This window comes from Nocardia sp. NPDC003345 (genome assembly GCF_053589395.1).
This window is the reverse complement of sequence record NZ_JBSFRU010000016.1, coordinates 1-40,436: the sequence shown is the minus strand read 5'-3', so window position 1 is coordinate 40,436 and position 40,436 is coordinate 1. Positions and strand designations below refer to the sequence as shown.

The window sequence follows — 40,436 nt, the reverse complement described above, 5'->3', positions numbered from 1 at the left end:
GCTCCACGAAGACGATGCGCAGCGCCGGGAACCGATCGAAGACCCCGTCGAAGATCAGGCTCATCACCTGGTTGGCCGCCAGCAGCGAGTAGGTCACCATGAAATCGTGGTTGTAGCTGGGGAATCCGACCGGCGGCATGGGCATCGTCTCGTAGGCGCCACGGCTGAGATGACAGCTCACCGGGAGGTCGTGTTTCACCGCGGCGGCCCAGATCGGGTCGTAGCGGGCGTCACCCCACGAGGGCCGGGGTTCGGCCTTGATCAGGATCTGCGCCATATAGGGATGCCCGGCCCAGTGTTCGATCTCGGCGACTGCGGCCCGCGGATCGTCGATGGCCACACAGATCGAGCCGCGCCAGCGCTGATGCCAGTTGTTGTGCGAATCCAGCCATTGCGCGTCGAGCCAGCCGTTGACCCCGGTCGCCATCGCGGCGGTGGCCTCCGGCAGGCGGGTCGCCTTGACGGTGGGCTCCAGGATCACGATATCGGAGCCGGCCTCCATGATGAGCTGCCGGAACGCCATATCCGGGTCGCTGCCGGGGAATTCGCCGTTCTCCGGGAACGTATCGACCCGCATCGCCTTCGAATGCGCGTAGTCGGGCGCGTCGTAGATGATGGTGTCGCCCACTCGGTGACTGAGAAAGAACGAGGTACGCCACGGTTCCGGGATATGTTCCACCAGGTCGCCCCGCCGGGGGACCGGGTGCACATCGGAATCGACGACGCGTACCGGAACCAGTTCCGTGGAAGGAACTCGCGCTTGTACCTGTGCTGTTGTCATAACGCCTCCTTCGTAGGGGCTGCATACGGTCGGCGGAGGCCGTAGCGAAGGCGGAGGTATCGCCGCTTCGTGGACAGATCCGAGGGGGCCGGATTCATCCGCCGACCGCGGTTACGGCGTCTATATCGATGCTGTACAGCCGCGCGGCGTTTCGCCAGCAGAGTTTTTCCCGCTGCTCGGCGGTGAGCGCCGCGGGCAGGGTGTCGATATCGCCGCCGTGCCAGTGCGGATAGCTGGAACCGAACATCACCATGTCGTCCTTGCCGGTGAAGTCCAGCCATTCGCCGGCGAACGGGGCGTCGCCGGGACCGTCGATCGTGGCGTGCACGAAATACACGTGTCCGGGCAGGTAGTCGCTGGGCATCCGGGGCGCCCAGGGGGTCTGTTCGAGGTGCGGCCGGCCGAAGGTGTCCATCCGCCAGGTGAACGGGGTGAGCAGATCGGCGCCGCCGTCGGCCCAGACGAATCTCAGATCCGGGTACCGCTCGAACACGCCCTCGGCGATCATGTTCATCAGGTGATAGATGTAGTTCAGCCCCATGAACCCGTAGTACTGCTCGTAGGTGCGGGGATGTCCCGACGGGGTGGGCGGCAGGCCGATGCTCTCGCCGGTCTCGATATGCACCGCCACCGGCAGGTTCGCCGCCGCGGCGGCCTCCCACAGCGGCCAGAACTGCGGTTTCCCGTACAGTTCCCGCGATTGCAGGGGAATACCGAGCTGCACGATCCGTGGATGGTCGCCCAGCCGCTCGATTTCGCGCAGCGCGCCGGCGATGTCCTCGGGATTCACCCGCAGGGTGCCCCGGAAGCGATCGTGATGGGTACCGCTGTCCAGCCAGCGCGACACCATCATGTCGTTGTGGGCGGACAGGACCGCCGTGGTGAGATGACGGTCGGGCAGGATGCCGCGGGTCATGGGATGCAGAATCGCCACATCGACACCGCGGGCGCCGAACAGCTGCTCACCCACGAACTCCGGGTCCGAGCCCGGATACCCGCGCTGCGGTCCCCGCGCGCCCTTCGCGTACTCCCCGCCCGGCGCCCCGTACCAGTCCATTTCGGCGTCGGGGATACCGCGGCTCTTGAACGGCTCGTTCAGGAATGTCCGCATATCGTCGTTGGAGCGGAAGAAGATGTGCACGCTGGTATCGATCACCGGGGTGCGGGTGCCGTCGGGCAGATCCTTCATGGCGATACCTCGTCGGGGAAACAGGAGTACGGCCGATCCTCGCGGGTATCGGCCGTACTCCGGCGGTCAGTACTCGAAATCGATCACGACGGGATCGGGATGTTCGGTTACCGGCGCGGCCGGTCCCTGCTCGTCACAGATCCGCTGCAGATGTTCGAGGGTTTCCTCGAGGCCGGGGCCCAGCCGCTTACCCGGGGTGAAGGTGGCCGGCAGATGACGCATGCCCTGGATGACACCGATGGTGTCGTAGTGCACCGTGCCGACCGGGTCGCACTTGTAGTCCGGCATCCGGTCCAGCACCGCCAGGAGCATGGACTTGAACACCGTCCGCGCCACATTGGATCCGATGCACCGATGTACCCCCAGCCCGAAGCTGAAGTGCCGGTTGCCCTTACGGTCCAGCACGATATCGTCGGCGTCGGGGAAGATGGTCTGGTCCCGGTTGGCCATCGCCCAGGACAACCACAGCCGGTCGCCCTCTTTGAACTCGGTGCCCTGATAGGTGCAGTCGTCGGCGATGGTGCGGCCGTCGCCCGGGGCGGGGGTGAAGTAGCGCAGGAATTCCTCGGTGGCCGAGTCCAGCAGATCCTCGCGGTCCCGGCTGAGTTCCTCGCGCTGATCCGGGTTCTCCGCCAGCCACTCCAGCGAATGCGCGGTGAGCGCGGTGGTGGTGTCGAAGCCGCCGCCGATGAGCAGGCCCATCATCCCGAGCAGTTCCATATCGGGGGCCGGTTCACCGTCGATGCGCAGTTCGACGAGTGCCTTGATGAGGCCGGGCTTCGGGTCGGTCTTGGCCTCGTGCAGGCTGGTGAGGATATCGATACCCATGGTCCGGTGCATTTCGGCGACCCGGGGGGCGTCGGGGGAGTTCTCGGGGGTGTAGACCGAGGCGTGGACCGGATCGCTGTACACCGACCACTTCTTCAGCGGGATGCCCAGCATCGCCAGCGTCAGTACGGCGGGGACGATATTGGCCAGATCGTCCACGAAGTCGATGCGGCCCGTCTCGATCTTCTCGTCGAGGCTGGCCCGGACGATCTCGTCGATGAACGGCTGCCAGCGTTTCACCGCGGCGGGCGACAGGTACGGATTGAGGATCGAACGGTAGGTGCGATGTTCGGGCTCGTCCATTTCCAGCATGCCGCCGCGGACCAGCGCGGCCCGCTGCGCCTTCGGGATCGAGATGCCCTGGTAGCCGCGGCGTTCGTTGTGCACATCGTGGTCGACCGACGCCTCGGGGCAGCGGGCGAGTTCGAAGACCGCGTTACCGCCGGCGGCGACCCAGTGCCCGTCGTAGGTCTCCGACCACGCCACCGGGCATTTCGCATGCATCTCGTGGGTGATCTCGCTGAACTTCTCCCGGTACTCGGGAGTGTGCCGATCGAAGTGGTACCGGTTCTGTTTGCGCTGGTCGTTATCCGTAGAAGTCACGGTATGTAGTCCCTCTGCTGGTCACTGGGTCGGCGAACCTTCGCCGGGGGTCCCGGAGCTCTGCGCCACTCCGGGAGTCGTCGGATGGCCGACTCGGCACCGGGCGGCGGCGCGCGTATCGATCGCCTGCGAGCTGCGCGCCGCCTGCGCCGGCGTGGCCGGGCGGGTCAGAGCTTGTGGTCGTACCACTTCAGGTAGCCGCCGGCATCGACGCGCAGCTGCATACCGGTGACGAAGCGGGCTTCGTCGGAGACCAGATACAGGATGGCGTTGGAGATATCGACGGGTTCGATCCACGGGGTCTTCATGGCCTGCTGCACGTAGAAGGCCGGTTCCGCGTCGGCGCGGCCCGGGTTCTCCAGATCGGGCCGGAAGGACCGGTACATGGGTTCGCTCTGCAGCATGTCGGTGTTGCAGTTGGTCGGGTGCACGACATTGGCCCGGATACCGCGGGTGGACAGGTGCCGGGCGATATCGAAGACGTAGTACGACAGTGCCCGCTTGGAGTGGACGTAGGCCATACCGCCGAGGTCCGAACCCGGGTTGTCGACCTTGCTGGTATCGACCATCGCCGCGGTCGACCCGGTGGCCACGATGGACGCGCCCTCGCCGAGATGTGGCAGCGCGGCCTGGATGGCGTTGATGGTGCCGACCAGGTTCGTATTGATCACATCGGTCCACGCCTGGATATCCGGCTTGCCCTTCATACCGGCGACGCCGGCCTGGGCGATGACGATATCGAGTTTGCCGAGTTCCGCGACGCCCGCGTCCAGTGCCGCCTTCAGTGCGACCGCGTCCCGGACGTCGGTCTGGGTCGCGACGATGCGGCGGCCGGTCTTCTCGACCAGGCGCACGGTTTCCTCGAGGTCTTCGGGCGTGGCCAGCGGGTACCCGATGGTCGACATGCTCTGGCAGATATCGACGGCGATGATATCGGCGCCTTCCTCTGCCAGTCGGACGGCGTGGCTACGGCCCTGACCGCGCGCGGCGCCCGTGATGAATGCGACTTTGCCCTCAACACGTCCCACAGCATTCCCTTTCGATCTGTGTTCGGGAGTGACCTGCCCGGTGCGCCGGAACCGGTTGGGGCCCGGCGCGATACGGGACAGGGTGCGCGGCGACCGCCGCGCGCCGATCCGGCCGTGGACCCGATGCTGTATTGCCGGCGGAGACCCAGCACCGCCGGGTACCGGCTGCGGACATACGGCTGTTCTCGTATGCGAAAAGAACTGCGTTTTCGCATACGAGAACGGTACTCTACCGCTGGGGTCGGCGGCAAGGTTTCGGAAGAAGCCTGGTCGATCCGGCAATCTTCGGGCAGCCGCCCATTCGTGCGCCGATCCGGACCGCCGGATATCGGCAAGCTGCGTACCGTACGAGTATCCAGTGTTTTCATCATTGGAGAATCCAATTTTCACCAGTCGGCGGGATTCGCGCACCGGCTCGCGTTCCGGACGGCTCGCTGCGGCCGGCCCGATCACCGCCGATGCGGAAGGGGTGACCGGAATGACCATTCGGAACAGCCGAGGTGGCGGCGCATGACCCGTTCGATACCGGAAGAACTGCGGGCCCGGTACCTCGCCGAGGGGTGGTGGACCGGCGACACCATGGGTGATCTGCTGAGCCGGGGACTGGCCGCGGCCCCGGACGCGGCCTTCCGGGTGCACTCCGAGGTGCGCCCGTGGCGCGGAACCTTCGCCGATGTGGACCGGGTGGCCCGGCGGCTGGCGGCGGGCCTGCGGGCGCGCGGTGTGGGTCCCGGCGATGTGCTCGCTTTCCAGCTGCCCAATTGGATGGAGGCGGCGGCGACCTTCTGGGCCGCGTCGTTCCTGGGGGCGGCGGTGGTGCCCATCGTGCATTTCTATGGACCCGCCGAGCTCGGCCACATCCTGCGGGTGGCGCGGCCGAAGGTGTTCATCACGATGACGGAATTCGGCCGCCGGGCCTACGATCCCGAACTCTGCGCCGATATTCCGATCGTGGGCGTGGTGGGCCGCGATTTCGACGAGCTGCTCGCCGACGAACCCATGACCGGCGTGCTGTCCGCCGATCCGGCCGGTCCTGCGCTCATCGCCTTCACCTCCGGGACCACCAGTGCCCCCAAGGGGGTGGTGCACAGTCATCAGACGCTGGGCTGTGAATCCCGGCAGCTGGCCGAACGCAACGCCGACGACCGCGGTGACCAGCTCACCGCGACCCCGGTGGGGCATTTCATCGGTATGGTCGGCGCCTGCCTGTTGCCCGTGCTGCACGGGCGGCCGGTGAACCTGCTGGATGTCTGGGATCCGGGCCGGGCGCTGGCGCTGATGAAATCCGACGGGCTGGTCGTGGGCGGCGGGCCACCGTATTTCGTGACCAGCATGGTCGAACATCCGGACTACACCCCCGGCCATCTCGCGCATATGCGGCATGTGGGTCTGGGCGGGTCCGCGGTGCCGGTGGCGGTGACCCGGATGCTGACCGATCTCGGGGTGATCGCCTTCCGGGCCTACGGCAGCACCGAGCACCCGTCGATCACGGCCTCGGCGCTGGACGCGCCGGAGCGGGAACGGCTCACCACCGACGGCCGGCCGATGCCGGGGGTGGAGATCCGGTTCGCCGCGGACGGCGAGATCCTCAGCCGGGGCCCGGATCTGTGCCTGGGCTACACCGATCCCGAACTCACCGCGCGCGCTTTCGATGCCGACGGCTGGTACCACACCGGCGATATCGGGGAACTGGACGCCGACGGCTGCCTGACCATCACCGATCGCAAGGCCGATGTCATCATCCGCGGCGGGGAGAACGTGGGGGCCCGTGAGGTCGAGGATGTCCTCGACGCGATGCCGCAGGTGGCCGAATCGGTGGTGATCGCGCTGCCGGACAACCGTTTCGGTGAGGTGGTGGGCGCGGTGCTGCGGCTGCGGCCCGGCGCCTGCCTGCCGTCCGAGGCCGAGGTGCGGGAGTTCTTCGAGCGCGCGGGGGTCGCGCGGCAGAAGGTGCCGGCCTGGTTGTTCGAGGCCACGGACTTCCCGCGCACGCCCAGCGGCAAGATCCAGAAACATTTGATCCGAGAGGGTATTGCGGCATCCATCCTGCGAGAATAGTATTCTCAAAAAGGGAGATTACCGTTTTACCAGCGCTGGTCCGGCCCGTGCCCCGCACGGCAGCCCGCCGGACCGGCGCAGTTCACCCCGCCTGCTCGCCGAAAGGACAGCGCAGTGCCATCGCATCAACCGGCCGCCGAACCCGGCCCGACGCACGCCTGGGACTCCGAAACCGATGTCGTGGTTCTCGGGTCCGGCGCCGCCGGGCTCACCGCGGCCCTCACCGCCGCGGTCGAGGGCGCGGCGGTGGAACTGTTCGAGAAGGCGCCGACCGTCGGCGGGACCAGCGCGGTCTCCGGGGGCCTGGCCTGGATTCCCGCGCACACCCGCGCCGAACGCGAACTCACCGTCGAGGACGCGCTGGCGTATCTGTCGGCGCAATCACTGAATTCGATGGACGACGAGCTGGTGGAGGTGTTCGTGCGCACCGGCGCGCGGATGCTCAACTACGTCGAACAGCACAGCGCCGTGAAATTCGAGGTCGCCGAGGGGTTCCCGGACTACAAACCGGAGCTGCCCGGCGGCCGGCCCGCCGGCGGGCGGTCCATCGGCCCGGCCGCCTACGATCTGGCGCGGCTCGGTGCCTGGCGTGACCGGATCACCACCTTCCCGCTCGACTGGAGCAATGTCGGGTTCGACGCCGAGACCCGCGCCCGGCTCCGGTCGGTTCTGGGTGATGCCGGCGCCGATGTCTGCGTCGCCGGCCAGGCATTGGTGGCGGGTCTGCTGGAAGGTGTGCTGGCCGCGGGGATCACCCCGCGGACCGGGGCGCGGGCGGTAGAGCTGCTGGCCGCCGGTGGTGCGGTCACCGGGGTGCGGATCACGCTGGAGGATCGGGAGATCTCGGTCCGGGCACGTCGCGGGGTCGTGCTCGCCACCGGTGGATTCGAATGGGATCCCGGACTGGTCACGGCGTTCCTGCGCGGCCCGATGACAGGACCGGTGTCCCCGCCGAACAACACCGGCGACGGGCTGCGGATGGCGATGGCCCTCGGCGCCGAACTCGGCAATATGGGCGAGGCCTGGTGGGTGCCGGTGGTACAGCTGCCCGGCGACACCATCGACGGTGAACAGCGCAGCCGCAGCGTCCGGCTCGAGCGCACCCGCCCCCGCAGCATCATCGTGAACCGGGCCGGGAAGCGTTTCGTCAACGAGGCGGCGGAGTACAACTCCATGGCCGGGGCCTTCCACTACCTGGATCCGCGCGGCGGCTACGTGAACAACCCCGGCTGGATGGTGTTCGACGCCGAACATCTGCGCCGCTACGGATTCCTCGGTGTGGAACCGGGCGGTGCGGCCCCGGACTGGTTCTGCGAATCGGCCGACCTGGACGAACTGGGGGCGCGCACCGGAATCGACCCGGCCGGGCTGCGGGCCACCGTGACCGCCTGGAACCGGGCGGTCGCCGCCGGATCCGATCCCGATTTCGGCCGCGGCGACAGTGAATACGACGGCTACTGGGGCGATCCGGACGCCGATACCGTCGCCGGCCGCACGCTGGGCCCCCTCGACACCGGGCCCTACTACGCGGTCCCGGTGACGGTGGGTGCCATGGGTACCAAGGGCGGCCCGCGGACCGACCGGGAGGCCCGGGTCCGGCATATCGGCGGTGCGGTGATCCCCGGTCTGTACGCGGTGGGCAATGCGATGGCCGGGGTGACCGGCCGGGCCTACGGCGGCGCGGGCGGAACCATCGGCCCCGGCATGGTGTGGGGCTTCCGGGCCGGATATCACGCGGCCACCGGCGATTCGGCGAAGTGCTGAGTCATCGGAGGCGGGCCACAGCGAGCGGGCGGACGGACAGTGCGGCTCCCGGGCCCAGATCGCCGAAAGCGGCGGGCCCGGAAGCACGGACGGAGCGGAAGAGGTAGCAGTGTCGGAATTCGAGAGCGTGTGGCGCGATCTGCAGGGGGTCGCGTTCGAGCAGGGATACCTGGACGTGGAGGGGGTGCGGACGCGTTACCTGCACGCCGGTGACCACAACAGACCGGCCCTGGTGCTGCTGCACGGGTCGGGCGGTCACGCCGAGGCCTATGTCCGCAATCTCGCCGCGCACGCGGAGCATTTCTCCACCTGGTCGATCGATATGCTCGGCCACGGGTACACCGATAAACCCGGCCATCCGCTGGAGATCGAACACTATGTGCGGCATCTGATCTCCTTCCTGGACACCATCGGTGCCCCGCGCGCCCATATCAGCGGCGAATCGCTGGGCGGGTGGGTCGCGGCCCGCGCCGCCTGCGACCACCCCGGCCGGATCGACCGGCTGGTCCTCAACACCGCCGGCGGATCGCAGGCCGACCCCGAGGTCATGCAGCGGATCATCACCCTGTCCATGGCCGCGGCCGCCGACCCCACCTGGGAGACGGTGCAGGCCCGCATCAAATGGCTGATGGCCGATAAGAGCAAGGACTACGACGATATCGTCGCCAGCCGGCAGCAGGTCTACCGGCAGCCCGGATTCGTCGACGCCATGCGCGACATCATGGCGCTGCAGGATCCGGAGATCCGATCCCGCAACCTGCTCGGCCCGGCCGAGTACGGCGCTATCACCGCGCCCACCCTGGTGGTGTGGACCAGTGACGATCCGACCGCCGATGTCACCGAGGGCAAACGGATCGCGTCCATGATCCCCGGCGCGCGCTTCGAGGTCCTGCCCGATTGCGGGCACTGGCCGCAGTACGAGGCGCCCGAGGCGTTCAACGCCCTCCATCTCGAATTCCTGCTGGGTGGTTGATATGAGCACCGGAAACGGCAGCGGTCCGGAACTGTACGACGTCGTCATCGTCGGTGCGGGACCGGTCGGGCTGACCACCGCGAATATCCTGGGCCGCTACGGCGTGCGGACCCTGCTGGTGGAAGAGCGGCCGAACCTCATCGACTATCCGCGCGGTGTCGGGCTCGACGACGAATCGATGCGCACCCTGCAGTCCACCGGGCTGCTCGACCGGATCCTGCCGCACACCAACCCGAACCAGATCATGCGATTCGTGGACGGGCAGCGCCGGCTGCTGGTCGAGATCGCGCCCACCGATCAGCAGTTCGGCTGGCCCAAACGCAGCGGTTTCATTCAGCCGCTGGTGGACGCCGAACTGCTGCGCGGGCTGGATCGCTTCGACACCGTGGAGATCCGCTGGGGTACCGCGCTGCGCGCGGCGAACGATCTCGGCGACCAGGTCGTGGTGGAGCTCGAAGCACCGGACGGCCCGGAACAGGTGCGCGCCCGCTACGTCGTGGGATCCGACGGCGGCCGCAGCACCACCCGGCACGCGATGGGGGTGAGTTTCGAGGGTACGACCTCGCCGACGCGCTGGCTGGTCGTCGATATCGACGGCGACCCGCTTGGGCATCCGAATCTGGAGGTGGGCGCCGACCCGCTGCGTCCCAACGTCTCGATCTCGCTGGCGCACGGGATCCGCCGGTTCGAATTCATGTTGCATCCGGACGAATCCGATGACGACGCCGAGACGCCGGAATTCCTGAACCGGCTGATGGCCCCGTTCGTCCCGTACCCGGACCGGCTCGATGTGATCCGGCGCCGCGTCTACACCCACCATTCCCGGATCGCGGGCGAATTCCGCAAGGGCAGGCTCTTCCTGGCCGGCGACGCCGCCCATCTGATGCCGGTCTGGCAGGGACAGGGCTACAACAGCGGTATCCGGGACGCGGCGAATCTGGCCTGGAAACTGGCGGCGGTCACCGGCGGGATGGCCGACGACGGTCTGCTCGACTCCTACGACCAGGAACGCCGCAAACACGCACGCGCCATGATCGACCTCTCGACCATGGTCGGCCGGGTGATCTCACCGACCGACCAGCGGGTCGCGGCGGTGCGGGATGTGGTGGTGCGGGGTCTGGCGCTGGTGCCGCCGTTGAAACGGTACGTGCTCGGCATGCGCTTCAAGCCGATGCCGCGTTACGACCGCGGCGCGGTGGTGCACGGCTGGTCGCGATCGCCGAATTCGGCGGTCGGCACGCTGTTCATCCAGCCCCGCGTCGCGACGCGGGCGCGGCCGGAGGTGCTGCTGGACGAGGCGCTCGGTCCCTGGTTCGCGGTGGTGTGCTGGAACAACCGGCCGCGGAAAATACTGGGGGACGAGGAATTCGCGGCGTGGCAGGCGATCGGCGCCCGCTTCGTCGAGGCGCGCCCGGCCACCCAGTTGCACTGGGACGGTCACGACGATCCGGACGTACTGGTGATCGGCGACCACACCGGCGCGTTGAAGAAATGGTTCGACGGTCAGCTGGACTCGGTGCTGTTCCTGCGCCCGGACCGCTGTATCGCCGGCGCCTGTATCGCGCAGCACGCCCCCGAACTCGGCGCGGCGCTGCGCCGGACTCTGACACTCGCCCCGGGAGGTTCCGATGCCGCTGGCCGTGTGCTGCGTTTCGCACAGCCCGCTTCTTGAACTGCCCGGTCCCGGTGAGCAACTGCGGGACGAGGTGGGCGCGGCCCTGGACCGGGCCCGCGCGTTCGTCCGGGATTTCGACCCCGAACTGGTGGTCCTGTTCTCCCCGGACCACTACAACGGGTTCTTCTACAAACTCATGCCGCCGTTCTGCCTGGCCACCGCGGCCACCGCGATCGGCGACTACGGCACCTACGCCGGACCGCTGGAGGTTCCGGAGCCGGCGGCGCTGCGACTCGCCGAAGCGCTGCTGGACGCGGGTATCGATATCGCGACCTCGGCCGCGATGGAGGTCGACCACGGCACCGTGCAGCCGCTGCAACGGTTGTTCGGGGAGGCCACCGCGCGGCCGGTGATCCCGGTCTTCATCAATTCGGTGGCCACCCCGCTGGGACCGCTGCGCCGGGTGCGGGCACTGGGCACCGCGGTCGGGCGGCATCTGGCGACACTGGGCAAACGAGTGCTGGTGATCGGTTCGGGTGGGCTCTCCCACGATCCGCCGGTCCCGCAGCGGGCCACCGCGCCGGAACCGGTACTGGAACGCATCGTGCGCGGCGCGCCCATGACCGGCGAGCAGCGCGCGGCCCGGCAGACCGCGGTGATCGCCGCGGCCCGGGATTTCGCCGCGGGGGACAGCCCGCTGCGACCGCTCAATCCGGACTGGGATCGCGCCTTTCTCGAGTTGGTCGATACCGGGCGGCTCTCGGCGGTCGACGACTGGGACAACGACGAGATCGCGCGGACGGCGGGTAATTCGGCGCATGAGGTGCGTACCTGGATCGCCGCGTTCGCGGCGCTGGCCGCGCAGGGCACCTATCGCACCGGCGTGCGCTACTACCGGCCCGCGCCCGAGCTGATCGCCGGTTTCGCCGTGCGGACGGCCCGGCCCGCCGACGAGCCGACGACGACAGGAGGCGAGCAGTGAGTACAGACGAGGCAGCGGCTTTCGACGAGACCGTCGATCTGCTGGTGATCGGCTCCGGCGGCGGCGGGATGAGCGCCGCCCTGCGGGGTGAGGCCCTGGGCCTGCGGACCCTGGTGGTGGAGAAGGCCGATTACTACGGCGGCTCCACCGCGCTGTCCGGCGGCGGTATCTGGGTTCCCAACGCGCCCGCGCAGCGACGCGACGGTTTCTCGCTGGACCCCGACGAGGTGGTGGGCTATCTGCGGACCATCACCGGCGGGCTGGTCACCGACGCGCGCCTGCGGGCCTACGTCGAGAGATCACCGGACATGATGGCGTTCCTCGAGGAGCGCAGCCGCTGGCTGGAATTCGTGTGGAAACCCGGCTACGCCGACTACTACCCCGAACTCGAGGGCGGCTCCCCGCAGGGCAGCACCATCAATGTGCCGCCCATCGATCTGCGCTCCCTCGGCGACGAGGAAGAGAACCTGCTCAAACCGCTGGCGCTGGCCCCGAAGGGGATCTGGTTCGCGCCCAAGGATCTGCGGATGTTCTATCAGGTCCGGCAGAACTGGCGCGGTAAGGCCGTGATGCTGAAGCTGATCTGGCGGATGATGCGGGCCCATGTCTTCGGCGACCGGATCGCCGCCATCGGCCAATCGCTGATCGCCCGGCTGCGGCTGGCCATGCGCGAACGCGATATCCCGCTGTGGCTGGGCTCGCCGATGACCTCGCTGATCAGCGACGCCGACGGCCGGATCACCGGTGCGGTGGTCGAGCGCGACGGGAAACCGGTGCGAATCCGGGCCCGCCGCGGGGTGATCGTGGCGACCGGCGGTTTCGATCACGATATGACCTGGCGTAAAGAGGAACTGCCCGAGGTCGACCAGGACTGGAGCTTCGGCAACCCGGTCGCCATGGGCGACGGGATCCGCGCGGGGCAGCAGGCCGGCGCCGCGACCGAACTGATGGACGAGGCCTGGTGGTTCCCCGCCATCCAGTGGCCGGACGGCCGGATGCAGTTCATGCTCAACGAGCGCATGATGCCGGCCCAGTTCATCGTCAACGGGGCCGGGAAGCGGTTCATCAACGAGGCCGCGCCCTATATGGATTTCGGGCACGCCATGATCGAGGGCCAGCGCGGCGGGGTCGCCCATATCCCGTGCTGGCTGATCACCGATCACCGGTCCTGGCGCAGGTATGTGATCGGCGGCCACCTGCCGATCCCGAAGGTGCCCTTCGCGCCGGTACCCACCGGATACAAGATGGTGCAGGCGTGGCTGGAGTCGGGTGTGGTGAAGGCCGCCGGCAGTTTCGCGGAACTCGCCGCGAAGATCGACGTGCCGGCCGCCGAACTCGAGGCCACCGCGGCCCGGTTCAACGAGCTGGCCCGCTCCGGCCACGACGACGATTTCCAGCGCGGCGACAGCGTGTACGACAACTACTACGGCGACCCCACGCTGGCGAACCCGAATCTGTATCCGATCGGCAAACCGCCCTATTACGCCTTCCGCATCGTGCTCGGCGACCTGGGTACCTCGGGCGGGCTGCGCACCGACGAGCACGCCCGGGTACTGCGGCCCGACGGTGCGGTGATCGACGGCCTGTACGCGGTCGGCAATGCCTCGGCCGCCGTGATGGGCCGCAGCTACGCGGGCGCCGGGGCGACCATCGGACCCGCCATGACCTTCGGCTATATCGCGGCCGAGCACTGCGCGCAGCGGATCCCCGCGCCCACGGGCGACGCGGGGTCCACGGGGGACACCGGCGAAGGGGCGGCCCGCGCCGGGGCCGGAGGAGAAGAACAGACGATCGACACCACTGGAGGTAATCGATGAAAATATCCCTCTTCTACGAGTTCGCCCTGCCGCGGCCGTGGACCGACGACGACGAATTCCAGATGTTCCAGGACGGGCTGGACGAAGTAGAAGCGGCGGATAAGGCCGGGTTCTCCACGGTCTGGCTCACCGAGCACCACTTCCTCGAGGAATACTGCCACGCCACCGCGCCCGAGATGTTCCTCGCCGCGGCCAGCCAGCGCACGAAGAACATCCGGCTCGGCTTCGGCGTCATGCACCTGCCGCCGGGTATCAACCATCCGGCGCGCGCCGCGGAACGCGTAGCGACCCTGGATCATCTGTCCGGTGGCCGAGTCGAATTCGGTACCGGTGAATCATCGTCGGTGGCCGAACTCGGCGGGTTCAATATCGACCCCGCGGACAAGCGCGCCCAGTGGGAGGAAGCGCTCGAGGTCACCATTCGCGCGATGACCGAGAGCCCTTTCACCGGGTTCAAGGGCGAGCACATCTCCATGCCGCCCCGCAATGTCATCCCGAAGCCGCGGCAGACCCCGCATCCGCCGCTGTGGGTCGCCTGTACCCGGCCGTCGTCGGTGCAGATGGCGGCCCAGAAGGGTATCGGCGCACTGAGTTTCGCCTACACCGGCCCGGAGGCGCTCGGTGAGCGGGTGCGCGGCTACTACGAGGAATTCGAGAACGCCGCCGCGCCCTCGGTGCCGCAGATGAACCCGAATATCCTCGCCATCGGCGGTGATCTGTCGATGATGGTCGCCAAGACCGACGAGGAAGCGGTCAAACGGCTCGGCCTGGGCGGCGGGTTCTTCTCGTTCGGGATCATGCACTACTACATGACCGGTATGCACACCCCCGGCCGCACCGGGGTGTGGGATGCCTACCTGGACGCGGTGAAGGAAGACGAAACCCTCGCCTACGGTCCGGGCCGGGGCGCCATCGGCGGTCCGGACACCGTGCGCGAATTCCTGCGCGGTTACGAGGAGAGCGGGGTCGACGAGATCATCCTGCTGCTCAATCCCCGCAGCCATGAGGGAACGATGGAATCCATCGAGATCATGGGCAAGGAGATCCTGCCGGAATTCATCGAACGCGACGAGGCCGCCCGGGCCGCGAAGGCCAAACGGCTCGAACCGGTCCTGGAGAAGGCCGAGGCGCGGCGCCGTCCCTGGGCGACACCGGAATTCGACGAGAGCTATGCGATCGGCGGGCTGCCCACCGGCCGGGGCGGCAAGTTCACCGCCAGTGAGATCCCCGAGGCCATGGCCGAGATCAACGAGGGCCGGGTGAAGGCCGCGCAGGCATTGAAGGAACAGCAGCAGGGCTGAGCGGCGGCAGCGGGAGAGGAGAGCGCGGTGTCCGAGGTGGATTCGATCGACCGGCGGTGGCGTTTCGACGGTAAACGGGTGGTGGTGACCGGCTGCGCGTCCGGTATCGGCGCCTGCCTGGTCACGCAGTTGCGGGATCTGGGTGCCGAGATCGTCGGCCTCGATCGGCTGCGTCCGGGCACCGAACTCGACGAGTTCTACGAGATGGACCAGGCGGATCCGTCGTCCATCGACCGGGCCGTCCGCAAGGTCGGGACCGACGTCGATGCGCTCTTCAATATCGCCGGTGTCTCCTCCGGCATCGGCGACCCGCTGCGGGTGGCCACCATCAATTTCCTCGGGATGCGCCACTTCACCGAAGCGCTCGTCCCGCATATGGAACCGGGTTCGGCGGTGGTCAGCGTGTCCTCGCTGGCCGCCTCCGGATACCTGGAGAACCGCTGGGCCGTGCACGGGTTCCTCGAGACGACCTCGATGGAGGAGGGAATCGCGTGGTGTAGAGCGAATCCGGACGCCATCGCCGACGGGGGCTACCGCCTGTCCAAAGAGGCGATCATCCTCTACACCGTGCGTCGCTCGGTGGAGCTCGCGGGCCGCGGGATCCGGATGAACTGCACCGGGCCCGGCGTCACCGAAACCCCCATCCTGGACCAGCTGCGCTCGGCTTACGGCCAGGACTATCTCGACGGGATCCCCAAACCACTGGGCCGGTCCGCCGATCCCGTCGAACAGGCGTCGGCCCTGCTCTTCCTGGGCAGCCGGGCCGCCGGATACATCACCGGGCAGGTGCTGTGGGTCGACGGCGGAAATCTCGCCGCGCGCCTGGCCGGCGAGCTGGCCGGGCCACGCCCGGGTGAGCCGAAATAGGCAGCTGGAAGGAAAGTGCAACGTGGCAACTCTGACCGATTTCTACAAACTCGGTGACACCGTGCGTAACTGGGGACGGTGGGGTGCCGACGACGAACTCGGCACCCTGAATTTCATCACTCCGGCGAAGGTCGCGGCCGCGGCCGGGCTGGTCCGGCACGGGAAGGTGTTCCCGCTCGGAATCGATTTCAGTTCCAACGGTCCCCAGGGTGCGTTCAAATTCCGGGCGAACCCGACCCATGTGATGACCGTCGACGGTGGCGACGCCGAAACGCTGGTCGAATTCGGACCGAAATGGATGCAGAATTCGGTGGCCGGTGAACTGGCCGGATTCTTCGCCGACAACCCTTTCCGGTTCAACGACGATATGCTCATCATGCCGTTGCAGGCCGCCACCCAGTGGGACGCCTTCTCGCACGTCTACTACGACGACAAGCTCTACAACGGGTTCCCGGCGAATTCGGTGACCAGTATGGGCGCGTTCCACTGCGGTATCGAGAAGGTGGACAGTAAGGGCATCACCAGCCGCGGCGTCCTGCTGGATCTCGTGAAGCACCGGGGCGCGGATGTCTTCCTGGAGGTCGGCGAGCCGATTACCGGCGACGAACTCGACGAATGCGCGAAGCGGCAGGGCGTGACCATCGAGTCCGGCGATATCGTGCTGGTCCGCACCGGTTGGTGGAACCGTTTCCTGGAGGCGGGCGACGGTTCCGAGCCCTATGCCGGCCTGGACTGGACCTGCGCGAAATGGCTGCACGATCACGAAATCGCCGCGGTGGCCGCCGACAACCTGATGGTGGAGAACCCGGTGTCCGGTGTGGACGGCACCTTCCTGCCGATGCATATGCTGTGCCTCCGCGATATGGGCCTGATGCTCGGCGAATACTGGGATTTCACCGCCCTGGCCGCCGATTGCGCCGCCGACGGAGTCTACGAATTCCAGTTGATCGCACCGCCGCTGCGCGTGGTGGGTGCGGTGGGATCACCGATCAACCCGATCGCCATCAAATAGGAGACCGGTCATGACCGTGGGAAGCACAATGGTGGAGCACACAGAACCCGGCGCGGATACGCAACCGTTCGTCGTGGGCCTCGGCGGTACGCTGCGGGCGAATTCCTCGACCGAACGGGCATTACGCCACTGCCTGGACGAGGTCGAGAAACGGGGCGGGCGCACCGCCCTGTTCAGCGGCACGGATATCGATCTGCCGATGTACAACCCGCACGATCCGGCCCGCACCCCGCAGGCTCTCGCCCTGGTGGAGGCGCTGCGGGCCGCCGACGCGGTGATCGTCGGCTCGCCGGGCTACCACGGCGCGATCTCCGGGCTGGTGAAGAACGCCCTCGACTACGTCGAGGATATGCGCACCGATCCCACGGTCTACCTGGACAACAAGCCCTGGGGCTGCATCACCTGCGCCTACGGCTGGCAGGCGGCCGTGGGCACCCTCGGCCAGTTGCGGGGGATCGGGCACGCGCTGCGCGCCTGGCCCACTCCGATCGGTGTCGCGATCAATTCGGCGGACAAGATCTGGGACGACGCCGGCGCCCTGACCGACCCGGGCGTGATCGGGCAGCTCGAACTCCTGGCCGCGCAGGTACTGAGTACGGCTCGGATCGTGGGCCCGGCATGAGGGGGCACAGCCACCGCCGGTGCGAACGGGTTCGAAGCGATCGGCTGTCCCGGCCGAGCGGGCGGGCCGCGATATGAGCGGGTCGAGCCGGCCGGGGCCCACGGCCACCGGTTATGAGCACCGGACGATAGAGGTCGACGGGCTGCGGACACATTTCCTGGAAGCGGGCTCGGGCGAACCGGTCGTACTGCTGCACGGAGGGGAGTTCGGGGCGAGCGCCGAGATCGGCTGGGAACGCACGATCGGGGCGCTCGCGGACCGCTATCGAGTGATCGCCCCGGATATGCTCGGCTTCGGCGAATCGGCCAAGGTCGTGGATTTCACCGACGGCCGGGGGCTGCGGATTCGTCATATCGCCCGCCTGTGCGCGATCCTCGGAATCGACTCGGCGTTCTTCGTCGGCAACTCGATGGGCGCGGTGAACCTCTTCGCCGACACCACCTCCGATACGCCGCGACTGCCGGTGCGCGCCATGGTCACGATCTGCGGCGGTGGGCAGATCCAGGCCAACGAGCATATGCGGGCGCTCTACGATTTCGACGCCACCCTGCCCGCCATGCGCCGTATCGTCACCGCGCTGTTCGCGTCCCCGGCCTACCCGGCCGACGAGGACTATGTGCGCCGGCGGTTCGAATCGGCCACCGCCCCCGGCGCCTGGGAGTCGCTGGCGGCGGCCCGTTTCCGCCGTCCCGGCGCCGAGGCGCCCGCGGCGGCGGGTGACCGGCCCTACGAACAGGTCCGGGTTCCGACGCTCGTGGTCGAAGGTGGCGCGGACAAACTGTTGCCGCGCGGCTGGGCCGCCGAACTGGCCGCCCGGATTCCGGACGCGGATTCGGCGGTCGTCAGCGAGGCCGGGCACTGCCCGCAGCTGGAACAGCCCGAAACCGTCAACGCGCTGCTGCGGGACTTCCTGGACCGGCAGTCCCGCATCGTCTCCGGGGCGGAGTTCGCGCGCAGCGGCTGAGCGGAAACAGCGGCGACAGCAGTGTGATCAGGTATTTCGTTACGGAAGGAAACGCAGCGCATGGGCAACGAGTTGGCGGGCAAGGTCGCGGTGGTGACCGGTGGCGCGTCCGGCCTGGGCAGCGCCATGGTCGAGCGGTTCGTTGCCGAAGGCGCCCGGGTGGTGATCGGGGACGTCGACGCCGAGGGCGGTGCGCGGATCGCGGATCGCTGTGGCGAGGGTGCGGTATTCGAGGTGTCCGATGCGGGTGACCCCGACCAGGTCGACCGGCTGGTCGACCTCGCCGTGGCGCGGTTCGGCGGGCTGCACATCATGTGCAACAACGCCGGGATCTCCGGAAAGATGCACAAGAGCCTGCTGCACGACGATCTCGCCGATTTCCAGCAGGTGATGGCGGTCAACGTACTCGGCGTCATGGCCGGGACCCGCTCCGCGGCCCGGCATATGTCCGAACACGGCGGCGGGTCGATCATCAACCTGTCGTCGGTGGGTGGCGTGCAGGCCGGGGGCGGGGTGATGACCTACCGCGCCTCCAAGGCCGCGGTTATCCACTTCACCAAATCGGCGGCGATCGAACTGGCGCAGTACGAGATCCGGGTGAACTGTATCGCCCCCGGCAATATCCCCACCGACCTGCTCGCGAAGGCCTCGACAACGATGTCGCCGGAGAAGGCCGAACGGATGACCCGCGCCATGCGGGAGATGATGAACCAGGACCGCCCGCTGCCCCGTGAGGGCACGCCCGAGGATGTCGCCGAAGCGGCCGTGTATTTCGCCGGCGACCGGTCCCGCTATCTGACCGGCACGGTGCTGACCGTCGACGGCGGCACCACCGCGGGTAAGGCGCTGCGCCGTCGGGCCGAACCCGCCGCCAACGGCACTCCGGCCCGGTCCTCGTGAAGCGTCCGGATCCCGACCACCGCAATCCAGGAAAGAGAATGTCATGAAAGTGACTGTCGAACAGGGGAAATGCATAGCCGCCGGACACTGCGTGATGGCCGCCGACGCGGTGTTCGACCAGCGCGAGGACGACGGCATCGTCATCCTGCTGGACGAGAACCCGCCCGACGATCTCGCCGATGAGGTCCGCGAAGCCGCCGCGGTATGCCCCGCCATGGCCATCCACGTGCACGAGGAGTGACAGTGACGAATTCCGCTGGATCGGGTTCCACCACGGATACCGACGAAATCCTGAACTATCCGCTGGACCGGGCCCCCGCCTGCCCGTTCGCGCCGCCGCCCGAAGTCCTGGAGCTGATCGCCGAGCGGCCGCTGAGCCGGGTCCGGATCTGGGACGGCAGCACGCCGTGGCTGGTCACCGGTTACGCCGAACTGAAATCGCTGATGTCGGATCCGCGGATCAGCACCGACGATCACCAGCCCGGATTCCCGCACTGGAACGAGGGCATGCTCGATATGGTCCCGCATCGGGCCCGGTCGGTGTTCAACACCGACGGCGAGGAGCACAGCCGGTTCCGCCGGATGATGACCAAGCCGTTCACGGTCAAACGGGTGGACGCGCTGCGACCGGCCATCCAGAAGATCACCGACGAACATATCGACGCCGTCCTCGCCGGACCGCGGCCCGCCGATCTCGTCGAGGCGCTCGCGCTGCCGGTGCCGTCGCTGGTGATCAGCGAGATGCTCGGCGTGCCGTACGAGGACCACGAGTTCTTCCAGCAGCACGCGACCACCGGTGTCTCCCGCTACGCCACCAAAGAGGAATCGCAGCAGGGGCGAGTCGGTCTGGCGCGCTATCTGATCGACCTCATCAAATCCAAGATGGAGAATCCGGCCGAGGATATGGTCACCGAGCTCGCCGAGCGGGTAACCGCCGGCGAGATCTCGATGAAGGAAGCCGCCCAGATCGGCACCGGTGTGCTCATCGCCGGGCACGAGACCAGCGCGAATATGATCGCGCTGGGCACCCTCGCGCTGCTGGAGAACCCGGATCAGCTGGCGCTGCTGCGCGATACCGACGATCCCAAGGTCGTCGCGAACGCGGTGGAGGAACTGCTGCGCTACCTGAGCATCATCCAGAACGGTCAGCGCCGGGTCGCCCTCGACGATATCGAGATCGGCGAGCACACCATCAAGGCCGGTGAGGGCGTGATCATCGATCTCGCCCCGGCCAACTGGGATCCGAACCAGTTCCCGGAACCGGACAAGCTCGACCTGACCCGCCCGGCGCGCCTGCACGTCGGTTTCGGTTTCGGCCCGCATCAGTGCGTCGGCCAGCAACTGGCCCGGGTGGAACTGCAGATCGTCTTCAAGACCCTGCTGCGGCGGATCCCGACCATGCGGCTGGCAATTCCGGTCGAAGACGTCGAATTCAAGCACGACAAGCTGGCTTTCGGTGTGTACCGGCTGCCGGTGACGTGGTGAGCACGCCGAGACAACTGCGCCGAGAGGAGACCGTCCTGTGACGACCAGCGCGCCCAGCGACGTCTATTACGACCCCTACGATGTCCAGCTGAACGCGGATCCGTATCCGATGTTCAAGCGGATCCGCGACGAACGACCGCTGTACTACAACGAGACCCACGATTTCTACGCGCTGAGCCGGTTCGCCGACGTCAACGCGGCCTTGATCGACAAGGACACCTTCAGTTCCGCCCGCGGCGCGATCATCGAACTGATCAAGGCGAATATCGAGATCCCGCCCGGGGTGCTGATCTTCGAGGATCCGCCGATCCACACCATGCACCGCAAACTGCTGTCCCGGATGTTCACGCCGCGCAAGATCTCCGCGCTGGAGGACAAGGTCCGGGAGTTCTGCGCGCGCAGCCTGGATCCGCTGATCGGCACCGGCCGTATCGACTTCATCGCCGACCTGGGCGCGCAGATGCCGATGCGGACCATCGGCATGCTGCTCGGGATCCCCGAGGAGGATCAGGAGGCCGTCCGCGATTTCGCCAACGACCAGATGCGCACCGAAGAGGGCAAGCCGATGAAGGCGTCCACGGAGGGCATGGTCAGCGGTGAACTCTTCGAGAAGTACGTCGACTGGCGCACCGAGCACCCGTCCGACGACATCATCTCCGAACTGCTGAACGTGGAGTTCGAGGACGAGACCGGCACCCTGCGCAACCTCACCCGCGACGAGATCCTCACCTACATCAACGTGGTCTCCGGCGCCGGTAACGAGACCACCACCCGGCTGATCGGCTGGGCGGGCAAGGTGCTGGCCGAGCATCCGGACCAGCGACGGGAACTGGTGAACGACCCCTCGCTCATCCCGGCCGCGGTCGAGGAACTGCTGCGGTTCGAACCCCCGGCCCCGCATGTGGCGCGCTATGTCACCCGGGATGTGGAATACCACGGGCAGACAGTTCCCGAGGGCAGCGCCATGATGATGCTCATCGGCGCCGCCAACCGCGACGGCCGGCATTTCGCGCCCGACGGTGACGTCTTCGATATCCACCGCGAGAGCAAACCGCATCTCGCCTTCAGCGTGGGGACCCATTTCTGCATGGGTTCGGCGCTGGCCCGGCTGGAGGGGCGGATCGCGCTGGAAGAGATCCTGAAACGGTTCCCGGAGTGGGAACCCGATCTGTCCGTCGCGAAGCTGTCGCCGACCTCCACGGTCCGGGGCTGGGAGAGTATGCCCGCGAGCTTCTGAACCGCCGGCAGTCGCGCTCGAGCGTCCCCGTGCACACGGCACGGGGACGCTCGGCGTTTCGGTGGCGTCACCTTCGCCCTCTACGCTGGCCCGGTGTTCTTCATCTTCGGATTCGGCACCAAACGCAAAGCGCTCGGACCCGGCTCCACCCGGACCTGCCCGCGCTGCCACAACACGACGCAGTGGCAGCGAATGCGCGAGTACAAGCAGTTCACGCTGTTCTTCGTCCCGGTCGCCCGCTGGAAGCGCCGCTCGCTCGAGGTGTGCGGTATCTGCGGCACCGCCTTCGAGATCTGAGCGCGGGCGTCCGGCGCGATATCAGAGCGTCGCCACGTGCTGTTCCAGTACGGCGCGGATCGTCGCCCGGTCGATCGCTCCGTGTGGCGTGACGGCGTCCAGGGACAGCCCCGAGACGAGGGCGGCCAGATGGGCGGCCTGCCGCTCGGGGGCGGCGGTCGCGGCGGCGGCCAGTGCGTCGACCAGCACTGCCCGCAGGTCCGCCGCCATCTGCCGGACCACCGGTTCGAATGCCGGGTCGGTACGGGCGGCGGCGATGATCTCCATCAGAACGACGGCTTCGCGGTGCCGTTCGTCGTCCAGGGGGACCAGTTCTTCGAGAATTCGCACGAGATGACGTTTCGCCGCGCGACGGTCACCCGGGGCGGCGGCGTGCCGGGTGAGACGCCGGCCCATACGGTCGCCGACTTCGGTCGCCACGGCGACGATCAGGGATTCGTGATCGGTGAAGTAGTGGCGCACCGAGCCGATGTTCAGCCCGGCCTCGGCGGCGACCCGGCGGAAGGTCGCGGCGGCCAGGCCCTCGGCGACGACGAGGCGCAGGGTGGCGTCGACGATCTCGCGTCGCCGGGTGTCGGCATCTATCCGGATGGGCACCGGCCGAGTCTAAATCCGATGGCTTTTGTATCACGCGCGTGATACAAAACTCGCGTACGAGTTCTCCGACCGTCGAAGGGATCCGGACCATGGACGAGACCGCGGCACTCGCCGCCAACCGTGCGAACTGGGACGAACGGGCCGATGTGCACCGGCGCTCCGAAATGTACGACGTCGACGCGTTTCTGGCCGATCCGGCGGTGATCTCGTCGGTGGTGCTCAACGATCTCTCGGTGCTGGCCGGGTATCTCCCGGCGGCCGGTGTCCAGGGCCGGTCGCTATTGCATCTGCAATGCCATATCGGCACCGACACCCTGTCCTGGGCGCGCCTGGGCGCGGTCGAGGTGCACGGCCTCGACCTGTCGCCGAACTCCCTGCGTCATGCCGGCCGGCTCGCCCGCGCCGACGGCCGCGATATCACCTGGGTCGAGGGCGACGCGCGATACGCCTCGGCGTTGATCGACCGGCGGTTCGATGTGGTCGTCACCAGTGCCGGCACCATCGTGTGGCTCCCCGATCTCGGCGCTTGGGCCAAGTCGATTCATGACCTGCTCGAGCCGGGTGGAGTCTTCCTGATCCGCGACGACCATCCCATCCTCGGGGCGATGGATTGCGAGCCCTGGGAGATCACCGACGACTACCTGGGTGGGGGAGGCAGCCGCACCTACACCGATTCCGGTAGCTACACCGAGAACTCGATCGGGCAGATCACCCGGGTCGAGGTGCACGAGTGGCGCCACGACCTGGGTGAGATCATCGGCTCGCTGCTGCGCGCCGGTCTGCGGATCGAAGAGTTCGCCGAACTGCCCTATATGGATTGGCGCGCCTTCCCCGGCCTCGTCGCCGGCCCGCGGGGCTGGGAGCTCCCGCCGGGCGCGCCGCGGATTCCGCTGAACTTCGCGGTGGTGGCCCGGCGACCGGACTGACCGGCGGCTCAGTTCAGGAACATATCCGGGATCGGATTGGCCCCGCCGCCGTACTCCGAGAGGTCGGTGCGACCGGATTCGATGAGGCTGGCGGCGTCGATATAGCAGTTGCCCGTATTGAACTTGGCCTCCCGTGACAGGATCTCGGCGGCGGCGTCGCCCATGATCCGTGGACTGCGCGATCTCTCCAGCAGGTCGCTGCCGTCCGGCAGATTCGCCACCGCGGAGGTCGCGATATAGGTCTGGGGCCACAGGCAGTTCGCGGCGATACCGGCGTCGGCGTATTCCGCCGCCCAGCCCAGCGTCAGCAGGGTCATACCGTACTTGGACAGCGTGTAGGACGGATGTGCGCCGAGCCAGCGTGGGCTGGTGTTCAAGGGTGGCGCCACGGTGAGGATATGCGGGTTCGGCGCCTGTCGCAGGTGGGGTAGGCAGGCCCGGGTCAGCAGGAAGGTGCCGCGCAGGTTGATCTGCTGCATCAGGTCGAACTTCTTGGCCGAGAGTTTCTCGGTGGGGTCGGTGGCGATGGCGCTGGCGTTGTTGACGCAGTAGTCGATCCGCCCGAACCGTTCCACTGCGGTGTCCACGACCCGCTGGACATCGTCTTCGTCGCGGACATCGCCCACGACCGCCGCCGCCTTCCCGCCGGCCGCCTCGATCTCGGCGACGGCGGTGTGCACGGTGCCGGGCAGTTTCGGATGCGGCTCCGCTGTCTTCGCCAGCAGCACCACATTGGCGCCGTGGCGGGCCGCTGCCAGGGCGATGGCGAGACCGATACCCCGGCTGGCCCCGGACACCACCAGCGTCCGGTCGGTGAAGATCTGCTGTTCGGTCGTCATGTCACTCCCGGTCGATTACGCGTTCGCGCGAAGCGGTATTGGCATTCTCATTTTCTGCAAGTATCGTATTCAACGATGAACGATGCAGTCCATACCTCCTCGGGTATCCCGCTCGATCCGGTCTACGGGCCGGAGGACCGGCGTACCGAACCACCCGCGCCCGGCGCGTTTCCGTTCACCCGGGGCAACTACGCCACCGGATACCGGGGACGGCTGTGGACCTTCCGTCAGTACTCGGGCTTCGGCACCGCCGAAGAGTCGAACCGGCGCTACCGCTACCTGCTGGAGCAGGGCGGTACCGGTCTGTCGGTAGCGCTCGATCTACCCACCCAGTGCGGCTACGACTCCGACGATCCCGAGGTGATGGAGGAGGTCGGCCGCGTCGGCGTCGCCGTCGACACCCTCGCCGACGCCGAGATCCTCTTCGACGGCATCCCGCTGGACAAGATCAGCACCAGCTTCACCATCAACGGCACCGCGGCGATCCTGCTCGCCTTCTACGTGGCCGCCGCGGAGAAGAAGGGCGTACCCCGGGAGAAACTCACCGGCACCATCCAGAACGACATCCTCAAGGAGTACGCCTCCCGCGGCACCTGGATCTGGCCGCCGCAGCCCTCGCTGCGCCTGATCGCGGATACGATCGAGTTCTGCGCCGCGGAGGTACCGCGGTTCAACGCGATCTCGGTGGCGGGCGCGCATTTCCGCGACGCCGGGGCCACCGCGGTCCAGGAGATGGCCTTCACGCTCGCCGACGGCGTCACCTACTGCGATACCGTCGTCGAACGCGGGCGTATGAGTATCGAGAAGTTCGCCCCGCAGATCTCCTTCTTCTTCTACACCCACGGCGATTTCTTCGAGGAGATCGCCAAGTACCGGGCGGGCCGCCGCCGCTGGGCCACCATCGTGCGCGAACGCTACGGCGCGACAACCGACAAGGCGTCGATGTTCCGGTTCGGGTGCGTGGCCGGCGGTGCCTCGCTCTATGCCCCGCAGGCCCAGAACAACCTGGTCCGCATCGCCTACGAGGCGATGGCGGCGGTACTGGGCGGTGTGCAGTCCATGTTCACCGCGGCCTGGGACGAACCGTTCGCGCTGCCCAGCGAGGAGTCGGCGACCATGGCGCTGCGCACCCAGCAGATCCTGGCCTACGAGACCGGCGTGACCCGGGTGGCCGATCCGCTGGGCGGTTCGTACTTCGTGGAAGCACTCACCGATAAGACCGAGGCCGCCATCCAGGAGATCATGACCGATCTCGAGGAGCGGGGCGGGATGGTCCGGGCCATCGAGGACGGCTATCTCCAGGGCCTGATCGCCGACGAGGCCTACAAGCTGCACCAGGAGATCGAATCCGGGGTCAAACCGGTGGTCGGGGTGAACAAGTTCGTCTCCGACGAACCCGCGCCCGAGATCTCCACCTACGAACTCGACGCCGAGGGCCGGGAGAAACAGCTGAAACGGCTGGCCAAGGTGAAGGCCGAACGGGATTCGGCCGCTGTCCGCGACACCCTGGCGGCCCTGTCGCGGGCCGCCGAAGGAGACGACAACCTCATGCACCGTTTGATCGACTGCGCCAACGCGTACTGCACGGTGGGGGAGATGACCACCGCCCTGAAGGACGTATGGGGCGAATTCCAGCAGCCGGTGGTGTTCTGATGACCGCGCGCGTACTGGTCGCCAAACCGGGCCTCGACGGCCACGACCGCGGCGCCAAGATCGTGGCCCGCACCCTGCGCGACGCCGGTTTCGAGGTGGTCTTCACCGGAATCCGGCAGCGGATCGAGGACATCGTGTCCATCGCGGTCCAGGAGGATGTCGCGGTGGTGGGGCTGAGCATCCTGTCCGGCGCTCACGTGGCGCTCACCAAACGGGTCGTCGACGCGTTACGCGCCGCCGACGCGGGGGATATCGCGGTGGTGGTCGGCGGGACCATCCCGCAGGGCGATATCGAGAAATTGAAGGCCGTCGGCGCCGCCGCGGTGTTCCCGACCGGTACGGCGCTGGATGTGCTGGTCACCGAGATGCGGGCGCTCACCGGTACCGCGGCCCCGTCCTGACTCCCGGACGCGGTGACGTCCGGGCCGGAGCCGCCGCCATGACGGTGGGCGGCGGCTCCTCCTCGAAATAGTTGTGAGAGTGGAGGAATCGTGCGGATCGGTGTGATGATCGGGCCCGAGCGTGGCGATACCGCGCGTAAGGCCGCCCGGATGGTCGACGACATCAAATGGGCCGAATCGGCCGGGATGGATACCGCCTGGATACCGCAGATTCCCACCGATTTCGACGCCCTGGTGACGGTCGCGCTGCTCGGTGCCGCCACCGAGCGGATAGAACTCGGTACCGCCGTGGTCCCGCTGCAGGCCCAGCATCCGGTCGCGCTGGCCCGGCAGGCGCTCTCGGCGCACGCGGTGGCCGGTGGCCGGCTCGCGCTCGGCGTCGGACCGTCCCACCACTGGATCGTGCAGGATATGCTCGGTCTCCCGTACGAGAAGCCCGCCGCCTACACCCGCGACTACCTCGAGGTGCTGAACCCCGCCCTGAACGGGCCCGGGACGGTACAGGTCTCCAACGGCAGTTTCACCGTCGACAATCCGCTGGACCTGGGCCCGGTCGCACCGCTGCCGGTGCTGGTCGCCGCGCTCGGCCCGGTGATGCTGCGGATCGCCGGCGAACATGCCGACGGCACCATCCTGTGGATGGCCGACGAACGGGCCATCGCCGATCATGTGGTGCCGCGCATCACCAAGGCCGCCGCCGATGCCGGCCGCCCGGCCCCGCGCATCGTGGCCGGCTTGCCCATCTGTCTCTGCGCCACCGCCGATATCGATACCGCGAAGCAGCGCGCGAACCGGATCCTCGGTGAGGCCGAGGTGTCCCCGAACTACCAGCGGCTGCTGGAAAAGGGCGAGGCGAAGGATATCGGCGATATCTGCATCGCGGGTGACGAGGAGGCCATCGCCGACGGTCTGCGCCGCTACGCCGAGGCGGGTGCCACCGACCTGTCCGTACGGCTGCTGCCCATCGGCGACAACCGCGACGAACTGATCGCCTCCAAACGGCGTACCCGGGAGATGATCGCGGAGATCGCCAGGGATCTCCGATGACGCGATATCGCACGCCGCGCGGACCCGCCCGGCAGGAGCTCCGATGAGTACCGGGCCCCTGGCGGGGATCCGGGTGCTGGAAGTGGGCACCATGCTGGCCGGCCCCTACGCCACCATGATGCTCGCCGACCTGGGAGCCGAGGTCACCAAACTCGAACCGGCGGGCGGCGATATCTCGCGCAACGTCGGCGACTCCTACTTCGCGAGCCTCAATCGCGGCAAACGCAGTATCCGCCTGGATCTGGCCGCACCCGCAGGACAGGCGCGGCTGGCCGAGCTGGCCGCGGATTCCCATGCGCTGCTGGTGAATCTGAAACCGTCGGCCATCCGCAAACTCGGCCTCACCTACGACGCGCTACGGCAGTACAACGAGCGGCTGGTCTGTGTCGCGCTCACCGGCTTCGGGCTCGACAACGGCGACGACCCCGCCTTCGACTACGTGGTCCAGGCGTCCACCGGGATCGCCGCCCTGACCGGCGACCCGGACGGACCGCCCACGTTGCCCGGATACTCCTCGGCCGACAATTCGACCGGATTGACCGCGGCCCTGGGCCTGCTCGCCCAGATCGTTTCCGGACGGGGCGGCCAGATCGACGTGTCCTTGCGCGATGTGATGCTGTCGCAGCTGAACTACCACGCGGCCGCCTATCTCGACAACGGCACCGAACCGCTGCGGCGGCCGTACGGCGCGCATTCCTATTACGTTCCCGCCCAGCTCTTCCCGACCGCCGAGGGCTACCTCGCGCTGTTCGTCACCCACGACGGATTCTGGCGCTCGTTCTCGAAGGAAGCCGGGCTCGGCGGGTACGAGACCATGGCCGAACGGGTCGCGAACCGGTCCGAAGTGCTGGAGCTGGTGAGCACGGCCCTGCTCACCGACACCGCCCTCTCCTGGGAGGCGCGCCTGCGCCCGCTGGGGGTCCCCGCCGCCGCGGTGCGCACGCTGCCGGAGGCGCTGGACGACACCCCGGAGATGGTGGTGCGGGCCGGTGACCACCGGCTGGTCGCCTCACCCATCCGGGTGGCCGGCTGGACCCCCGACTACCGCCCCCCGCCCCGGCTCGGCGAACACGGCGGCACCGCGTCCTGACACCGCCTCGGGCGGAGCCCGGAAGGCGATATCACCGACCCCCGTCCGTCAGCGGCCCGCGGGCTGTTCGTCGGCATCGGGCGGGCACCAGGGCGCGGCGGCGAAGGGCCGGTCCGGGTAGTCGCCGCAGTAGGCGTAGATCCGGCGGACCACCTCCCCGTTCTCGACCCGCAAGATGGTGACCGCCTTGTTCCTGGGCACATTGGGTCTCGGCCGCACGCCGTAGTGGAAGGTCCCGGTGACTCCGGGCAGCACACCGAGACCGGTGAGCTGCCGGGACACCGCGGCCAGCGTCGGCTGCTGTCCCGGAGAGGTGCGGTGCAGTTCCCGCACCGCGGTCAGGTACACCTGCGCGCCGTCGTAGTCGAGCGCGGCGTGACCGTCGAGCGAGCGCTCGCTCTCGGGCTCTTGTTCGAAGGCGAAGCGCTGCCGCAGCAGATCATAGAACCGGGTGGCGATCGCGGCCGGTTCGGAATCGGTGACGGGGGCCGGAGCGAAGGACACGAAGTAGTACGGCACCCCGGCCAGTGCCTCGCGAGAGCGGGCCACCGGATCGGCGACATGTTTGGTGACGTCGTCGGCGCCGATAATGGTCGTGGCGCGATGCTCACAGGTCGACGCGCCGCGCAGGAACTCACCGAAATCGGGAACGCCGCGGCCGGAGAAGAAGGCGATACCGTCGCCGGTGCAGATATCGGTCCCCGCGTCGAACGCGTTGCCGAAGGCGTGGTCGTCCCCCGGCGAGGTGGTGGCGGGCAGACCGGACGGCGCGTACGTGTTCGTCTCCACCGTGAAACCGAACCGTCCGAACCAGTACCCGGCGTCGTCACGCAAATTGGTGCTGTAGAGATCCGACTCGTCGCCGGAGTAGTAGATGCGGACCCGCGGCGGCGTGGTCAATGCGTTCGCGGCAAATCCCGCCACGGTCGCCGCTTCCCGGCGGTTCTGCGGTGTCACCTGGATGAACAGCGGATTCCGGTCGGCCAGCGAGTCCAGCGAGAGCGTGGTGGCCACCATCGGGATACCGCCCTCGGCGAGCACCCGCACGGTGTCCTGGGTCGCCTGATTACTCATATTGAATCCGACCACCCCGACGATGGTGGGGTCGGTGCGCGCGGCCTCGACGATCTGCGCGGCGAGTTTCGGGCCCTTGGCCGTACCGCGGCCCGCGTTGCCGATCAGGATGCGGATCAACGGCTCCCCGGGCCCGACCGCGTCGATCTGCTTGCGCTGCGCGACGACCAGGCCTTCCAGGCTCTCGCGTTCGGCGGTCAGATCGGCCGCGGTGCCGCTGCCGTGTTTCGGCGCGGTGAGCGCCTGGAGGTTGACCAGGGTGAAGTAGGGCCGCTCGGGATGCTGTTCGTGCAGGTCCGCGGTCCAGGAGTTCTGGTCCCGGATGGTGTCCAGCACCAGCTGGATCTGGTCCTGCACGACCTGATCGCGGGCCGGCGGCCGGAAGAAATTATACGAACCGTCGCTCAGGCCGATACATTCGTCGCCGTCCCAGACGACGGTCGCGATATCGGTCCCACAGGGGTCGTCCCGAACCGGATGGAACAGCGCCACGGCCACCGCGGCGCAGACCACGGAGACAGTGGTCACCAGCGCGCCGAGAATACGTCTGGTGCGCCGGGGCCGGGTGATCCGCATCGGCGGCGGCGACGGGTGGGCCGGGTTCGGGAACAGCGGTTCGTCGGCGAGATCGCGGCCGTCCTGTTCGGGGGAATGCACCTGGGGCCGCGGCGCGTCCCGGATGGGCAGCAGCCGGGCGCCGATGAGCCGGCGGACCTGCCGCAGCGTCATCGGGCCCGGATTCCGGGCATCACCGTGGCGCAGCACGTCGAGCAGTGCCTGGCCGAACAGCGTGTAGGAATCCCGGCTCGCCAGCTGCGCGGGATCCTTGGAGCTCGAGGCGCACAGCAGGGCGACGCCGCCCAGCCCGCCGCCCGCGTCGAGCGCCGTCACCGCTTCGTAGGTCTCCTCGCGGGCATCGGCGTCGCGGCCGGTCCCGTCCAGAACATCGCCCGGCGCCGTCTCGCCCGGACCGCCGGGAGCCCCGGGGATCTCGTCGAGTTCGGATTCGACCGCCTCCTGCGCCTTCGCCGAGGCGACCTGCTGGATATCGCTCTGGAAGTCGTGGACGGCATGCGCGGCGAAACAGGAATCGAGGATGACTATCCGCGAACTCCGGGGTGCCGTGTGCTTGAGTGTGCGCGCCAGGGCCTGCACCCGCAGGCTGGTTTCGACCGGCGCCGGTTCGTGGGTGTCGCGCAGCAGCAAACAGTAGAAGCGTTGCGCCTCGAAGAAGGCCCCGTGCCCGATATAGGCGACCAGAACGAGCATGCCTCGCCCGTGGCGGCTGCGGGTCCGCCTCATATGGTGCTCGAGGAACTGTTTCATGCGGTCGAAGTGCTCCACCGCGGTGGCTTCGCTGTCGAAGAGGTCCAGCACGTTCTCGGCGGCCAGTCCCAGGCCGTTGTCCCCGGTCAGATAGGCCGTGAGTCCTTGGGCGGTCCGGCTGAACGCGGTGGCGGCGGTGAACCGGTCCAGCCGCGGCCAGCTGCTGGCACCGCAGATGACCGCGACCGTCCGGTCCGGATCATGCATGGTCGTCGCCGGAGAGGAAGTCGCGCAGGATCCGCTCGTGGCGATCGGTCAGCGGACCCTTGATATGCACCGTCTCCCCGGTGTCCGAACGGCTCAGCCGGAAACTGGCGTCGTATCGGCGCGCGCCCCATTTGAACAGCTCACGAATGACCAGCACCACCGCGGGCTGGGACAGCACGATCGTCAGGATGGTCCCCAGATCCTGGTTGAACTCGTTGTCCCGGACCCGGGCGGTGGAAACCTCCGGCACGGCCAGGCGCAGGCTGTCGGACAGGTCGGCGCACAGCTCGTCCGCGGTGGCGAGATCGATATCGGGGAACGAACACGTCACCACGAACTCGCCGCTGCTGGTCATTCTCCGCCCCCTATTACCCTGGTGGGGAACAGGTTACACTGCGCGCCCCACCCCGCCACCCGGGCCGCCGGTCCGATCCCGCCGCCCGCGCGGTCCGCCCGATCGCGTCGCGCCTACTCGCCGGCAGGGTTCCGGGAGGGCGTTCCGGAACCGCCGCCGTACCCATTCAGGCGTGGGCGCGCAGTGCCGCGATCAGCCACTGCGCCCCCGGCACCGCCGGCGGCCGGGCCGGCCAGTCGTTGAGGGTTCCCAGCAGTCCCCAGTACCGCTCCACCCGGGCATCGGTGAACGTGGACATCCGCTCGGCGAGCTCGGCCCGGTCCATCCCGGCGGGCACCGCGCTGTCGAGCACCCGTGCCGCCGCGGGCGAATCCGGTGCGATACCGCCGTCCAAGGCGGCGGCGGCCGCCGCCAGATCCACTTCCGGTTCCTGCGGAGCATCGGCGGCGGCACCCGCGACGGCCATTTCCCGGCAGCGCGCCCGGAAATCCGGGTCGCGGACCAATCCCGCGAGTTCGATCCACGCGTCGACCTGCTCCGGGGTCGGGTCGTCGGGCAGGGTCGCCGGCATCGACCGCATACCGGTGGCGATTCCGGCGCCGGGCGCGTCCGGTTCGATCCCCGCGAACGCCTCGTCGACGAATTCGTCGATGATCCGCTGGCGTTCGGCGGCGGACAGGGTGGCGAGTTCGTGCATGATCCTCAACTCCTCGGTAGTGCTGTTACGTCGCGCGACCGACCGCAGCACCGCCCGCCGCACCCGCAGGGTGCGGATCTCGGCGTCCAGCGCCCGGGCGTGCGCGGCCGCCACGGCGGCCAGGCTCGTCTGCCGCTCCAGTACCGCGCGCACGGTCGCCAGATCCACATCCAGCTCACGCAGGGTGTGCACCAGATCGAGCCGGGCGACGGCCTCGACGTCGTAGAGCCGATACCCGCTGCCGCTGCGTGTGGTCGGCGGTACCAGCCCCTCGTCGGACCAGAACCGGATGGTCCTGGTGTCCAGTCCGGTGCGGCGGGCCAGTTCTCCGATCGTGAACAAGCTGCTGTGGTCGGTCACGGGACAAGCCTGGACCTTCCAGCCACTGGAAGGTCAAGCCGATTCGCCGGCGCGGGGCGAGAATGTCGAGGCGTTAGCGACTGAGCCCGGCCGAGGACGCGTTCGCCGGAGTATCAGCCGAGGATCTGCAGTGGCGCGACAACCGAGAAGAATGCCCCGATGAACCACTGTTTGATCAGCCGCCACAATGTGGGATAGGAGCCGTCGTCGTGCCGGAGGCGGAGGCCGAACAGAGCCTTGCCGAGCGTGGTCCGGATCAGTCGCTGGAGGAATGTGCGGTGGAGGAACGAGGCGATCACGCCCGCGAGCACACCGGACATGATCGGGTTCCACGGTGGCTGCGGCGAATGAACGAACTCGTTCCACACCGCCAGGCCCACCGCACTGTGCAACGACAGGTCCAGAAGGAAGGCGATGACGATCAGGGCGTGCCTGGAATTCTCGTGACGGCGAGGATTCGCCCAATCGGCCGTCACGAAGTCGGGAGCGTTGTTCTTCGGGCGGGTGGCAGGTTTTCTGGAGACGTTTCGAGGCAGGGGCTTGTCCAGGTCCACTACCGCGCACCCGCCCCTGCTGCGCGTCTGCGTGCCGTAGTGCCTTGTCGTAGTCGGCTAGAGCGCAAGACTGGTTCTCCCGGAGTCAGGTGGCGGCTGTGGGAAGGTGACGGATGCGGCCATATTGAGAATCATCCCGCGGTACTGCGGTCCGGTTCCGGGGTCCGCAGTCGAGAGTTCTACTACGGCGATCGACGAACCGTCCGTGGAAGGTACGGTCACTTCGATCTGGAACACTTCCGGGGGGTCGCTGGTAGCCGGATAGCTCGCGATCGACGGTGCCGCGTGCTTTTCGGACCACTCGAAGTAGAGGATCGGGACTGCCGGGCCTTCGATGATCGCGAGCTTCCCTCGTGATTTCTTCTCGGCCTTCGCGTTGATCAGTTCGCTGAGCACCAGTCTCGGGTTCCGATCTTCGCCGTAGTCGAACGAGGAAATGGTGAGCCATGAGACGGCCACCCGCTCGAACGCCGCCTCCCCGGTCCGATGTATGCCGATAGCGCTGTATACCGCGTTGTTCGCGGCCAGCGTGGCCAGCATGAAGTGCAAGGTTCCGAGTACGTTCGGTACGTCGTCGCGCATAGGGCCGGGCACGGACTCGGTGATCAGCGGACCAGCGTTCTGCAGGAGGGTTTCAAGGTCGCCGAGTGGGATTTCGTTGTATCCGGGCGGGATTTCGATACCGATGGCCGGGGCGGGGCGTAGCTTGTCGTTCGGCATTTCGGCGGTTACTCATCCCCTCCTAGGCCTGCCAGCTTCTGCACAGTCCCTCCGGCACGTGTCAGGATCGCGATGGCCGGTGCGGTGCTGGGGATTCCAGGCGTGTTGGCCATATCGGCCACCTGCAGTATCCGATAGGTGGTGCCGGCGATTTCCGGCGTACTGTTCAATGCCACGCCGGCCAAGGCTGGATCGGTGCCCTTGGCTACCACGTTGGCTATCAGGCCGGGATCGTGCGCGCTGGCGGTCCAGGTACTCACCATGCCCTCCATCCGGCCGAGATCGTCGACCCCGCGCAGCCCGGCCCACGCCGTCTTGGCCAGGCCGCTGGCGCCGGGCAGCACACTGAGGGCATCTCCACCCACGGTCAACCACGCCTTGGAATCGCCCGACATGAGACCCTCGCGGATTTCCGGATCGGTGAAATCGAGGGTGAGTGCGCCGGCGCCCGCGACCAGGGACACCCCGAGAGCGATCGCGGAAAACGGTGGTGGTGTGACCAATGCGAGCAGGCCCGCGACCGACGCGGTGATGGAGAGCGCGGTATGGATACCCTCCCGGTGCTCGTCGATCCAGTCACCGATCGACCCGATCGCATCCTTGATCTTGTCCCAGATGCTCTTGTCCGGCTCGCTCGGAGCGAAATCCTTGGCCGCGGCGTCGAGTTCGGAGGCTATCCGTTTCGCGGCGTTCTCGTGTTCGGTGGCCAGGTCACGGACTCGGGCGACGATCGAATCCTGGGCGCCCAGCCAGTTGCTCAGCGCGGTGTTGGCCGCGTTCACCCGGGCGGTGGCGGCGTTGAGCCGGGTTTGTGCGGCCTGTAGCGCGCCGGGGTCGTCGAACTGCTGATTCGCCAGGCCGAGGTCGGGGTTGGCATTCGCGTTCTGGACCTCCGTGACGGCCTTGTTGACCTCCGCGGCGGCGACTCCGGCTTCCTGATCCAAAGCTTTGGCCTGGTCACGGAATCCGATCAGGGCGGTGTTCCATTCCCCGAGAACGGTTACCGCGCGTTCCAGCGAACTCTGGGCGTAGCCCAGATCTTGCGCCAGGGTGGCGTCGAAATGACTGCGGAACGCGTCTCCGGCTTCGCCTTTCCAGACCTCGTCGTTGCTGTTGCGCAGCCGGGCCAGCAGATCGTTGGTTTCGCGTACCGCGTCGGCGGCGGTTCTAATCCGGGTGCTCAGGCCGGCGACGTCGTCGGGGACGCCGGGAACAGGGTTGTAGCCGAGATTCGGAAACGGGTTGCCGGTCACGCCGGGGCCTGCTCACCAGTGCCGGCCGGGGGCTGATTCACCTGTCCGAGCGCGCCGGCCGTCGCGTTGTCGGCCGCTTGATAGGCGGCGAGGCATTGATCCACGCCGTCGGCGGTAGTGCGGGAGAGCTCGCCGATCCGCTGGACTCCGAAGCGCCAGCGCCGCTGAAAGCTGTCGGCTGCGTCGTCGAGAGTCTGGGTGCCGATGCTCGCGGCCCCGACATCGGCCATCGCCTTCAGCGCGTCCTCGAGGATTTGCTGCGAATTCCGCAGTCCGGTAACCGTTTTGGTCAATACATCGATATCGACCTGAAGTGGATTCGTCACCCGGCCCCCTTCCGCTCCCGCCCGGTGGATTCGTCGGACGATACCAGCCCGCACCTACAAGGGGCCTCAACCCTGGGGCCCGTCAGCCGACGTGGTCAATCGATCGCACTGGCGCCCGGCGCCCCGGCCTCCGGTTCGCCCGGGCGCGCTGTGACGCCGGTCGATGGGTTGAGTGGGGGTCGCGGGGCTGAGTAGGGTCTGAGGGGATGCGGGGGGCCGGCCGGTTCCCGGTCCTGTGTGGAATCCGGTGTCGGGAGGTTCGTGATGGTCGTTGCGCGGTCGGTCCGGGGGATTTTGTGTGGGGTGGGGGTTGCGCTGCTGGTCGCGGGGTGTGATTCGGGGAGCGAGGGGACGGCGGCGCCGGTGACCACCACGACCGGGCTGCCGATCGCGGCGGAGGCGCCGTCGTCGTTCGATCCGTGCACGGATATTCCGCAGGACGTGCTGGCGTCGGAGGATCTGCGGCGGGGGGTCACCGACGCGAATGTCGACGGGGGGCAGGGAATCAAGTGGCGGGGGTGCCGCTATGTGGCTCCTGACAGCTATGCGGTCGGGATAACCACGACGAACCTGACGTTGCCTGTTGTGCGCGACAACGACAAATTCGTTGTCCGGCAGGAATACATGGTCGATGGCAGGGCGGCAATAGCTGTGGATTCGGCCGGCGATCCCGATGTGCGGGCCTCCTGTTTGTTCTATGTGGAAATGGCTGGCGGCAGTCTCGAACTTTCAATGGACAATCCGTCGTCGAACGACAAGACCGGCCATTTGGATACCTGCGAACTCGGGTTGGCTCTGGCTCAGAAGATCGCTCCTTCGATACCGGACGCTTGAGCGGTGAGATTCGGAGAAGTAAACAGAGGGAGGAGGTTCGAGAGTGAGTGACGACGAGGTTCCACGCCCTCTGGGGGAGTTGCTGACCGAGGCGAGGGAGGGGCGCTTGTCGGTGAATCTCGGTGCGGGTTCCCCGGATGCGGTTCGAGTGAATGCCGAAGAGTTTGTGTACATGGAGCGCGACTGTGAGGGATTCAAACTCTTGATTCGAGAATTGCAGAGTATGGCGCGAGATATCTTTAAGCGTGAACGATGGGATCTCGGAGAGGGGAGTGATGGCCTTTCCTCCGCAACTGTCCTGGTCGGACGCTTCCGCTCGAAGGCGCAGAACGCCGACGATGGGAACGACGTTCATGCGATCTTGGAACAGCACTACCGGATCGTCGAGGATATTCAGGAATTGCATCGGGTGATCGCTCAGCGGTATATGGAAACCGACGAGGCGTTCGCAGGCCGGTACAACGAGTTGATGGCCGGGGCGCCACCGGTCGTTCCGTTGGCAATGCCGCCGGCCTTCCAGGTCGTACCCGGCCAGTAGGAAACCCGTGGTGCGGCAGGGCGGTGTGTCAGTGAGATCGAAGCAGGGGGAAAGATGATGACCTTTCAGAACGAGAATCCGAAGATCGGTGATCCGGAGGAACCGAACGGTTTCTCCCATCCCGAGATCGACGGAGCATTCAAACCCCTGGCACCCGGAGACCACGGGATGATGGCGTCCGATCAGTACGGGCAGATCGCCGCCCAGTGGGAGAGCGGCGTGCAGGTTTTCGCGGCCCGGATCCGGCGGTCCAGCGCCGCGGCCTGGGAGGGCCCGGCGGCGGAACAGTCGCGACAAGCGATCGGAAACTACGCCACCCGTGCCGAGGATCTGGTTCCCGCGCTGAATGCCCTCGCCGTCCAGGTCTACGAGTCGGTCACGTCGATCATGCGCACCCAGACCAACCTGCCCGAGGTGATCGAGAAGCGTCCGGGCTGGGATCCCAGAGAATGGACGATCCTTTGGGCCGATAACGAGCGGACCGACAACGAGGAAGCGGCTCGCCAGGTGATGCGGGACTATTACGTGACCGGTTTCGTCGCGGCCGATACGAAGATCCCCGTCCTGCCGGTCCCGGTGAACCCCACCCAACCCCTCCACACGGATCTGCCCACCGATACCGGCGACCGGCCGGGTCCGGGCGGTACATCCACCGACCCGGGCGGCAACCCCACCGGAACCGATACCGGGCAACCGGACAGTGAGAACCCCACCGGAGAGCAGCCGGGCGAGGAGGAGCCGGGCGAGGAAGAGCCGGGAACCGAGGACCCGGGCGACGAGACGGATACCGAGGAGCAGCCCGGGGAGACCCCGGCGGCCACCACACCCTCGACCACCGACGGTCCTGTTCCCACGACGCCGAGCACCACCACCAGCACACCGGGTCCGGGCGGCCCCGGTTCCCCCAGCGGCAACCCGGTCACCACCGGCGACCCCGGTCGAACCGTCCCCGGTACACCGAACACCACCGGAGCTCCCGCGGCGGCGACCGCCGGAACCACCAGTGCCGGTGCGGCGCGCAGCGGTATGCCGGGGATGATGGCGCCGGGCGCGGCCGGTCGCGGGCAGCAGGGCGACGACGACAAACACGAGATCCCGGACTATCTCGTCACTGCCGAGAACACCGAGGAACTGCTCGGAGAACTGCCGCCGACCGTTCCCGGCGGAGTGCTGGGCGGCGAGGTGCCCGCAGCGCAGCCGCCGCGCGACACCTGATCGGCCTGTCCGAAATGCCCCGGCCGCGTTCGACAGGGCCGGGTGCCATGCGTCCACCGCTGTCACGTCTCGAGGGAATCCGCACCGACAATGAGCACCTGGATCTGGGAGCCGGACGATTTCGCCGCGCTCTGGTATCGCGACGGGATCGACCGATTCCCGCGCCCACTGCGCTATCTGAGCCGATACAAGACCCGCAACCCCTATGACGCGCACGCGGCGGGGGTCCGGGAACGGTACGACCGTGACGAGCGCGAAATGATCCGGCGCGCGCTGCACACCGTGTCCGACGGTGACCTGCGGATCGAGATACTGGGCGCGTCGACCGCGACCGGCAAGGGCCGGATCCGGGAGTATCGGGTGGTCGGCGCCCGGAACGCCCAGTACGGAGTGGTGCTGGCGCAGTCGGTGATCGACGGCCGCTACGGTTCGATCCACGGGCACCTCTTCGGTGTCGAACAGCTTCCGAAACGGCTCGCCGCCATGGTGTCGCCGTGCGATCCCGGGCGTGCCGGGGCGGGCACGTTCCATATCGACGATCTCGATTCCGGGCGCGAACGGCAGCAGTCCTTTCGCCGCGGTCCCCGTGAGCAGTACCGGCGCCTGGCGCTGCGGCCCGCCGACGGCGGCGGGAGTGCGGGATTGCGGGTCGGCTCGATTCTGGATCGTTCCGAGCCCTGGTACGGAATCCAGTGGTACGACATCACCGGCGACGGCCGCTACCTGGAGCAGCGGACGCGGGAACATGTCACGGTGCGTCCCGCCGGTGCCGGCGATCTCGCCGCCGCGTTCGCCGAGTGGATCGACCGGGCCCTGCCCCGCCTGCGCGAGGACGAGGCGGATACCTGGTAGCAGCGTCCGTAGCTGCCCGGAAACCCGAGGCGGCGCCGACCGGCCCGCGTGTCGTCGAGGAGCCTTGTCGCCGCTATCCATCGAGATAACGCGCGATATCGGTGAGAGTGCAAGCCCCGTACAGCGTCTCGCCGTCCGATGCGTCCAGCAGCGACCATCGCGCCGGTGTGCCCGCCTCGCGGATGAGGCGGTAACCCAGGCTTCCGGCTTGGGCGGCAAGCGAATCGAACAGCCCGGTGTGAGAGTCGCACGCTCGGCGTCTGTTCACCTGCCCGCCCGGCTTTCCCATGGCGGCCCACCGGCGCAATGCGTTCGAGAGCCGGAGAAGTGTGGCGGTGTCGGTGGGGGATCGCCAATTCCTCCTCCGCGGTATCGGAGTCGCACCGGGGACGCGGTGCGGCAATTCTTCCTTCACTGGCATATTTCCCTCCACTCGGGCTGATCAGTACTCGGAGAATTCCCGGACACCGGGAACCATTCTGCGTTCCTCGACCAGTCGCGCCCGGGCTTGTCTTTTGATCGGGCACGCCGCCGGCGGACACTCGATATGGGTCTGCATCACCTGGTGGGCGTGGTCGACGGTCATCACCGGCACTGTCCGGTGGTCGGTTACCGGTAGTCCGAACAGCATCGTCACCTCGTAACGTCGGGATGGTCTGGTGTGCAATATGGAAAATTCCGCGGTGGAATATTCCACGGCGCCGGCCGCGTATTCAGTCAAGCATCCCTCTTGCCGATTGTGAATCCATACGTAAGATTCTGTGGCACAACGGAATTACATCGGGTGGATAGGTAATTCCGAACTGTTCGACTATTCCATTCGAGTTGGAATAACCGCGAGTAACGGCTACGAAGGGGAGTATCCATGTCCATCGAATCGAATCCCGCGAACCCGCCGACCCTGCCGCGCCGGGTACTGGGCCGACGCCTGCGCGAACTGCGCGAGCTGGCGGGGATGAGCCGGGCGAACGCGGCCCGGAAGTGCGAGATGGGGGCGCAGACGCTGTGGCGTCTGGAATCCGGGCGCAACAGCGAGACCAAGAAGATGGTGGTCAATGCGCTGTGCGATGTGTACGGCGCAAGCGGCACCGAGCGAGGCGAGTTGCTCTGGCTGGTCGATGAATCTCGCAAAGACGGATGGTGGCAGTCCTATGCCGATGTCATGTTCCCCGAGTTCGAGATGTTTCTCGGCTTGGAACGGGCTGCCTGCAAGATCTTCTCGTGGCAATCGACAACACTGCCGGGGCTG

At 67.6% G+C, this 40,436-nt stretch carries 40 protein-coding genes; 26 read left to right on the top strand and 14 right to left on the bottom strand.

Annotation, left to right across the window (positions count from 1 at the left end; translation table 11 throughout):
- From ACWDU1_RS03835 to ACWDU1_RS03820, 4 genes are all read right to left on the bottom strand, one after another.
- The coding region (locus ACWDU1_RS03835) for an amidohydrolase family protein (RefSeq protein WP_449995717.1) at positions 1–781 on the bottom strand (781 nt) is incomplete at its 3' end.
- Positions 782–875: 94 nt separating this feature from the next.
- Positions 876–1,970: an amidohydrolase family protein gene (locus ACWDU1_RS03830; protein WP_449995715.1), complete on the bottom strand. Its 1,095-nt coding sequence runs from the start codon at positions 1,968–1,970 to the stop codon at positions 876–878.
- A gap of 66 nt (positions 1,971–2,036) precedes the next feature.
- A complete protein-coding gene (locus ACWDU1_RS03825; protein WP_449995713.1) occupies positions 2,037–3,401 on the bottom strand; it encodes a cytochrome P450 in 1,365 nt (454 codons plus the stop codon).
- Between the two features lie 167 nt (positions 3,402–3,568).
- Positions 3,569–4,429, bottom strand: coding sequence for a mycofactocin-coupled SDR family oxidoreductase (locus ACWDU1_RS03820; RefSeq protein ID WP_449995711.1), 861 nt, complete (start codon positions 4,427–4,429; stop codon positions 3,569–3,571).
- 510 nt (positions 4,430–4,939) lie between these two features.
- Between ACWDU1_RS03820 and ACWDU1_RS03815 the strand changes: the two genes are divergently transcribed.
- The 16 genes from ACWDU1_RS03815 to ACWDU1_RS03740 all read left to right on the top strand — a co-directional run bounded on the left by ACWDU1_RS03815 (position 4,940) and on the right by ACWDU1_RS03740 (position 22,323).
- Complete coding sequence (locus ACWDU1_RS03815; protein WP_449995709.1) at positions 4,940–6,487, top strand: AMP-binding protein; 1,548 nt, start codon at positions 4,940–4,942, stop codon at positions 6,485–6,487.
- 114 nt (positions 6,488–6,601) lie between these two features.
- Positions 6,602–8,251 carry an FAD-dependent oxidoreductase gene (locus tag ACWDU1_RS03810; RefSeq protein ID WP_449995707.1) on the top strand — a complete coding sequence of 550 codons (1,650 nt, stop codon included), beginning with the start codon at positions 6,602–6,604 and terminating at the stop codon, positions 8,249–8,251.
- Between the two features lie 109 nt (positions 8,252–8,360).
- Positions 8,361–9,224, top strand: coding sequence for an alpha/beta fold hydrolase (locus ACWDU1_RS03805; protein ID WP_449995705.1), 864 nt, complete (start codon positions 8,361–8,363; stop codon positions 9,222–9,224).
- 1 nt (position 9,225) lies between these two features.
- Positions 9,226–10,896 (top strand): bifunctional 3-(3-hydroxy-phenyl)propionate/3-hydroxycinnamic acid hydroxylase, encoded by a 1,671-nt coding sequence (locus tag ACWDU1_RS03800; RefSeq protein ID WP_449995703.1) that lies wholly within the window; start codon positions 9,226–9,228, stop codon positions 10,894–10,896.
- Positions 10,853–11,821, top strand: coding sequence for a 3-carboxyethylcatechol 2,3-dioxygenase (locus tag ACWDU1_RS03795; RefSeq protein WP_449995701.1), 969 nt, complete (start codon positions 10,853–10,855; stop codon positions 11,819–11,821). Before ACWDU1_RS03800 ends, ACWDU1_RS03795 begins: the two co-directional genes overlap by 44 nt.
- Positions 11,822–11,889: 68 nt before the next feature.
- The gene (locus ACWDU1_RS03790) at positions 11,890–13,638 is read left to right on the top strand and encodes an FAD-binding protein (protein WP_449995722.1); all 1,749 of its coding nucleotides are present in this window, start codon (positions 11,890–11,892) and stop codon (positions 13,636–13,638) included.
- Complete coding sequence (locus ACWDU1_RS03785) at positions 13,635–14,939, top strand: LLM class flavin-dependent oxidoreductase (RefSeq protein ID WP_449995699.1); 1,305 nt, start codon at positions 13,635–13,637, stop codon at positions 14,937–14,939. The genes ACWDU1_RS03790 and ACWDU1_RS03785 overlap by 4 nt, the downstream gene beginning before the upstream one ends.
- Before the next feature lie 36 nt (positions 14,940–14,975).
- A complete protein-coding gene (locus tag ACWDU1_RS03780; protein WP_449995720.1) occupies positions 14,976–15,806 on the top strand; it encodes a coniferyl-alcohol dehydrogenase in 831 nt (276 codons plus the stop codon).
- Positions 15,807–15,828: 22 nt separating this feature from the next.
- Positions 15,829–16,818, top strand: a complete 990-nt coding sequence (locus ACWDU1_RS03775) for a cyclase family protein (RefSeq protein WP_449995697.1) — start codon at positions 15,829–15,831, stop codon at positions 16,816–16,818.
- 10 nt (positions 16,819–16,828) lie between these two features.
- Complete coding sequence (locus ACWDU1_RS03770) at positions 16,829–17,440, top strand: NADPH-dependent FMN reductase (protein WP_449995695.1); 612 nt, start codon at positions 16,829–16,831, stop codon at positions 17,438–17,440.
- A gap of 73 nt (positions 17,441–17,513) precedes the next feature.
- Complete coding sequence (locus ACWDU1_RS03765) at positions 17,514–18,404, top strand: alpha/beta fold hydrolase (protein ID WP_449995694.1); 891 nt, start codon at positions 17,514–17,516, stop codon at positions 18,402–18,404.
- Positions 18,405–18,464: 60 nt separating this feature from the next.
- Positions 18,465–19,304 carry an SDR family NAD(P)-dependent oxidoreductase gene (locus ACWDU1_RS03760; RefSeq protein ID WP_449995692.1) on the top strand — a complete coding sequence of 280 codons (840 nt, stop codon included), beginning with the start codon at positions 18,465–18,467 and terminating at the stop codon, positions 19,302–19,304.
- Positions 19,305–19,347: 43 nt separating this feature from the next.
- Positions 19,348–19,545, top strand: coding sequence for a ferredoxin (locus ACWDU1_RS03755; protein WP_449995690.1), 198 nt, complete (start codon positions 19,348–19,350; stop codon positions 19,543–19,545).
- Positions 19,546–19,547: 2 nt separating this feature from the next.
- Positions 19,548–20,789: a cytochrome P450 gene (locus ACWDU1_RS03750; RefSeq protein ID WP_449995688.1), complete on the top strand. Its 1,242-nt coding sequence runs from the start codon at positions 19,548–19,550 to the stop codon at positions 20,787–20,789.
- A 37-nt stretch (positions 20,790–20,826) separates the two neighbouring features.
- Positions 20,827–22,026: a cytochrome P450 gene (locus tag ACWDU1_RS03745; protein ID WP_449995686.1), complete on the top strand. Its 1,200-nt coding sequence runs from the start codon at positions 20,827–20,829 to the stop codon at positions 22,024–22,026.
- Between the two features lie 93 nt (positions 22,027–22,119).
- Entirely contained in the window at positions 22,120–22,323 is a 204-nt protein-coding gene (locus tag ACWDU1_RS03740) for a zinc-ribbon domain-containing protein (protein ID WP_449995684.1), read from the top strand.
- A 21-nt stretch (positions 22,324–22,344) separates the two neighbouring features.
- Here the strand turns inward: ACWDU1_RS03740 and ACWDU1_RS03735 are convergent, their stop codons facing one another.
- The gene (locus tag ACWDU1_RS03735; protein ID WP_449995682.1) at positions 22,345–22,920 is read right to left on the bottom strand and encodes a TetR/AcrR family transcriptional regulator; all 576 of its coding nucleotides are present in this window, start codon (positions 22,918–22,920) and stop codon (positions 22,345–22,347) included.
- Positions 22,921–23,009: 89 nt separating this feature from the next.
- Here ACWDU1_RS03735 and ACWDU1_RS03730 point away from each other — a divergent pair, with 89 nt between their 5' ends.
- Positions 23,010–23,846: a class I SAM-dependent methyltransferase gene (locus tag ACWDU1_RS03730; protein WP_449995681.1), complete on the top strand. Its 837-nt coding sequence runs from the start codon at positions 23,010–23,012 to the stop codon at positions 23,844–23,846.
- Positions 23,847–23,854: 8 nt separating this feature from the next.
- On the opposite strand, the gene ACWDU1_RS03725 is transcribed toward ACWDU1_RS03730, so the two are convergent.
- Entirely contained in the window at positions 23,855–24,685 is an 831-nt protein-coding gene (locus ACWDU1_RS03725; protein ID WP_449995679.1) for an SDR family oxidoreductase, read from the bottom strand.
- Between the two features lie 75 nt (positions 24,686–24,760).
- Here ACWDU1_RS03725 and ACWDU1_RS03720 point away from each other — a divergent pair, with 75 nt between their 5' ends.
- The 4 genes from ACWDU1_RS03720 (at position 24,761) to ACWDU1_RS03705 (ending at position 28,876) form a co-directional block, all read left to right on the top strand.
- Positions 24,761–26,338, top strand: a complete 1,578-nt coding sequence (locus tag ACWDU1_RS03720; protein WP_449995677.1) for a methylmalonyl-CoA mutase family protein — start codon at positions 24,761–24,763, stop codon at positions 26,336–26,338.
- The gene (locus tag ACWDU1_RS03715) at positions 26,338–26,739 is read left to right on the top strand and encodes a cobalamin B12-binding domain-containing protein (RefSeq protein WP_449995675.1); all 402 of its coding nucleotides are present in this window, start codon (positions 26,338–26,340) and stop codon (positions 26,737–26,739) included. The genes ACWDU1_RS03720 and ACWDU1_RS03715 overlap by 1 nt, the downstream gene beginning before the upstream one ends.
- A gap of 90 nt (positions 26,740–26,829) precedes the next feature.
- On the top strand, positions 26,830–27,786 hold the full coding sequence (locus tag ACWDU1_RS03710; protein WP_449995673.1) for an LLM class F420-dependent oxidoreductase: 957 nt from the start codon (positions 26,830–26,832) through the stop codon (positions 27,784–27,786).
- Positions 27,787–27,829: 43 nt separating this feature from the next.
- The gene (locus ACWDU1_RS03705) at positions 27,830–28,876 is read left to right on the top strand and encodes a CaiB/BaiF CoA transferase family protein (protein ID WP_449995671.1); all 1,047 of its coding nucleotides are present in this window, start codon (positions 27,830–27,832) and stop codon (positions 28,874–28,876) included.
- A 48-nt stretch (positions 28,877–28,924) separates the two neighbouring features.
- Here the strand turns inward: ACWDU1_RS03705 and ACWDU1_RS03700 are convergent, their stop codons facing one another.
- The 7 genes from ACWDU1_RS03700 to ACWDU1_RS03670 form a co-directional block, all read right to left on the bottom strand.
- On the bottom strand, positions 28,925–31,483 hold the full coding sequence (locus ACWDU1_RS03700) for a caspase family protein (protein WP_449995669.1): 2,559 nt from the start codon (positions 31,481–31,483) through the stop codon (positions 28,925–28,927).
- A complete protein-coding gene (locus ACWDU1_RS03695; RefSeq protein ID WP_449995667.1) occupies positions 31,476–31,838 on the bottom strand; it encodes a hypothetical protein in 363 nt (120 codons plus the stop codon). Before ACWDU1_RS03695 ends, ACWDU1_RS03700 begins: the two co-directional genes overlap by 8 nt.
- A 166-nt stretch (positions 31,839–32,004) precedes the next feature.
- Positions 32,005–32,895 carry a MerR family transcriptional regulator gene (locus ACWDU1_RS03690; protein ID WP_449995665.1) on the bottom strand — a complete coding sequence of 297 codons (891 nt, stop codon included), beginning with the start codon at positions 32,893–32,895 and terminating at the stop codon, positions 32,005–32,007.
- A gap of 113 nt (positions 32,896–33,008) precedes the next feature.
- Entirely contained in the window at positions 33,009–33,449 is a 441-nt protein-coding gene (locus ACWDU1_RS03685; RefSeq protein ID WP_449995663.1) for an RDD family protein, read from the bottom strand.
- Between the two features lie 57 nt (positions 33,450–33,506).
- Positions 33,507–34,169, bottom strand: coding sequence for a hypothetical protein (locus ACWDU1_RS03680; RefSeq protein WP_449995661.1), 663 nt, complete (start codon positions 34,167–34,169; stop codon positions 33,507–33,509).
- 8 nt (positions 34,170–34,177) lie between these two features.
- Complete coding sequence (locus ACWDU1_RS03675) at positions 34,178–35,422, bottom strand: hypothetical protein (protein ID WP_449995660.1); 1,245 nt, start codon at positions 35,420–35,422, stop codon at positions 34,178–34,180.
- Positions 35,419–35,748 (bottom strand): hypothetical protein, encoded by a 330-nt coding sequence (locus ACWDU1_RS03670; protein ID WP_449995658.1) that lies wholly within the window; start codon positions 35,746–35,748, stop codon positions 35,419–35,421. The genes ACWDU1_RS03675 and ACWDU1_RS03670 overlap by 4 nt, the downstream gene beginning before the upstream one ends.
- Before the next feature lie 264 nt (positions 35,749–36,012).
- Here ACWDU1_RS03670 and ACWDU1_RS03665 point away from each other — a divergent pair, with 264 nt between their 5' ends.
- The 4 genes from ACWDU1_RS03665 (at position 36,013) to ACWDU1_RS03650 (ending at position 39,187) form a co-directional block, all read left to right on the top strand.
- Positions 36,013–36,582 (top strand): DUF3558 domain-containing protein, encoded by a 570-nt coding sequence (locus ACWDU1_RS03665; RefSeq protein ID WP_449995719.1) that lies wholly within the window; start codon positions 36,013–36,015, stop codon positions 36,580–36,582.
- Between the two features lie 43 nt (positions 36,583–36,625).
- Positions 36,626–37,120 carry a hypothetical protein gene (locus ACWDU1_RS03660; protein WP_449995656.1) on the top strand — a complete coding sequence of 165 codons (495 nt, stop codon included), beginning with the start codon at positions 36,626–36,628 and terminating at the stop codon, positions 37,118–37,120.
- A 54-nt stretch (positions 37,121–37,174) separates the two neighbouring features.
- Positions 37,175–38,335 (top strand): WXG100 family type VII secretion target, encoded by a 1,161-nt coding sequence (locus ACWDU1_RS03655; RefSeq protein WP_449995655.1) that lies wholly within the window; start codon positions 37,175–37,177, stop codon positions 38,333–38,335.
- Between the two features lie 90 nt (positions 38,336–38,425).
- Entirely contained in the window at positions 38,426–39,187 is a 762-nt protein-coding gene (locus ACWDU1_RS03650; protein WP_449995653.1) for an ESX secretion-associated protein EspG, read from the top strand.
- A 442-nt stretch (positions 39,188–39,629) separates the two neighbouring features.
- On the opposite strand, the gene ACWDU1_RS03645 is transcribed toward ACWDU1_RS03650, so the two are convergent.
- A complete protein-coding gene (locus ACWDU1_RS03645; protein ID WP_449995651.1) occupies positions 39,630–39,773 on the bottom strand; it encodes a hypothetical protein in 144 nt (47 codons plus the stop codon).
- A gap of 279 nt (positions 39,774–40,052) precedes the next feature.
- Here ACWDU1_RS03645 and ACWDU1_RS03640 point away from each other — a divergent pair.
- Positions 40,053–40,436 (top strand): helix-turn-helix domain-containing protein (locus tag ACWDU1_RS03640; protein WP_449995649.1); only part of this gene is annotated, 384 nt, incomplete at its 3' end.

Excerpts from the sequence above, each read along its gene's own strand:
- ACWDU1_RS03680 (WP_449995661.1), bottom strand. The coding sequence starts at position 34,169 with ATGCCGAACGACAAGCTACGCCCCGCCCCGGCCATCGGTATCGAAATC.
- ACWDU1_RS03730 (WP_449995681.1), top strand. The coding sequence starts at position 23,010 with ATGGACGAGACCGCGGCACTCGCCGCCAACCGTGCGAACTGGGACGAA.
- ACWDU1_RS03815 (WP_449995709.1), top strand. The coding sequence starts at position 4,940 with ATGACCCGTTCGATACCGGAAGAACTGCGGGCCCGGTACCTCGCCGAG.
- ACWDU1_RS03790 (WP_449995722.1), top strand. The coding sequence starts at position 11,890 with ATGAGCGCCGCCCTGCGGGGTGAGGCCCTGGGCCTGCGGACCCTGGTG.
- ACWDU1_RS03655 (WP_449995655.1), top strand. The coding sequence starts at position 37,175 with ATGATGACCTTTCAGAACGAGAATCCGAAGATCGGTGATCCGGAGGAA.
- ACWDU1_RS03755 (WP_449995690.1), top strand. The coding sequence starts at position 19,348 with ATGAAAGTGACTGTCGAACAGGGGAAATGCATAGCCGCCGGACACTGC.
- ACWDU1_RS03760 (WP_449995692.1), top strand. The coding sequence starts at position 18,465 with ATGGGCAACGAGTTGGCGGGCAAGGTCGCGGTGGTGACCGGTGGCGCG.
- ACWDU1_RS03650 (WP_449995653.1), top strand. The coding sequence starts at position 38,426 with ATGAGCACCTGGATCTGGGAGCCGGACGATTTCGCCGCGCTCTGGTAT.
- ACWDU1_RS03770 (WP_449995695.1), top strand. The coding sequence starts at position 16,829 with ATGACCGTGGGAAGCACAATGGTGGAGCACACAGAACCCGGCGCGGAT.
- ACWDU1_RS03725 (WP_449995679.1), bottom strand. The coding sequence starts at position 24,685 with ATGACGACCGAACAGCAGATCTTCACCGACCGGACGCTGGTGGTGTCC.
- ACWDU1_RS03795 (WP_449995701.1), top strand. The coding sequence starts at position 10,853 with ATGCCGCTGGCCGTGTGCTGCGTTTCGCACAGCCCGCTTCTTGAACTG.
- ACWDU1_RS03715 (WP_449995675.1), top strand. The coding sequence starts at position 26,338 with ATGACCGCGCGCGTACTGGTCGCCAAACCGGGCCTCGACGGCCACGAC.
- ACWDU1_RS03665 (WP_449995719.1), top strand. The coding sequence starts at position 36,013 with ATGGTCGTTGCGCGGTCGGTCCGGGGGATTTTGTGTGGGGTGGGGGTT.
- ACWDU1_RS03765 (WP_449995694.1), top strand. The coding sequence starts at position 17,514 with ATGAGCGGGTCGAGCCGGCCGGGGCCCACGGCCACCGGTTATGAGCAC.
- ACWDU1_RS03705 (WP_449995671.1), top strand. The coding sequence starts at position 27,830 with ATGAGTACCGGGCCCCTGGCGGGGATCCGGGTGCTGGAAGTGGGCACC.
- ACWDU1_RS03830 (WP_449995715.1), bottom strand. The coding sequence starts at position 1,970 with ATGAAGGATCTGCCCGACGGCACCCGCACCCCGGTGATCGATACCAGC.
- ACWDU1_RS03700 (WP_449995669.1), bottom strand. The coding sequence starts at position 31,483 with ATGCATGATCCGGACCGGACGGTCGCGGTCATCTGCGGTGCCAGCAGC.
- ACWDU1_RS03645 (WP_449995651.1), bottom strand. The coding sequence starts at position 39,773 with ATGACCGTCGACCACGCCCACCAGGTGATGCAGACCCATATCGAGTGT.
- ACWDU1_RS03695 (WP_449995667.1), bottom strand. The coding sequence starts at position 31,838 with ATGACCAGCAGCGGCGAGTTCGTGGTGACGTGTTCGTTCCCCGATATC.
- ACWDU1_RS03720 (WP_449995677.1), top strand. The coding sequence starts at position 24,761 with ATGAACGATGCAGTCCATACCTCCTCGGGTATCCCGCTCGATCCGGTC.
- ACWDU1_RS03800 (WP_449995703.1), top strand. The coding sequence starts at position 9,226 with ATGAGCACCGGAAACGGCAGCGGTCCGGAACTGTACGACGTCGTCATC.
- ACWDU1_RS03785 (WP_449995699.1), top strand. The coding sequence starts at position 13,635 with ATGAAAATATCCCTCTTCTACGAGTTCGCCCTGCCGCGGCCGTGGACC.